The following is a 55139-nucleotide window of genomic DNA, read 5'->3' on the forward strand; positions in this document are numbered from 1 at the left end:
AAAGCCAGCCACTTCCTCGCCTTCCTCACCCTCGGAGCCGCCCTGACCTGCTACAAGAAACTCCGCAAACACACCACATGAGACACGCTCTAAGTAGAAATACGCTGCACGGGGTACCCCGTTTGACGTAGCGTTGACAACCTTGACACTGATCAACCGAGGTGGCCGATGGCGGAGACGATTATACGCCTTCTGGCCAGAAAGGAGGCGATTCTCATTTTTGAATATCAGGGCTCGCCTGTGCCGCGGGGGCGGGGTGTAGGCGGGCCGTCGCGAAAGAGTATGGGGGGTGTTCATGGTAACCGGGGACGCTAGGTACCTGGCGCGGTCGCGGGATCTCCGCCACGTGCTGAACGGGGAATGGATCACGCACATTTTGGTGGCGTTGAGTGCTGGTCCGCTACATTACAGCGAGCTTCATGCCGCCATTCAGGACATGACGACGTTCGATCCGTGGACCGGGACGGTGCGCAGGATTCAGAGCCGGGCGTTGGGCCGGACGTTGCGGCGGATGGAGACTGCCGGTCTGGTGGACCGGGTCGAGGAGCGGACGTTTCCGCGGTCGGTGGTGTACTCGCTGACTCCTGCCGCCGCGGATTTGCTGGTCCGGGCGCGGCCTCTGATCGACTGGGCGGAAGAGAACCTCGATCTGATCGAGCGCCTGCAGAAGGCGCCGGACGATGGCGAGTCGTCGCAGGACGACGACGATCAGCCCGACTGAGGCGGCGCTGCGCTGCCGGATGCGGTTCAGCTGGCCGCGGCGTTGTCGGTGGAGACCGGCCGCCGGGTGCTGCCGCGGCGTTGGAGGAAGTCGGCGAGGTTGAGCGTGTCGGGGCTGGGGCGTTGGCCGATTTCGTCCAGTGTGGTGGTCAGCAGCGCGAGGGTGCGTGGGATGGCGGCGTACTGGTCGAGGCGGGCTTGGGTGCGGATGATGTCGCGGTAGACGCCCTCGTTGTAGCGGTCGAGCTTCCGGGTGCGTTCCAGCAGCGTGAGCATGGTTTCTGGGTCGCTGTCGCCGTGAGCGCGGATCAGGGCGCCGAGCGCGTCCAGGACGTCGCGTCGGGTGGCCTCGCGGAACGGTTCGATCCAGGGCACGAGCAGGTCCTCGGCGAGGTCGCCCTGGTAGAGCTCCACGGCGTCGTGCAGCTGAGCCTGGACCTGGGCGTCGGTGGGGCGTGGCGCCTGTAGGGCGTACTGGAGTTGCCAGTAGTCGACGACGACGAGTTCGTCGTTGAGCTGGTAGCGGCCATCGTCGTTGAGGACGAGGTTGTTGATCCTGCCGTCGGTGGCGTCGGTGAGCGCGCGGCGCAACATGGACAGGGTGTTGTGGAATGAGTTGTACGGCCGCGGCGGCCTGCTGTCGGGCCAGACGGCCTCGTTGAGGACTTCGCGGCGGACGCCGTGGGGGTGCAGCGCGAGGTAGACGAGCACTTCTCGTTGCTTCGGGGTCAGCACGCCGCTGAGCTCGCGGTCTCCCTCGTCGTCGCGCAGGGCCAGGTGCAGGCGTCCCAGCACGCGCACGACCAGCGGGCGCTGCGGTGCTGCCCCGTCACCGTTCTTCGGCCGCAGGGGTTCCTCGGCGGCGGCCGGTGCCTGGTCGGCGGCTGGCTTGACGTCCTCGGCGACCGTGCGGCGGTCCTCGGTGTCATCCCGGCTGGCTGAGGCCGGGCCCTTCGGCTGGACATCCACGGGGATGGGCTGGGCGTCCAGCAGTTGCAGGCTCGGGCTCGGTGGGGGCTGCTCGTCGGCTTCGTGTTCCGACGGGCGGGTGGATTCGAGCTGGGTCATCTCGTCGACCGAGCGTTGCTCGGGGACGGGTGGCGTGGGTACGACGTCGCGATCGTCCTGGCGATTGTCCGTGGGCGGTGCGTGCCCGTCGCCGGTGAGGCCACTGGTTGTGTGGTCGGGTGTGGTCAGGTCGGTGGGGCCTTCGGCGTCCCGGAGCACGGCCAGCAACTCGGTGGCATCGGTGGCGGGCAGGCTGAACAGGCGCGTGTCGGCGAGGGCGTCGCCCAGGCCGGGGCTGGTGGCGCTGACGGTGCCGTCGTGGCGGACGCGCACGGTCGCGCCGGGGCGCCACTGGCCGAGGAGCACGCCGGCCAGGCCGAGCGTCGAGCCGTTGTCGAGGACGGCTTGCAGGCGCCGTTCGGCGTGCGGTGCGGGACTGGCGAGCAGCACGAGCGAGGCCGGCGTGGGTTGGGATTCGGTCTCCTCGATGGCGTGGCGTGTGCGGGTGAGCAGGGCTGCTTCCATCTCGTCGAGGGCGGCGTCGAGCGTGGCGACGACGTGGACGGTGGACGGCAGGTTTTCGACGTCGGCGCCGTCGAAGACGAGGTGCAGGTCGTCGGCGGGTACGAGCACGCGGATGCCGTCGCCGGGCTGCTGTTCGGTGAGCAGGTGCAGCAGCAGAGCGCGGGCGGCGGCGGTGGCGCCGGGTCCGGCGAGGCCGAGGCCGCGGGTGCTGGCGAGGTTCAAGGCGAGTTCGCGACCGCCCCGCACGCCCACTCTCGTCGGTACCGGGACTGGTTCGTCGTCGGGTTCCAGGGCCCCGGCCGCGGTGATGTGGATCCGCGGTGGTGCCGGCGCGAGGTCGACGAACTCCACGTCCTCGCCGGGCCTGTGGTCACTGTCTTCTTCCTGGTCGTACGCGGCCCGCAGGGCGCGGACCACGGGCGCGATCGGGCGCTGCAGGTCGGCGCGGTCGCCGCTGCCGATGCGGTAGCGGCGTCGGCGCCACATCCTGGCTGACACCGTGGCCGCGGTGATGGCTACGGCGAGGCCGAGGCTGACGAACACGCCCGTCAGCAGGTCCAGCCCTGGTTCGGCCTGGTCTTCGCGGTGCTCGCCGGCCTGCTCCGTCGTGGCCGGCGCCGGAGTGGTGTTCGGTGCGGGCTGTGTCGAGGGTGGCGGGGTCGGCGCGGTGCTCGTCGGTGGTGGTTGCTGGGGCGGCACCGGCGGCTGCTGCTCGCCGGGAGGATGCTCGTCGGCTGGGGCGGGGATGTAGGCGGTGATCTTCCAGCCGGGCCGTACGAGGTTGGGCTTGGTCAGCGCGCGGCCGTCGGGCTGCTCGACGCCGCGGTTGAGCTGGAACAGCTCTGGCCAGCGGCTGCCGCCGCCGGGACCGTAGATGCGTTCGGCGACCCGCCACAGGCTGTCGTAGATCCCGTCGTGCGGGAGCCGGACTTCCTCGGTCACCTGGACCATGCCCGGCGGGGCGGGCGCTGTCCGATCGATCACCAACGTGGTCGGCGGGACGACGGTCGCCTGCGGAGCCGCGGCCGGCGTGGCCGGGCCGGGCGTCAACGGTGCGACGACCGCGACCGGCGTGAGATCGGCGGTCAGGGTTGCGGTGGTCGGGGTGGGGGCCGTGTACGGGGTCCGGTTGCCGAGCAGGGTCAGCACGATGGTGCCGATCAGGGCTGCGGCGAGTCCGTGCAGCGGGCCGGGTGGGCGGACCTGCGGCCAGGTGATCCCGCGTGCCGCGTCGATGGTGCAGCGCAGGACGTCGAGCGCGAAGAAGAACCAGACGATCCAGCACAGCACGGCCAAGGTGTTGAGGAGGAACTGTGCGTTCATCGGGTTGAGCAGCGTCGCCTGGATCTCGTCCCAGGTCGGCACGTGGTCGGGCAGGGGCCAGCCCACGAAGTGCACCAGGGCCCAGGGCAGACCCGCCACGAGGGCGAGCAGGACGACGAAGGCGAGCAGACCGCGCACGAACCGGAGCGTGGCGGCCAGCGCCCACCAGGCGGGCCGGCCTGTGGTGGGCCGTATCGGCTTCCGGCGAGAGAAGTGCGAGTGTGCGGTCACGACGTGCTCGATTCCTTGGACGTACAGGCTTTACGGCTCCGCGGTCGCCACCCGAGACAGCGGTGAACGGTGAACGAGCCGGAGTGGGGGTGTCACGTCACCGCCGCGGGAACCCGGCTGGGCGTGTCCGCGGCAGCAGCGCGAGGCCCGGTGAGCTCGGGTGAGGTGGACGTCTGGCTGGCTGGCGGTGTCTTCGCTGTGGCCTGTGGCCCGCTCGCGTCGCTCTTGGAGCTTGGCGTGCTGGCGGTGGACCGCTTGCGCTTGGGACGAGTCGCCTTCCGGCCGTTGAGCCACTGGGTGAGGTCGGCGGCCGGTACGTCGGTGAACTTGGCCAGCTCGTCGACGCCGATGACGTCGCTGGACTCAGCGAGGACGTCCCCGAGTTCTCGCTCGATGTCGCTGAGTTTCTCGGCCACCTCTGCCCGCAGCTGTGCGAGTTCGCCGACGCGCTTGGCCGCAGCGGCCCTTTTCGCGCTGCGGGCCGCGTCGGCTTCCTCGACGCGGCGTTCGATCTCTTCAGTCGTCGCCATCCTGGTCTCCTTTCCCGTTGTGGCAGTGAATTGGGTACGAGCGTGTGAGGGTGGTCATGGGAGTACTCCGGAGATTCCGCGTTGTGGCTGGGCTTGCCCTGTCGCGGTGACCGTGATCGAGCCGATGCTGACCAGTCCGAGCAGTTGGGTGGGCTGGTTGATGCTGATCGTCACGTTGACGGTGTTGCCGGCGACCGACACGGTGCCGGTGTGGCCCGCGGCGGCGAGGTAGCTGTGGGCCGCTGCGCTGGCTTGTTGCGGGACCAGGCGCAGCGTGCCGTCGGTGCGGTAGGCGGCCAGGTCGATTTCCTGGGCGCCGGCCCGCGCGGCTTCCTGTGCCTCGCCCATCGCGCGGACCTTGGCGGCCAGCGCGAGCCCACCGTCGAGCACGAGCCCGGCGAACAGCAGCGCGGCGAGCGCGATGATGACGACGAACGCAGTCACCCGACCGTCCTCGTCCTTGCGCAGCCGGCGCGTTCGGCGGCGCAGCGATACGGCCCACCTCATGGCGCACCTCCCGCTTGGGCGTTCGGGGAGGTGCCGCGCCACACATCAACTGGGGAGGAGAAGCTGGATTCGAACGTCCGACTGCCGGGCACGCCGAGCGAGGTCAGGTCACCGAGGCCGACGCTGCAGGACACGGTGACGGTCACCGTGGAGCCCGGCTTGAGGCCCTGGGTGTCGGTGGATACCGACAGCGACTGGCAGGTGATCCCGGCCGAGGCGAGTGCGGCGCTGGCGGTGGCTTGGGCGTTGGCAGTGGCCTGTGATGGGGTGCGTGCCAGGGTGGCGGCACGGGCGGCTTGGTGCGCGACGTCGTTGATCCGCAACTTGGTGTCGGCTAGTCGGCCGCAGAACACCACGAACAACAGCAGCAGGATCAGCAGCGGAGTCAGTAGAGTGAGCTCGGCTGCGGCGGAGCCCCGTTCGTCACGGCGCAGCGCGCGGATTCGCGCGCATGCCGAGCGTGCGAAAGCGGAAACCCACGGGGACGCGGTCATGGTGACACCGCCCCGGTGCCGGTCGGCGGGGTGAATTTCTCAACGGGCCCAACGGCTTCGGCGTGAACCGTGAAGGTCGCGAACGGGATCACGTTGATCACGGTCCCGGTAACCGTCACGGATGCCTGGGTCGGTCCTCTTTGGACGTTGACCGATGTTCCTTGCAGCGGGCCACTTCCCATTTGCGTGAGGACTCGCTGGCCCTCGGTGTTGCCCGCGGTTGCGCTGCCGCCGTACACCCGTGCCGCGGACAGTGCTTCGGATGCTGCGGCTTGGGCGATGTGGGTGGCGTGCATGTAGAGCGCGAACTGCGCGATCAGCAGGATCAGCAGCAACAGCAGTGGCGTGGCGATGACGAGTTCGACGGTGCCGGCGCCACGTTGATCTGTCCGCAGTCGGCGCAGCGCCGCCCGCACACGTGTCCGGTGTGGACGCTCGCGTGTGTTCGGCGTGCGGGATCGGCTGGGGCGTCGAGGCATCGTGGTCACCGGCCTACAGGTTGATCCCGTTGGCCTTCTGCGTGACCTTGATGACGATGATCGCAATGACCGCGATGGCCAGCGCCGCGAGCAGGGCGGTGACCACGACTGCTTCGGTCGAGTAGCCGCCCTCGTCGCGGCGCAGCCGCTCCAGCTCGGCCCGGATACGGGCGATGAGGATCTGAACTTCGGTGAACATCAGCTTCTCCCCTGTGGTTCGGGGTCCGGTATGGACAGTTCTTGTGGAACTCAGAGACCTCCCAGCACGCTCGCGAGGGCTGGGAACCCGATGAAGATTAGGAATCCGCCGAACAGCATCACCACGGGTAGGCTCATGCGTTCGGTGGCGGCTTGGGCTTCGCCTTCGGCGTCGGTGAGCTCGCGCGTGCGCAGCGCCGCGGCTTTGGCCGCGAGGCTGGCGCGGACGCGGGCGCCTTCGGTGCCGGCGAGGCTGACTGAGGCGGCCAGCTCGGACAGCTGGTGCACATCGAGTTCGGTGCCGAGCTGACCGAGGGTCGACCACGGGGTGGTGCGGGTCAGCTTGGCAGTGACCAGCGCGCGGCGCAGCTGTTGGAAGGCCCAGCCCTTGCCGATGTTCACCGCATCCGACAGCGCGCCGTCGACTCCGGCGCCGCCGGCCAGCAGGACCCTGATCAGGTTCAGGTATGCCGACAGCGCGTGCCGGAAGGTGGAGCGGCGCCGCTCGGCTTCCTGCCGGACGCTGATGTCCGGCAGCAGGAACCCGCCGAGCGCGAAGAGGATGCTGGCGACCGCAGGGACTTCCCAGCCGAGACCGACATCGGCCACGACGAGCAGCAGATGCATCAGGACCGGCAGCAGCAGTCCGGTCAACGCCAACGTGGCCTTCTCGGCCAGGTGGTGTTCGATGCTCTTGCCGGTGACCGCGAGGTCGTTGCGTAGCTTGCGGTTGGGCAACCCGAGTGCCGCCAACGGTTTGATGAACGGCCGGCCCACGCGCAAGGCCCAGCCGTCGGAGTCCGCGGTGAGGATCGGCGGTGGCGCGGGGGTCGCGTGCAGCCGGTCGACCAGCGCTCGCAGCGGCGGCCGGGGCGGGAACACGTAGACCACCAGCGCCCACAATCCGACGCCGAGCCCGGCGCCCCACAGCAACGCGCTGATCATGACGACGCCCCCTTCCCGGTGAGCAGGTCATCGACGTCCACGTCGGCGTCGTGCGGACGGATCGTGCCCAGCTCGGTGAGGAACCTTTCGGGCTCCCGGAGACGTGCAATCCTTGCCAGCCAAGCGAAAGAGGCAGCGAACAGTGCACCGACGAGCAGCAGCATGATCTGGCCGAACGCCGAGTCGTACGGAGCGAGGTAACCGCGGTTGAGCAGCACCAGCCCGAGGGCGAAGGACAGCGTGGTGATGACGATGACGCGCACGCTGGTCCGGGTGCGGACGCGGCCGGCTTCGACCCGCATCCGCATGGATGCCTGCTCGCGTGCCTCGCTGGCGAGTTCGCCGAGCAGGTCGGCCAGCTGCCGGGCCTGGTGCTCGGCGGCCAGCACGAGCGCGGAGATCACCAGGTCCGCGGTGGGGTCGCGCAGTTGGTCGGCGAGGTGGCGCAGCGAGGGCGCGAGGCGTTCGCCGCGTTCCAGCCGGACGGCCAGTTCGGTGATCTCCTCGCGGATCGCCTCGGGGCAGGCCGGGGCGGTGGCGAGGATGGCCTGTTCCAGGCCGGCCGCGGCGACCAGGGTGTCGCGCAGCATCTCGGTCCAGCCTGCGATCGCCTCGATGCGTTCGAGGTGGCGCTTGTGGTCGACGTTCGAGCCGAGGATCCGCGGCAGGCCGACGACCGCGAGGGCGGTCAGGATGGCGGCGACCACCCAGCCGGTGATCGCGCCGACGGCCAGGCCGGCGAGCACGGCCACGACGAGCCACCCGACCCGCCTGCGGTCGTGCCGTGCGGCCAGCCAGGCGCTCAGCCGCGACGGCGCCGCCGCGCGGGCGGGCCGGCCGCGCAGCCCGGCGACGATGAGCAGGACGCCGAGGGCCACGCCAGCGCCGAGCAGGCCGAACAGGGCGGCGGCGGTGGTCATGGCGTCCACCACCCTTCGCGCCGCTCGAACAGGTCCGGGTCGTAGCCCGCCTCGACGAGCAGGTCGACGGTGTCGGTGCGCAGCGGCGCACCGGGGACGGCGCGCAGATCGGGACCGGGGCGCCAGACCTCGTTGCTGATGATCTGGGCGCCGTCGGCGCCGACGACTTCGCGGATGGAGGACACGACCCGCTTGCTGGGATCGTCGCGGGGCTTCTCCAGGTGCACCACGAAGTGCAGCGCCGCGGCGACGAGCAGGTTGGTCGCTTCCATCGGCAGCCGCTCGGGGCCTTGCACGGCGTAGGCGGCCAGCTTGGTGAACGCGCCCTGGCTGGAGCTGCTGTGCAGGGTGCCCATGCTGCCGTCGTTGCCCATGGACATCGCGTTGGTCAGCGGGATGACCTCCGGGCCGCGGACCTCGCCGACGATGACTCGGTCCGGCGACATCCGCAGGGACTGCCAGACCAGGTCCGACAGGGAGATCTCGCCCTGGCCCTCGATGTTCGGTTCGCGGGCTTGCAGCGCGACTACGTCCGGATGGGCGTCGGCGTCCTCGCCGAGGCCGAGTTCGAAGACGTCCTCGATGGTGATCAGTCGCTCCCATGGCGGGATGGCCGAGGCCAGGCCGCGGAGCAGTGTGGTCTTGCCGATCGCCGTGCCGCCGGTGACCAAGATGTTGCGTTTGGCCCGCACCAGGGCTTTCAGGAAGCTCTCCAGGGCGAGGTCGATGGTGCCGTTCTCGCGCAGCTCGGCGAGGGTGACCTTGGCGAACCGGTGCCGGCGGATCGACACCGACGGCCGCGTAGTGACCGCCATGACCGCTGAGACGCGCTCGCCACCGGGCAGCTGGAAGTTCACGATGGGCGAACCGCGGTCGAAGCGGCGCTCCTCCACCCCGCTGCGGGTGGCCAGGTCGCGGATGAGCTCGATCAGCTCGGTATCCGAGCCGACGACCGGCGGCAAACGGTTGCGGCGGCCGTCGGCGTACTTGACGAAGACGCGGTCGCCGTTGATGTTGATGTTCTCGATGTCGGTGTCGGCCAGTAGTGGTTCCAGGCCGGCCAGGCCGAACACCTCGTCGAGGACCTGGCGGATCAGCCGCTGCTCGACCTCGGGTGCCACGAGCATCCCGCCGGTGGCGGAATTGCGCAGCTCGGCCTGGGCGTGTGCCTCGGCCGCGTCGGTCAGGATCGCCTCGGCCAACCGGCGGCGTGCTGGGGCGTCCATCGGCGGGCGGCCGGCGGTCTCGTCGGCCCGGATGCGCCTGCTGAGATGGGTCGACAACTCGTCGCGCAGGTGCTGCCGCAGCCGTTCCACCGCCGCTGCCTCTCCGGCGGGCCGGTGGGGAAGCTCCGCCGGTCCAGGCATGTGCTGGGCGGCAGCCAGGTTCGGGCCGGCGCCGTTGGTCGACGCCGTCAGGCGCGGATCGCCGAGCTCAGGCCGGGTCATGACCTCGCCCCGTTACGGGTTTGCGGCCCGAGCGGTTGCAGAGCGGCGCCAGAGGCCGGTTCACCCGGAACTGCCAGCCGCAGGTTCGGTGCGCGGGCGCCGTTGGTGGCCGGCTGGTGGCCGTGCGAGTAGAGGTTGAGCGCGATCCTGGCGGCGGCCCGCCCCAGCGGGGACTTGTCGGGCCCACGTCGGCCGGCGCCCTGACCGCACAGCACCGCGGCGCCCTTGTCGTCGCGCGGCACGCGACCCATCACCGGGATGCGCAGCGCCTGGGAGACCTCCGCGGTCGGGTAGCCGTCGCCGACCAGGACGAAGCACGGGCGGCGCGACCACTGCTGGGCGGCCTGCAGTTTGAGCGCGACGTGGGCGAGCTCGTCGTCATGCGGGCGGGCGACCAGCAGCATCGCGTCCGCGCTGCGGATGATCGGGAACGCGGGTGAGTCCGGATCGACTCGGCCGCAGTCGGCAATAACCGTGGTCTCCGACTGGTCGGCGGCCCGGCGCAGCGGCGATGACGGCCCCGACGCCAGCACCGTCAGGGCGGCGCGAGCTTGTTCGGCGCCGACCGGGCCGAGCACCACCCGCAGGCCGCCGGGGAGAAGCTGGGTGTGCTGGGCGAGCAGGTTCGGGTCGGCGCCGCTACGGCCGCGTGCCGCCGCGGCCAAGCTGACCAGACCGGGTGTGTCCGGCAGCCGGAAGCGAGCCATCAGGTCACCGCCGGCTGGGTCGACCTCGACCACAATCGGGTTCTCCTGCCCCGGCCACCGGGCGCCGAGCGCGGTCGCCAGGGTGGTCACGCCCGGCGACCCTTTCAGTGAGCAGACGGCGATGAGCATCAGCGGCCTCCTCCCGCGATCGCGACCAGACTGAGTTGCCCCGCCGGGGCTGAAGCCAGCGCCCGAGCGTCCGATTCGGACAGTTGCAGCGACACCACGGTCGTCTGCTCGGTCTCGCGCGTGGCGATGCCCGTCACCGCCGCGGTCCACGACGACGTCTGCCCGGTTCCGGTCGTCGTGCCGGTCGTCGTGCCCTGCCCCGGAGTGGTGAGCACGGCGACCGTGGTGCCGGGCGTCAAGTCGGGCGGGAACTGTCCCGGCTTCAATCCCACGGCAGCGATTGCCTTGCCCTGCGCGGGAATCTGCGGTGCGCCGAGAACCGAGCGGGTTACGAGCGAGCCGGCGGGAAGGCTGAACGCAACCGGCTGACCCACCACTGTGGACGCAGCCGAGGCGGGCATCACGTCCATGCCGGAGTCGGTCGCCATGCTGACCTGCTTGAGGTCCTGGGCGGTGAGGACCTGGCCCACCGCGACAGGACGGGCCAGCGCCAGAACGCTTTCCCGGTTGCCCAGCTGCATTCCGGCGAACACGCCGCCGGCCGCGCACACCAGAACCAGCAGAACGCCGAGCAACAGGTAGGGCACGCTGCGGCGCCGGCCGCCACCGCTCAACCGCGAAGGAGTCTTGCCGTCCCGGCCGGCCCACGCGTTCGGCGACGCCGGTTTCTGCGTCGTCGTGTCCGTGCTGGTCGAACCTGCGGTAGTGGTCACCACCGACCTCCTTCAGGCATGACGCCATCGCGACGCGTCGACTCGGGTGTTCGACGTGCCTTGCTCAACAGGGTGTTTCGTTGTGCACGCCCGCCCTCGTGAGGCGGGAGGCTTCGGTTCAGCCGGTCGCGATTCCCTGGCTCTCCGCCACGCGGAACGCCACCGAGGCCGAGGTCGTCATGTTCGGGAACGTGCCGCCCTGGCCCGCGCCCGACCACGTCACGGTCCAGTTCACCGTGGCGGTCACCGGGAACGCGTCCGCGCGCTGGCCGGCTGAGGATGTCTTGTAGGTGTAGCCGCAGTCCGGCGACGCGCTCTTCGGATCACCACCGGCGGGGAACGGTGAGCCAGGGCCGGTGCAGGTCACCGAGCCGCCGTCTCCCATCGACCAGGTCACCGAGGTCGGCCTTGCGACCGCGGTCACCGAGACGCCCGGTACGGATGCGGTGGCCGAGACATCGCCCCAGCTGCTGCGGTCCAGCCACAACCAGGTCGGCAGGCTGACCAGCTGGTCACCAGCCGGATTTGCCTTGATCTTCGGCGTCGGCAACCGCAGCTGGTTCCGCGCCTGGGCCGCGAGCTCGGCCGGCGACGGCAGTGGTGCCGGGCCTGCCTGGCCGTCGGCGATCCATACCGGCGGCCGGTACAGCGCATCCGCGAAGCCGGGCCCGGTGCACTTGTAGACGTACCAGGCGCCCGACGGCGGCTGGGCCTGCGCGAACCGCGGCTGCGCCACTGCGAACTGCGCGGTGACTGGCTCGCTCTGCGGCCGGTACACCGCGGGCACCGCGGTGACCGCACCGGACTTGGGCGGGACATGGAAGGCCGCCGGCTGCGCGCCTCCCGGTGGCGGGCCCTGGTAGTCGCTGCGCTCGTACCCGCACTGAGCCAGATTGGGGTTACCGCCGATGATCGTGTCGCCATTGGCGTTGGCCTGACCCGAGCCGGGCTTGCTCTGTCCAGGGTTGCCGGGCTTGCTGTTTCCGTTGCCCTGGTTGCCGTTTCCGGGCCGGGGGTTCTTGCCTGCACCGAGTTCGCAACCAGGGTTGGGGTACTGGGTGCAATCAGTGAACCCGTATCCGTCGTCCGCGAACGCGGGCAGCGCGCTCGCCACCAGCACGGCCGCGGACAGGCCGACCACAACTCCTAACCGTTTCAACACGAGCCCACCCCCTCCACGGCGAAGCGGGTGACCCTCCACGTGCCGTCCTGCTGCTTCTTGACTTCCGCGGTGATCGAGCGCCGTCCGCCCGGTGTGTCGTTGAGCAACTGGCCGTCCTTGTACTTCAGCCAGTTCGAGCTGTCACTGCAGTCCGAGATCATGACCGTGGTCGGATTCGCAGCGGGTTCCGCGCTGGACACCTGTGGGTTGTTCGTCGGCGCGCCCTTGGACACCACACCGTTGAGGTGATCGGTGTACAGGCTGCGGTTGATCACCCCGAGCGCGTCGCCGGTCGCGTACTTCGCGAGCTCGGGCGACTGCCAATCCGCGGTCTCACCGGCCTTGGCCATCTGCCGCCACATGCCCGTGTAGGCAGCCGTCGCCTGCTGACGCGCGGCGTCCGCTGGAGAAGCCGACGACGGCGGAGCGCTGGTCGTTGGTGGCGGCGTTGCCGCCCCAGTCGTGCCCCCAGGCGTCGAAGACGAGTTCGAACTACAGGCCGCCAACGTCAGCGCCGCGAGTCCAACAACCACCAGTCCCGCCCTGCGCCGGCCGTTGCGGCCGTGTACGTTGCCCCCGACCACGTGCACCCCCTCGGATCTGCGAAAATTCCTTTCGATCTAGTGTGGTACTCCTCACGTCTACCTGGCGCCCCCTAGGAGACCGCAATGTCCCTATGAAGGGACACAGGTGTCGGAACAGCGAAAACGGGTCGAAGTTCACCTGAATGGGCTAATGACAGCGTGTCCAAATGGCGCTGCGTAGTAAGTTCGCTACACCGGAAGGCCGTAACCAGGGGGCTACAGGGGGTACAGCATTGACGGGCTCTGTCACTCTCGCGAGCAGGCGAACGGCGCGAGCTCCACGGTGACCGCGCTCAGCATCGCCGGCTGGGGCCTGGTCGGGCTCGTCGTCGCCAGCGTCCTGCGTATGGCCGTCCAACGGAGCTCGATCCTCCCAGCGAAGTGCGAGCGGCTTGCGCCACCGCCCCTGCTGGAAGTGGTCACCGGCGCTCTGTTCTCGGCCCTCGCCTGGCGCATCGGCGCGGAACCTGACCTGTTCGCCTACTCCTGGCTCGCCGCTGCCGGTGTTCTGCTCGCCGCGGTGGACTGGAACTCTCGCACGCTACCCACCAAGCTGATCTGGCCCAGCGGAATCATCCTGGCCGCGCTGTTCAGCCTGGCCGCCGTCCTCAACCGCGACGCGTACCCGCTCATCCGCTCCGCGGCCGGCATGCTCGCTCTCCTCGCGTTCTACGGAGTGCTCTATTTCCTTCAGCCTGGCCAACTCGGCGGCGGAGACCTCCGACTCGGCGCCCTTCTGGGCCTTGCCCTCGGGTGGGCTGGCTGGTCGGCGGTTCTGGGCGGCACGTTGATCGGCTGGTTCGGCGCTGCTGTCGCTCTGCTCGTGCTGCGTATCGCTCGGCGATCGCGTCCTGGCCGTGACGTGCCGCTAGGCCCGTTCCTAATCATCGGAGCCTTCGCTGCCGTGCTCATCCAACAGGCGAATTGATGCTTTCCACGGTCGCCTAGCTCCTGCAACGCACCTCCCGTGTTGGAGCCGGGTGTCTCACTCGGAATAGTCTGTGACGCCTGTGGCGAGGGCGTTGTGAGCTCGGGCGAGTCGCTGCGCCATGTCGGGCCGCAACATGGCCTTCGCCTCGGCGAGTTCGACGAACGCGAACTCGCTGATCTCTGGATCACAGATGCTGATGGCCTCCACCTGCGTGGCAGATAGTGCCCCTCCGTCGAAGATGAACACCAGTTGGTCGTCCCACGGCCCGTGAGGTCCGATCCAGTCCAGAACCAGGACGCGGCCAGCGATCACGGTAAGCCCGAGCTCCTCGGCCAGCTCGCGCTCGCCTGCCGCCCTCGGCGCTTCATTGCTTTCCGCCATGCCGCCGGGCAGGTCCCAATTCTCCTTGTAGGTCGGATTTACCAACAGGATGCGTCCGGCTTCGTCACGGATCAGCAGGTCGGCGGCCACACGCTTGCGAGCCTGCTTGGCGTTCCCTTCCGCCAGGTAGGCGAAGCGTGCCTCGTCGTCGGTCATACCGGCCACGACGAGACCGCGCCGTTGTGTTCACCCGACGTGGCGGATAGGCCGGCCAACGCGGCGAGAAACGACGAGACCTGCCTCGACCGCGGCGCGAGGCTGAGCACGCCGCCGAGGGCACGGAGCTGGTGGAGAACCCTTGCTGAGCTCAATGAGACGGTCGTGCTGCAAGCTTCGTGGCCGATCGCCGCTGCCTCGTCAACCCGGCCCGCATGCACCAGAACGTTGGCCAGGGTGAGCTGGGCAAAGGTCCGGCTTCGGACCCGATCGCCTGACCGCAGTCGGATGACCTCGCGGGCGCGGCGCTCGGCTTCATCGAGTTCCGCCAGTTGCAGGAAGCACAGCGCGGCTTCGCTCGCGAGTGACGCTTCGTCGAACGCGGCGATCCACTGGGCGGGTTGCTCCGCGGTCGCTTCGTCCAGGATGCGCTCAGCGTCCTCCAACGCCTTACTGCACCCGGCGCGGTCACCGATGAGGGCGAGACCACGGGCGCGCATGGTGTGCAGTCGGGCGACGAGACGCGAAGTGCCGTAGGCGGCCGTAGCTTGCCCGAGCCCTTCCACGGCGATGCGGACAGCGTCGTGCGGCTGCCGCAACTCGATGGCCAGATGCGCCATCGAGGCACAGGCGTTGGCAGCCAGAGCTCGGTCGTCTCCCGCCATTGCCAACCGGAAAGCACGATCGAAGTAGCTTCGCGCGTTTGCGTCGTTCCCGCTGTCATGTGCCATCCACCCGGCAATCTCGGTGATTGACGCGGCGGCTGCGAACAACCGAGGAACTGACACTCCGTGGGAAGGCGACATCAACTGCGGCCCGATCTGCTGCGTCAGGTAATGGGCAACTGACGGATACAGTGCGCCGCCACCGATTCGACGGTCGGCGATTTGTAGATCTTGAGCTGTCGTGAAGATGCTGTCGACGACTTCCGCGCCGTCGAGATCGGTCAACCGCGCCGCGTCTCCCGGACTAACCGCAGGCGAAGGCGCGCGGTCCGGGGCGCTTCCACCCAGCATTGCGGCCAGGCTGGCAGGTGTCAGCTGAAGAGCCTTCGCCAGGGTAGGCCGCATCCACGGCTGAGGTGTTTGGACGCCGCGTTCCCAGCGGGCAACCGTAGATCGATCGACCCCCATCTCCTGCGCGAGCGTCTCCTGTGTGTGTCCCAATGCCTCGCGACGTTCCGCGAGGCTTTGTCGCCGCACAGCCATACCGTCTCCGTCCGCACCGGTAGCCCCAGGATCGTCCCGCTGCCGTTTGCCCAGGTCAAGCCCAGGATCACCCAGCAAGGCCATTGCACCTTAGTCGATCTTCGCTGCCCTAGGGCTACAGCGCGCCGGCCTCCGGTCGACTGCCCCAAAAGAGGGCGCCAACTATCACAGACAGCTCTGTGGTGTCTCGCATTTTCGCGGGCAGTACCCAGAGTATTGCGCGGGTTCACCCGTTCGGCACAACCGCCCCCGATCGGGATTTCCGCAGCTCACGACACCTGCCGCCCCGTGCACGCCCCATCGCCGCCGCGCCCGCGCTCTGGTTCGTGTCGGGCGGCGGACGTTTAGCTGCATTGGCGGGGTTCGCGGCGGCCCTACCAGCACCGTTGCCGTCAAAGCCCGCCGCTTGCCCGGCTTGGCCGAGCGAACGATTAAACGCATGACGCTATGGGAGTAGCAGAAGTCCGGGACATAAGTAAATCGGGACTCGCTGAGTATCGGAGTAGATGATGAAACTCTCCCAGCGATTCGCGGAGCCTTCGGTTCCGCGATGCCCACAAACAAAGCTCGCTGTGCCGCGTTTTCTCGTGCAGCCGGTGTGGGTACGGAGTTGGACCACCGCACGAGGCGGTGACGCACGATGAACGACCGCGGACCTTGGGCGGTGACGTGCCGCGATGTCGCCAGCCGCCCTCGGAGCCTGACGGTGCTCGTGCGCGGCTCGGAGGTCGTAGTGGTGGCGCCTGCGGGTGAGGCAGCCGCGCTCGACGCTGCCGAGGCCGAGCAGTTCCGCTCCGTCTTCACCAAGGCCAAGGAGGTGGCCGCCACCCCGGCCCCCGGTGGACTTGGCGCCTTCGAGGAGACCGGCACGGCGAGCACGGTGAGGCAGTACAGCGGCGGTCATCCCCCAGCCGTCGCGGGGCGCCCTGCTTCACCGTCATGTCGCGGCGGAATCACGACCCCGATACCTGGTTCCGCCGCGATCCCCGCCCTGCGAGGTGAGATCGCATGATCCCACTGGCCCCGGTGATCACCGCGATCGCCGCCGTGGTGTTGGTCAGTTGCCTGCTGTGCCGAGCCTTCCGGCATCGTCGCCGTTCCGAGACTTCTACTGGCAAGCACCGACTGGCCAGGTTGTCGCGGGTCGGACGGCATTGGCGTGAGCCGCACCAGCACCCGTCGCCGGTACTCGTACACGCGCTGAAGACGGTTGGCACACACGGCCTGGGTTTCATTCGAGAGAGCGAAGCCGCGTGAAGCTGTCGACATCAAGGCGCCGCATCGATCCGGCGCTTCCCAGGCAGCACTGGTTCCGAGCACTGCCTGACGTTGCCTGACCTGAACTGCTCGCGCCGCCTGTCGTCCGGCGCGATCTCGCGCGGTGACACCACCGCGCTCTCGATCACGGCGGAGCCGGGGTTTTCCTTCGAGGCGCTCCGGCTCCGCCGCACCATCCCTTGCAATTAGGAGCACGGTCATGACCACCGCCACGGCACCTGAAGTTCAGCAGCATGAAGCGGTTCACGACAGCACGCTGTCGCAGTACTACACCGAGTTGCTGAGCTGGCCGACCGCTATCGAGCCGTCGACCGGCGAAGTCCGACTGCGTCTGGGTGACACTGTGGACGCGCTCGTCATGCGGGCCGGCTTCGGCGGCGAGGTCAACCATCAACTCGTTCAGGCAATGCTCACCGCTCCGATCATCGTCGTGCCCGGCACACCGGGCAGTAAGCCCGACGACTGGATCTTCCTGACCCAGCCACGCACGCGGATGCGGGAATCCACCATCGCCGACCTGGTGTCGATGCAGGTCGGTTGGTATGAGTCCGATACGACGATCCCGTTGCCCGCCTTCGGTTGCACTGAAGGTGGGCTGCGCTGGCTGGCGTGGCCCGAGGCCGGTCTGGAGTTGCCGACCTGGGGTGTCGTCGTCGGTGCTGTCCGGCGCACCTTGTCGCGGGCATGGTGAGCATGTCGACTGCCCAGGGCGAGCACCGGCACCCCGAACACGTCGTCGTGATCGCCTCCGGCGGACTGGATTCGACGGTCCTGGCCTACTGGCTGGCGGCCCGACACTCCCGCCTGACGCTGCTGTCGTTCGACTACGGACAGCGGCATCGGATCGAACTCGATCACGCCGCCGAGATCGCGCGGCTGCTCGACAGTCCACATCGCATCATCGATTTGACCAGCCTTGGCGCGTTGCTGACCGGATGCGCACTGACCGACACCTCTGTGGCGGTACCGGACGGGCACTACACCGATGAGTCGATGGCGGCCACGGTGGTCCCCAACCGCAACGCGATCATGCTCGACATCGCCGTCTCGGTCGCCAGCGCCGTCCGCGCCGACGCGGTGGCTTTCGGCGCACACGCCGGAGACCACGCCATCTACCCCGACTGCAGGCCCGAATTCGTCGAGCGGTTCGCCCGCAGCGTGCAGGCCGCCAACGAGGGCCTACTCGTGTCGGACTTCCAGGTGCTCGCACCTTTCCTGACGCTGTCCAAGACCGACGTCGTACGACTCGGGGAAGCACTGGAAGTGCCGTTCGCGCGAACGTGGTCGTGCTACCGCGGTCAGGACGTCCACTGCGGCACTTGCGGAACCTGTACGGAACGGCGGGAAGCCTTCCGTGGCAACGACATCGTCGACCCCACCGTGTACCGGGCCGCGTAGAGGGGCGTGACAACCGTGGACGTAGACGCCTCCGTGTCCGGGCCTGAGCGGGGCCGTCTTTCCTCGGGTCACAGCTCGCGCGTGTTGGGTTGCGAGCCTGACGTCAGTGACCGGGGGATCGTGCCTGCCGCCCAAGCGACGCCGACGCTAGCGCACCGCCGCTCCGCTCCGCCACCCCGCAGCCCGCAAGCGCACTCGCTGATGCCGACGCTGGATGAGAAGCACCTGCGAACGGCCTTGCGGCAGTGCGGCCGGCGCACCTCGGCGCCCGGCGTCGACCGGATGACCCTGGCGGAGTTGCGTCGACGCTCCGACGAACTGCTGCCTCGATTGGCAGACCAACTGGCCGATGGCACCTGGCGACCAGGACCGCTGCGGGAGGTGCGGTTCCCGACCTACACCGGCAAGTCGATGGTGGCCTGCGTCCCCACCCTGCTCGACCGGCTCGTACACCGCGCGCTGCGCAACGCCATCGAACCGATCCTCGAAGCCCGCGTGCTGCGCGACTGGGTGTCGGGTTATCGACCTCGCCGCAACCGCATCACCGCGCTGCGGCACGCCGCGGTCTACGCCGAAGCAGGCTTCCGCGCCGTGGCCGACGTGGACGTGGCCTCGGTGTCCGAGGGCGTCACAGCCGACCAGGTCGTGGACTGGTGTGCCCAGCACGTCCACGATGGCACCTTCCTCAGCCGTGTGCGTACCGCATTGACCGCGATGCCGCATCCAATCGCTCCTGGGTCGGGACTCGCACCGATGCTGATCAACCTGCGCCTGTCGAGGCCGGACGCGCTTCTGGACGGATTGCGGGTGGTGCGGTTCGCCGACAACTACGCAATCTTCTCCGCCGACGAGGCAGAAGCGCGGGACGCCTTCGTAGTCATCGGTGCCGCGCTCGCCGAGTTCGGGCTCCGTCCCAACGAGTCCAAGAGCCGGGTGCGGCCACGCGCGAACGTCGAAGACCTCTTCCTGATCGGGGGCTGACCGAGGTGAACATCGAGTGGATCGAGGTGCCCGGTGGGACTTGCGCGTTCGGCGATGACGCCCGACCTGTCGAGATCGGCACCTTGCTGTGGACACGCACCCCGATCACCTACGCCCAACTGAGCGGCGGACGCACCAGCACACGCAGCCTGCACCCGGTCACCGGCCTCAAGCACGACCAGGCCGTTCAGGTCGCGCACGCTCTGGGCGGCAGGCTGCCGACCTCGTCGGAATGGGAGTGGATGGCGGCCGGGCCCACGGGCCGACGTTGGCCATGGGGCGATCAGGAGTGGACTCCGGAGCTGGCGAACCTGAATGGCTCAGGGCTGGACGCCACGAGTCCGGTCGACGCCCACCTCGCCGGCGCTACCCCTGAAGGGCTGTTGGACGTAGCGGGCAACGTGTGGGAGTGGACCGCTCGCTCGACGATGGGCAACGGGGCGGTCCTGCGTGGCGGGTCCTACGCCTCGCTTCCGCTGTACGCGCGGTCGACGTTCCTCAACGCCGCTCCCGCCCAGCTGGCCTCGGAGGGCATCGGGCTTCGGGTGGTGCGCCGACCATGACGTTCGCCGCCGCCATCGAGCCCGAGCAGGGCCTGGTCATCGTCTCTTGCAGCCGCGAGAAGCTCGTCACCACCGACCCGACTCCGGCGCTAGAGCTGTACCAGGGCGCGCTGGTGCCTCACTTGCGCGAACACGTGGCCCCCGACCACCAGGTGCGGATCAGGATCCTGTCCGCGCAACACGGCCTGCTGCACCCCGAGGACCTTGTCGGCACCTACGACCACAAGCTGCGTAGCCGCGGCGAGGCCGAAGCCCTCCGGGCTCGGGTGACCTCGCGCCTGGCCACTGACCTGCGTGGCAAGGCGCTGCGGCAGGTGCTCGTGGTGTTGGAGCCGCTCTACGTGATCGCCGCCGAGTGTCTGTTCGATTACGTGCCGCCGCTGGAGTTGACGCTGTTGCCGGAACCGACCGACTGGTTGGGTGCAAGCGGAGTGCTGTCCCGGTGGGGCTGGCTATGACCGACAACTCCATGCCGCTGCGGGAGGAGTTGCTGCGGCACGGCAATAACCACAGCTCCAGCACCCATGCCTGGGAGGCTCTCGCCGACGGTGTCGGCTGGCACCAGCCCACACCGTCGGACTGTTGGCTGGCGCGCTCGCGCACCGTCTCGCTGGTCATCCCCGCCCACGAGGTCGGCTACTGCCTGCCCACCGTGCTCGACGCTCTGGACGCCCAGCATCGCCAGGACAAGTTCGAAGTCATCGTCGTCGACGATGCCAGCGCCGACGACACCGCCCAGGTCGCCGCCCGGCACCGGGTGGTCGACCGGCTGGTGCGGCTGCCGCAGCGGATGGGCGCGGCCACCGCACGCAACGTCGGCACCGCGCTCGCCAGAGGTCAGACGGTGCTCTACCTCGACGGCGACATGGTCATCCCCCCGCACGTGATCACCGACGTCGCCGCCCGCGCCACCGACACCAGCGTGCTGGTCGGGTTCCGCCACAACCTGCGCCACGAGGTCCACTCCCACGACGCGGCCATCCTGGCACGCATCCCGAACCTCGTGGCCGACCACCGGGTCGTATGGCGGCCACCACCCAACACCATGCTGCCCTACAGCGGAATCACGCTGCCCGAAGCACTGGACGGCCGCCCGCTCGACGACACCCACGACTTCATCGATCTGGGATACGGGCAGTCCTACTACGACTGGGACCTACCCCGCATGGTCGTCACCGCCCTGGTCGCCGTGCCCCGCGCAGCCGTGCTGGATGTCGGCGGCTTCGACGCGGAGTTCGGTCGCCTCGGGTGGGGCATGGAGGACACCTACCTCGGAGCGTGCCTGATCGCCGCCGGCCTGCTGGTCATCCCGCTGCGCCAGGTCGTCGGCTTCCACCTCGACCCACCGGACGCCGCCGAGCAGTGGCAGCACAAGCTCTCCGGCTGGCCGCGCACCCTCGCCCGCTACCGCGAGCTGCTGGAGCTTCCCGCCCCGCGAGGCCGCACCCAGGACTTCATCGCCGCCATGACCACTCTGCTCACCCACTGCGAGGTACGCCCATGATCACTTCGACCGCGACTACCAGCCGCGCCTCGGCGCGCCGGACGGTCGGCTCCGGCACGCGCGGCGGGACCGGTGTCGTCTACGACCCACTCACCGGCCTGATCCACCGAACCGGCGAGCCGATCCTGACCGGGCGCACCGCCCTGGCCAACGAAAGCATCGCGGCCTTGCCCGAGGTACACCCCGGTGAGCTGGGCGACGTGATGCCGGTCAGCGTGTGCTGGTCGCCCATCGTGCGCTGCAACCTGGCCTGCCCGCACTGCCTGGACGACAAGTCCGTCCCGGAGCTCGGCCGCGGCGAGCGCGCCGAGGTCGCGGCCAGGATCGCCTCCTCCGGTGTGCTCGGCGTGGACCTCTCCGGCGGCGAACCGCTGCTCATCCGCGACCTGCCCACCCTGCTCGACGTGCTGGTCGACGGCGGCTGCGCGGTTAGCGTCACCACCAACGGCACCCACCTGCCTCGCCGCGCCGAAGCCCTCGCCCGTCGGGTGGACGCGATCAGGGTCAGCCTCGACGGCCCGGACCCGCAGCGGCACGACCGCTGGCGCGGCGAGGGCAGTTTCGCCAAGGCCGTCTCCGGCATCCGCGCCGCCATCGCCCACGGCATCCCCACCCAGATCCAGACCGTGCTCATGCGCTCCACCGCCGCTGGTCTGCCCGCCCTGGTCGAGCTGGCCGACCGGCTCGGCGTCCACGGCGTGACCGTCCTGCAGTACCTGCCCTTCGGCGAAGGCGCCTCCCTTGCCAATACCGAACAGATGCCCGACGAGGAGGCCCTCGACCTGGTCGGCGCGCTCGGCCCCGCCCCGGTTCCGGTGCGGTTGCGCACCCGAGCCGACGCCGCTGGGTTCACCGTCGTGCGCGCCGACGGGCAGGTCTGGCGCAACGCCCCGGACAGCACCGCCATCGCCGCCCTGCGCCCGCTAACCGGGCCGGTCAGCCTGGCCGTCACCGGGCGGGACGGCTCGGCATGACTCGCACCGCACAGCGCGTGTTCGAGCACCAGCGCATCTGGCGGGTCACCCCCGAGGCCCTGAGCGACGCCTGCCTGCTGCTGTTCGCCGCCATCAGCCGCGACCACCCGAAGGTCAACAACGTCATCGGCATCGCCAACGGCGGCGTCGCTCCCGCCCGCGTCCTCGCGGGCCGTCTCGGCGTGAAGCCCCGGACCGTGCAGGCCCGGCACAACGCCGATGACGGCCTCTACCGCCAAGCCACCGGCAGGGTCACCGTCGACTTCGACGCCTTCCGCCGCACCCTTGGCCCCAAGAAGCTTGACGGCACGATCCTCGTGGTCGACGACATCTGCGGCAGCGGTGCCACCCTGCACAAACTCCGCAATGTGCTCACCCCGGTCCTCGCCCCGGACGCCCGAGTCATCACCGCGACGCTGTGCCTGAACACCGGGGCAGAGACCTGCCCGGACTACTCGGTGTGGACCGTGTCGGACTGGGTCAGCTTCCTGTGGGAGAAGCGCCCGGACCAGCCGACCACCGAGATGCCGATCCCGGAACGGGTGACCAGCCATGCTTGACGCCATCAAGCCGCTGACCGTGGCATTCGTCCTGGCGTCCTACACCCGTGACGCGCCGGCAGGGATGGAACGCGCCACCGCCGCACTGGCCAGCGGACTGCGACAGCTCGGGCACCGTGCCCTGATCATCACCGCCGTCGAACCCGACCCGACCAAGGACGAAGTGGACGAGGACTTGGTGGTGCTCGGCTCGGTCGGGGTCGCCTTCCCCGCCGAAGACGACGAACTGCGCGAGGCGATCAGCACCCACGGCCAGGACGAGATCATCGCCGCCGACTTGCGCGCCCTCTACCGCCGCCACGGCGTCGACATCGCTGTCTACGTCGATGCCTTGTGGGGACTTGGACGCCTTGCCCCGGCTTGCGACGGGGTGCGCACGGTGCTGGCGATGCACGTCGTCGGCCATGACCAGGACCTCGTGCCCGCCTTGGAACGCGCCGATGTGGTGGTCGCGCCATCGATCACGGTCCTCGGGCAAGCTCACGACCGGGGCTACGACAGCACCTGCTGGCGAACCTTGCCCAACGCCCTGCTCGTCGACCACGGCGGACCCGACGCCCGCGAGCGCGAGGTGCTGCGGCAGGACGGGCCAGCGCGGGTGCTGGCCCGGCTCGGGCCGGAGAAGAACGTCCGCGCCCTGCTCGACGCCGGCCGCCTCGTCGACCGCGGCATCGAGGTCGTCCTCGCCGAAGCCGGGTTCGAGCGCGCCGCCGGCGCACAAGCCGCCGAGTACCGCCGCTGCGCCCACGCCGCCGCCCACCTGCTCATGGGCAGCGTTCGCGACGACGGCTTGCCCTGGGACCAGGTGCAGCCGTGGCTCGCCAACGCCGCCGTGGTCATCGTGCCCTCGATCAAGGAGACCTTCGGGCTCGTCGCCCTGGAGGCCATGAGCGTCAGCACCCCAGTCGTTGCCTTCGACGTGGACAACCTGCCCGCGCTCATCAGCAGCGGAGAAGGAGCAGGCGGGATCGTGGTGCCCCGCGCCCACGGAGAGTTCGGGCTGTGGGGTGCCGCCGAAGTCCTCCTCGACGATCCGGTACGCTACGCAGCGCTATCACGGGCTGCGTACTACCGCTCGCGGGACTATCTGCCCACCACAGTCGCCCATGACTTCCTCAAGGCGGTGCGGTGATGAACGATGTCCCTCTTCTGCTGGTCGACGGCCACAACCTGCTCTGGCGCGGAGCCTTCGGCTTTCCCGCCGCGATCCACTCTCGCGACAAGACCCGCGACCTGACCGCCGAGTTCGCCTTCTTCGCGCTACTGCGCGTAGCCATACGCGAGGAGTTCGCCGCGCCGCCCGAGGTGATCGTGGTGTTCGACGGCCAGCACGGCGCGGCCGAACGCCAAGCCACTGACGGCGACTACAAGGCCAACCGCGTTCTCGACGAAGCCGCGCTCAAACCCATCCGCGCCATCCCGCACGTTCAGGAAGCGCTGACCGCCTACGAACTGGCGTGGATCGAGATCGACACGGCCGAAGCCGACGACGTGATCGCCACCCTCGTCACCCACGTCCGCCGCTACGACCCCGATCGCCGGGTGTGGATCATGTCCGGTGACCGCGACTTCTACCAGCTCATCGACGACCACGTCGGGGTGCTCAACACCGCCATGAAGCGAGGGCGTCGCCACATCGAGCCCGACACCGTGTTCGACCGCTACCAGGTCCAGCCGACCCGGTGGGCGGACTTCCGGGCCCTCACCGGCGACCCCGCCGACAACATCCCAGGCGTGCGCGGCGTCGGGACCGGCACCGCCGCCAAGCTCCTGGCCGGCGGCCTTACCCTCGTCCAACTCGCCGACTCCGGACGGCTCACCGGCACCAAGGGCAGGGCCGTCGCCGAAGCCTGGGACCAGGTCCTCGGCTGGCGCGACCTGATCAGGATGCGCACCGATCTCGACCTGCCCCTGCTACCCACCGGCCACAGCAGTCGGGCCCTGCCCGCGCCCGCCGAGGTCATCGACAAGCTCGGGCTGTGGTGACTCCGGTGACCGCGACCGCGTTCATTCCGCCCGGCTCGGTCCTGACCGTGATGGCCCATCCCGACGACGCCGAACTCTGGGCCGGCGGCACGCTCGCCCTCTGCACCGCCGCCGGAGCCGGCGTCACCATCGCCGTCCCATGCCATCCCGAGCCCCGCGCCAGCGAGGCCGCCGCAGGGGCCGCGGTACTCGGCGCCGGGCTTCACGAGATCAACGAGCCCACCGCGGCGGCCGTCCGCGAGCTGCTGCTGGACACCCGTCCCGAAGTCGTCCTCACCCACCCCGTGCGCGATGTGCACCCCGACCACCGACGCATCGCCGAAGCCGTGCTGGAGGCACTTCCCGAGGTCGTCATCGCCACCGGACGCCCTCGGCGGGTCTACACCACCGACACCTACAACAGCCTCACCCTCGACGGTCCCGTTCTCGCCCACACCACCGTCGACATCACCACCACCTTGGCCACCAAGCAACGCGCCTTGACCGCGCACGCCTCCCAGCCCATCGCCGAGCACTTCGGGCCGATGGCCGAAACCCTCGGACGGTTATGGGGCGCACGCATTGGCGTCGCCTACGCGGAGAACTTCTTCCCGCTTCCCGTCCTCGGACGCCTGCCCACCGCAGTGACCCTCTGACACCAGAGGACGGTGGCGTCAGCCCCCAACGTGAGGGCACGCCCGACTCAGAACTACGAGAACAGCGCACACACGCGATCGAGCTGGGCGAGGAACTCGGGCTCACGTTCATCACGTCGTCGCCAGAGGACGGCCAACCATCGCAGGGCGATAGTGCGTCGGGCGGCGGCGAACCTTGACCGGTTCTGCCGGTTCACGCCGAGGTCGTCCTCCAGGGTCCGCCAGGTGCTGTCGGGAACTTGCCGAGCACTGATGTGCTCGATGTGGTCTGCAGCGTCCACCGCCCGATCGCTCCAGCCGCTGAACTCGAAGTCGACGACGCGGAGCCTGTCGTTCTCACACAGCCAGTTGAGCAAGTTGGCGTCCCCGCGCGAGAACACCGCCGTCGCGCGGCGACGCAGAAGGTCAACATCCCCGCCGGCCTCCCAGCGGTCGAGCAAGGCCCGCAATTTCTCCGTGTACGCGTCGCCCTCGTCGGCGGCCAACTGCCGTGGCCAGATGTCGGTCAACCGCGCGATGTAGTGGACGATCGAATCGACCCGTGGCCAGGAGGCCAATGGCTCAGACACCGGCAGTGCTTGTATGGCTCTAGTGACGGCGGCAACCTGCGGCAGCACCAGCTCGGGATTCGCCAGCTCGGGTATCGGTTGGCCAGGAACGAAGCTCATGCCGAGCGCGGGATGGTCAGGATGATCGTCCCGCCACAGCGGCTGCGGTGCGAGACCCAGCCCAGCAACATGGTTCAAACCGTGCCATTCCCGAGCCACGCGATCCTTGTCGGTCTTGCGGTAGACCTTGAGGCAAATTTCGCCCCATCCGAAGACATCGTTGTTGCGACCGCCGCTCAAGGGGCGCAGCCCCCACTCGTGGAGCACGGACTGAAGTGGCAGCTGTCTCTTGCGCGCCGCTCGTAGGTCGGCCAAGAGCTTGTGAGGCACGCTGCGGGTGGCGTTGGACGGTGACGTCAACATGTACTCCGGCTCAGAAGGCCGACCACGACCACGGCAGGTCGACCTCGCCTCGCAGGCATGCCACCCGATGTCGTACCTGTTCGGCGGCTTCCGGGCTGGTCATGGCTTTGCCGAGGACGAAGGCTGTCCAGCGTAGTTCTCTGATCGTCGCCAAGGTGCGGTAACCGGGCCAGGCGGTCATGTCGTAACCACCGTACGCGTCCACAAAAGACTGGTAATCCAAGTCCGTGATCCGGGCGAAGTCGGTGTAGTCGACCGTCAACGAGACCAGGTCCCACTCGCGAGGTCCGATCCCGACATGGTCGAGATCCAGCAGCACGGGGGCGCCGCCCGCTCTGGGGACAACAACATTGCCCTGCCAGGCATCGCCATGAATGACGCACCGAGGCAGTCTCGGAACCAGCACCAAGTACTCACTTTGCAGCCGCTCCGCGAGATCTCGAAGCCAGGCCCGGTCATCCTCGGGCAGGACGGTCCCACCGTCGATTGATTCGCGCAGCCCTTCGAAGGGATCGACCGTGGGGAACGAAGGCGACTCCGGTATCTCCAGGGCGTGAAGGCGTCCCAGGATCGCGCCCAGTTCGGCCGGCGTGGCGTGGCGGTGGTCAGGAAGCTGTACCCACCATGTGACGGGTCGACTCCCAACAACCGTGGGCTGGGCGATGTCGTCGACGGCGCGCACAACGGGGATCCCGGCCTCAGCCAGCCAACGCGACGCCTGGATTTGACGAGCGGCGACAAGGTGCGAGCCTGGAGGGCCCACACGAGCAACGACACCACCGGTCATCTGGTAGATGACGTTTGTGCCGTCACGGATCAACGTCGCTTCCGCGGTTGGCACACCGGCTTTCTTGCCCGCTGCCGCTAGCACGTCACGCGGATCTCCCGACAGGACCAGATCGGTGTCCACATCAGACATTGGATATAGCCGATGCAGCGAAGTCGGAGAGGTCAGCCACTTCTGGTATTGACAGGTGACCTTCGCACGCACGTACCAGTTTGGACAGTTCCTCGTTCATCCTCCGCGAGTGCAACATCGCGGCATCGGCGATGGCTTGTTGTCCAATGTCGACTGCCTCGCGCGGGTCGCCGATCGTCATGTGCAAGGTCGCCAACCGCGTTCTGGAGAATGCCCGTGAGCGAGGGTAGGCGTCGCTGTGCAAGCGGATCGCCGTTTCGAGGCGCTCCGTGGCATCACCCGGCCGCTTGTCAGCCATAGCGAGTGGAGTGAGTGCTCGCGCGCTGCTGCCTGCGTGTTCAGCCTCGTCGTAGTAGACCAACCAGGGCGGGTCGGTCGCCGCTTGACGGCCAACGAAATGAATGTCAGCGCGGTCGACCTCGGCTCGCGCTTCGTCGTGGCGGCCTAGGATCGCCAGCAACCGAGCGCGGACGACGCCGATCATGGCCCGCGCGGTGGCGCTCAGCCGGTCAGCTCGGACCTGAGCGAACTCGATCAACGACAGAGCGTCGTCCAGGTTGCCCAGATAGATGGCTTGGCGCGCCATGTCGGCGAGAGTCGCAGCACGTAGCTCCCACGAGCCGCCCTGCTCTGCGCACCAGAGGCCGAAACGGAAGCATCGTGCTGCGGCGTCATGGTTACCGACGTCGAAGGCTGAGAAGGCCACGACTCCTGCCAGGTTCCCGACCGCCTCGAACATCCCTGCTTCGACGCTGGTGTCGGCCTGGGAGCTCAGCAGGCGACTGGCCCACCGCAGGTGCGCGAGCCCGGCCTCGCCGGCCATGCCTCCGCCGTAGAGGTTCTCGCTGGCGGCCAGCGTGCGCGTCATCAGCTTTACCTGCTCGACCTCGGCCCACCCGACACGCCGGGGAGGCTGCACGTTCAAGGTCAACGGCTTGAGGAACTCGGCCGGACCAGCTCCTACGTCAACATGCGCGGTTGGGTCGTAACCGGCCACGCCAGTGGAGGCGGAGCCTTGCAGCGCCAGCGAGGTACCGGATTGCCCAGGAACTTCTTGTCCGGTGCTCAACTGTGACGGATTCGTCGGGGCGTCAGTCGAGACCTGCCCGAGCAAGGCGTCCAACTCATCGAGGGGAACATCGAGCGCTGTCGCGATGCGGGGCCTGCGCCACGGTTGAGGAGTCAGGGCACCGCGTTCCCAGCGGCCAACGGTAGAGAACTCCACACCGACGGCAGCAGCGAGGCTCTCCTGGGTGAAGCCCATCGCCTCGCGTCGAGCCGCGAATGCTTCACGCCTTTTCCCCACGTGTTTCCTCACTCCACCCGTTCACTCGTCCGCCACGCCGGAGCTTGAAGGCGGTGCCGCCCTACAGCGGCTTGGGCTTACACGTCCTGTTCGATGCGCTCGAAGATGTCGATGTCCGTCGCCTTCTGCCAATCCGGCAGATCGTCCCAGTCCGCGACGTAGGACGGCTTCGGCTCGGGGAAATGCTTGAAGATCTGGCCGATCCAGCACAGCGCCACGAAACGGCCTTTCTGGTCTCGGGTGAGCTTGGCGGTGGCGCCATCGGTGGCCTTGATGAAGGCGAAGACCTGGTCGTACACGGCGGTCGCGGCGTCGCGCTCCCAGTCCGGGGTCTGGTCCCACGGCGTGACGTAGCCGGGCTTGGGCTCGCCGGGGTAGTACTTGGTGACTCCAGCGATCCACGCTTCGCGGAACACGCGGCCTCGGTCGTCCTGCATCCTGTTGTCCTCCATCACGCGGCATGGCTGCCGATTAGGCTGTTGATCTCGGCATCGAGTTGTTGGATCTGCTGGTCGGCGAGCAAGGTTGCCAGGTGCGGCTGTAGGCCGCGCAGCTTGCGCACGACGACTCCGGAGCCTGTCTGGCGAGCGGTGGCTAGGACGGCGTTGGTGTAGCTGACGACCTGCTCGGGATCGCGCCGGTGCACACCGATCATTGCCAGGTCTGTGAGGACGCCTGCCTTTCGCCGCGCGGTCAGGTTGCCGGCCAGCGCATCGGTCAGCGCGGCCTCGGCGAGATCTGGGCGGCCAAGGGTGACGTAGCAGGTGCCGCGTTCCTCGGCAAGGCGGGAGCCGTCGAACCGGAGCCAGCCGCCGTTGTGCACCCGCCCCTGCAGGTGCTCAACCTCGGCGGCGGTGTCGAGTGCGCGCTGGCAGGTGTCGAGGTCGCCGAGGCCGGCGAAGGTCTCGGCCTGTACGGCGGCGATCCAATGCCGGGTCGATAGAGCGGGGTCGCCGCGGCGGGCCAGGTCAGCAGCCAGTTCAAGGATCGGGGCGGCCTCGGTGAACCGGCGTTCGTAGACGGCGATGAAGGCATGTCTGGCCAGCGCGCACGCCCAGAGGTCTGGGGTATTGGCTTCTTTGCTCGCTGTCGCGGCGAGGGTGTAGCAGTGGGCGGCGTCGGTGTAGCGATCACCGTCGAAGAAGATCTCGCCCGCCAACTGGAACAGGTCGGCGGACAACTCGCAAAGTCGCTGCCGGGTAGCCGATGTCTGTGGTCGACGCAAGCCTTCGGACAGCACATCGAGCTGGGCGCGGACCAGGGGAAGTACCTGACTCTTGGTCGGCGCGAAGGCATACACGCGCCACAGATGGCTGTTGAGCTGCTCAAACTCAGCGACTGCCGTCGAGTCCACGGCACCAGTTTGGGCTGCCGCGGCGAGCCTTTCCGCGTCGCAGACAGCCGACTCGGCCGCTGGCAACGCCAGCAAGGCGCCGGTCATGCTGAACAGGCGTAGCAGGTCGCGACGGTTCATGTCGTCTGTCTCCGCGAGGTCTGGCTGAACAGGGAGGACATCCGCTCCCGCGATCTGAGCCAGGACGACGGCCGAGGTGCCGTTCTGCCCGGACGGTGTCGGTGTGAGCAACGTACCCAGCTCTTCGAGGGTGAGACCGAGCGCCTTCGCAATGCGGGGCCGCCGGTACGGCTGCGGTGTCAGGTCGCCGCGTTCCCACCGGCCGACGGTGGAGAACTCCACGCCGACGGCTGCTGCGAGGCTCTCCTGGGTGTAGCCCATCAGCTCACGCCGCGCAGCGAATGCCTCTCGCCGGTCGCCCATGAACATCACCTCGCTCCGTCGGTCCAATGCCACGATAACCAGCTACCGGTCAAGTCTGATCACCCGCTCGGCGAGCAGCACCCGTTCGGCCTACCGCCACAAAAAGGGTGTTTTCGCAGGTCAGGGAGGGTGACGCCTCATTGCCGCCTCATTGCCGCCGCGTCGTCGCTCTGGATGCCGTTGATCATCGGGAGTTGACTGAGGTCGCTGCGGCCTGGGGGAGCCGCTGCCTCCGGCAGCAGCCCGAGTACCTAGAAGCGCCTTCACCAGAACGCCCCGCTGTGGATGCAAGGTGGCGAGCCCACCCTCCACGTCGATGGGGAGTTCCCGTTCACGCGGACGTGCTGGTGGGCACGCTCGATGCGCCGCATTGAGATCTCGGACCGTTTCGTATTCCAGGGCGTGACCGATGAGGAGATCGTCACCAATGCAGTTGCCGTGTCTGAAATCGAAACCCTTGGCATCGTGGCTCTAGCCCAACTCGGTCTCTACGGTCTGGCGGTACAGCAGCTCATACAGGTGTGCGCCCTTGATGAGGACCGAGGCTTCGACGGGGAGTTCGTTGTCGCTGTAGATGACACGCAACTGCCGGATCACCGGCGTCCCATCGGGAAGGTCCAGCGTCTCGGCTTCCTCCACCGTCGGGGGGCGAGCCGAAATCCGGTCGACGAAGGTCCGCTGAGGAAAGCCGAGTTCTGCGAGCGCCTGGGGGGCGCCTCCGCGGATCTTCACGGCCTTCGCCAAGCTGCTGTTGGCGGCGATCTCGGCGGGATAGTACGACGCGGACAACTCCACGGGCTGCTCGTCGTGGAGGAGAATTCTGGTGCGGATGATCGTGGTAGCACCCGACATCAGCTGCAATCCGTCGGCGATGTCCGCGGGTGGGGCGACGTTCTCGACGTTGAGCAACTGATAGCGGAACCGGCCTGGTTCAGGCTTGATGTAAGCGGTGGCGTCGATGATGAACGGCTGCCGGTCGCGGACATAGACGCCCTTGCCGACACGGCTGTCGAGGAAGCCTTCGTCCTTGAGCGCCTTCAGCGCGTGCTGGATGGTGGCGTTCGCTGCGCCGTACCGCTCGACGAGCTGCGCAGTGGACGGCAGTTGCGTACCTGGGCTCAACTCGCCACGCATGATCAGATCGCGCAGTTCCGCCGCGATCTGCTGATGCCGGGGCCGGGTGTCACGCGTACGAGGCAAGGCCGACTCCTGGAGACGCCGTCAGGGCGGTCATGGCGTCAGCTCGTATCGCAGCCGTCGGCCGTCGGCCACCATCGTCATCACGCTGGCTTCGACGGGCAGATCGTTCTCAGTGACGAGCGCACGGGCGAGCAGCAGCACACAGGACGGGTCGTCCAGCTCCAGCGCGGTCCGTTCGTGTGGTGTGGCCAACCGCGCGCTGACGTCTTCGCGGACGCGGCGAGGCGGATGACCGAGGTCGGCCAGGAGCGCGACGGCACCGCCGGGGATCTTGCGGGGCTCGGCCAGCCTGGTGCCCCGAGCGATGTTCGAGGGGTAGTACGAGTCGACGAGTTCGACCGGGCGGTCGTTGAACAGCATGAGGCGGCGCCGCACGACCACCGGCTCGCCTGCAGCAAGGCCGAGCATGTCGGCGATCGTCGCGGAGGCGACCACCTCGTCAACACCCAGCAGCTTTTGAGTTCCCGTGCCGCCGTGCTCTGCTGCCTCGGCGCCCCAGGCATCGCCGCGGTGGCCGCTCACGTACGGCATCGACACGCTCGTCCACGGGCCGGCGCTGGTCATCGCTCGCCCTCCTTGTGTCTCGCGGTAGGGGGTGTTCCCACCGTTGACCTTAGTCGTAAGGCAGCAAGGCCACCCTTGATGCTCAGCCGTCAACCTTGTCACCTTTCTGATATCGCAGTAAGGCTACCCGTAGTGAAGGTACTACAGATCGTTACTGGCTCGGTTCGCCCCCGGACTTTCCGGCAACTGCGTCGTCCGGCCTGGCACGAACCGTTCCGCCGCCAGCGCGCATCGTCCGAGTGCCGTTAGGCATGACCGAGGAAGGAGGGCTACATGAAGGCCACTGAGGAGAAGTGCGTGGCGGACGGCCAGATCACCATCTCGCAGTCGTTCGGTTTCAGCGCCAGCCACGAGCTGAGGCAGTTACCGGCCAGTCACAAGTGTCGCCGCAACCACGGCCACAACTACACGGTGACCGCCTCGGCGCTCGTGCACGATGACGCCCCCGGAGACCTGTCACCTCTCGGGGACTATCTGGCCGCAACGTTCGACCACCGGTTGCTCAACGAGCAGGTCGCCTTCCACCCGACGAGCGAGCTTCTCGCTGCTCACCTTGCTGAGTGGTTCCGGGACAACATGGGATCGGCAATGCCGATCACGCTGGTCGAGATGGTGGTGTCGGAGACCGCGACCACGTCAGCACGCTGTGACGGCGTCACCAGCGAGGTCACGATCTCGAAGACCTTCAAGACCAGCCACGGCGACGTCACCCTGGTTCTGGGGGCGGACGGACTCAACGAGGTTGGGTTCATCACCGATTTCGGCGACCTGAAGCCGTTCGGGACGTACCTCCAGGCACCTGACGCCGACGCAGGGCTACGTGCTGCCGGCCCTGCGCTGGTCGCTCACCTTGCTGGCTGGTTCGTCGACAACGTCGAACCGGAAATCCGCGGTCGACTCGTATCCGTACGGGTCGACTCAGGGACGACCACCGGCCTGTGGGAACGAGGCGATGCCTCGTGAACACGCTGGCCTTGGCTCCCGAACGTGTAGAGGGTTCCGCGATTCTCACGGAGAAGTTCGAGTCGTTCCAGGGCGAAGGCCCGTGGACCGGGCAGCGCTGCGTGTTCGTCCGGTTCTCCCGGTGCAACCTCCGGTGCGGCTTCTGCGACACCCCAGAGAGCTGGGACTGGAGCAGATATAACCCGGCCGAGGTCAGCGACAGAGTCCCCATCGCCGAGCTGGTGTCGTGGGTGCGTGAGCGCGGCGTGGACATGATGGTGATCACCGGCGGGGAGCCGATGTTGCAGCAGCCCGCCATGATCGCCCTCGCCCGCGGCCTGGCGAACGTGCGGGTACAGGTCGAAACCAACGGCACGATTGCGCCCACACCGGAACTTGCCTCTTTGGTCGACCTCTGGGTGGTGAGTCCGAAACTCGCGAACTCCGGCATGACCTACTCCACCCGCATCAAGCCCGAGGCCCTCTCGGCGTTGGCCGCGACAGACCGCGCGGTGTTCAAGTTCGTTGTCACCGAACCCGACCGCGACCTCGACGAGATCGCCCAGCTCGTCGAGGAGCACCAGCTGGCTCCGGTGTGGGTGATGCCGGAAGGCACCACCCAGGAAAAGGTTCTGGCCGGCATGGACGCTCTCTACGGCCCGGCCACTGAACGCGGGTGGAACGTCTCCACCCGCCTGCACATCCTGACCGGAGCGCGGTGACACCGATTCCCATACCGAGCACCGGATCGCGCGGTTTCCCGCGCCAGCACCAAAACCTCAGCGACCTCCTGTTGAAGGACGCCTTCCGAGGACCTGACCGAGACCACCCTGATGCTCGCGGTCGTCGTCGCTGCGCTGGCACGTCGCCCAGCGCCTGCACGCCGGGGCGCTACCACGAGCCGCAGCTGCTGACGTCTTTGACCCATTTACCAAACCCGGAAGCGAGGCGAAGTCCGTGACAAACACCCTCGACAGGCTGGCTCCCAGCGAAAGCCAGGATCTGGCGCCGCCGGGCCCGGTCGACACCGAGCGCGTCGCCGACCTTGTCGGCCAACTCCTCGCCGCGATCGGCGAGGACCCCGGACGGGAGGGCCTGTCGGACACGCCGGCCAGAGTCGCCGCGTGGTGGAGCGATTTCTTGTCCCCGGAGCCGTCGGCCGCACCGACCTGCTTCACCGAGCAGCACCTGAGCGGCCAATTGGTCGTGATCAGCGGTATGAGCGTCTGGTCGCTGTGTGAGCACCACCTGCTGCCCATGAACCTGGACGTCGCCGTCGGTTACGTGCCGGACGGCGAGGTGATGGGTCTGTCGAAGTTCGGCCGCATCGCGCAGCGGTACGCGGGTCGTCTTCAGGTGCAGGAGCGCTTCACCCGGCAGGTAGCGGACGAGATCGCCGTCGTGATCGGCTGTACCGACCTGGCCGTCGCGGTCCGCGGCACGCATCTGTGCATGAGTGCGCGGGGCGTGCGGATGGAGGCGGCTCGTACCACCACAGTGCAGGCTGGCGGCCGATTCGAGAGCGATCCTGTGCTCTCCCAACAGTTCCTCACCCTCGCCACCGACAGGTGGAGGGCCGCCTGATGGCCAAGAGCATCGCCTTCTCCGCGATCGCGCCGCCCGACTACCTGGACGCCTTCGTCGCCCAGGAACCCGCCAGCGTCCACCACGTGGCGGCCCAGCGTGTGCTGACCGACGCTGCCTACCGCGCGTTCTTCCACCGCGAGGCCCAGCGGGGTGCGGAGATCATTGTGGACAACGGGGTCTTCGATCTCGGCCACGCGCTGCCGGCCGCCGACCTGATCGCGGCGGCCCGCATAGTCGACGCCCGCGAGATCATCCTCCCGGACGTCATGCGCGACGGCGCCGCCACCATCAAGGCCAGCGACGAAGCCGCCCGCGAAATCCTCGACCTGAGCGACGAGTTCCGCCTGTGCGTCGTGCTGCACGCGGCAGACGATCAAGAGTGGCTGCGTTGCTACGACTACTTCGCTTCCAGCGACTACGTCGGAGCGATCGCGCTGCCCGCATCCCGGCGTCCCGCGCCCGAAGATCAGCTCTGCCGCACCCGCTGGGCGGCCACCCGGTATCTGGAAGACCACGGCATGATCGAGGATCGCATCGTCTATCGGCTGCTCGGCCTCGGCCGCACCGGGCATCTGGAACTTGTCGAACAGCGCGAGCACGAATGGATCGCCTCGGTCGACGGCGCCGCACCGGTCATCCTCGGCGCGATGGGCATCGAGATGCTGCCCGGCGGCCCCTACGAGAAGCCCAAAACTCCTCGGATCGAGGAGTTGGGCCCCATCCCCGAGGAACGGTTCGACCTGATCCGACGCAACATCGCCGTCGTCCGCGAGGCGGCCGGCAGCAGCGTCCGTATCCCGGAGGCCGCCTGATGAACCTGCTCGCCAATGCGGTCCTGCCCGCACGCCCCGACTCGGCGTTGCGCAGTTCTCCCATCGCGGTGGACGGGCACACGATGGCCCCGGACCGCCTTCTGCGCTACCTGCAGATCAAGGTGCACCATCTGATCCAGGACCACGACTGGGACAGCATCCACGTCGTCGGCGGCTACGACCGCCAAGCGGTGATCTCCGCGCACGAGAAGACCGGCAAGCTGTTCAACTTCGAGCGCCCCACCGCTGATGTCCAAGGCCGTGACCTCATCGTCAAGGCATTCCCCGGTGCCGACTACGTCCACCACTACGCGCTGATCATCGCCACGTACCTGTCCATGACAGGAAAAGCGGCAGACACGGTCACCTACGAGTTGCCCGACCCGACGTTGTCCCGCGAGGCGGTGGGGAAGCTCGACCTCGAACTTGACGGCGACCTCGTGATCGTCGGCTGGGGCTTGGCGCACCTCGCCCCGCCGGACGGTGTGTGGAACTACGGGCACGGCTACGCCTGGCAACGCACCGAGATCCACGGCCGCCGGGTGGTCTACCTCGGTTTCCTGCACAGCATCTGGGGCGACGTCGCCGGGCGCGTGGTCACGCGCCTGGCGGAGCTCGGCGCCCGCGACGTCGTCTACGTCGGCAAAGTCGGCGCGCTGAACCCCGACATCGAGCCCAACACGCGACTGGCCACCGGAAACACGAGCCTCGTCGGCGGCAGCGTCGTCACGTGGCCCGATTTCTTCGGTGACTTCGCTACCGCCCAAGCGGGCGTGCACACCGGCGTCCACGTCACCTCACCCTCGATCCTGCTGGAGAACCGGGACTGGCTGACCGAGCACGCCGAGCACGCATTCGTCGATCCGGAGATCGGTCCCATGGGGGTCGCAGCACGCGATGCCGGGATCGATTTCGGCTATCTACATGTCATTTCCAACAACCTCGCTCGCCATTACCCCGCGGACTTGTCCAACGAGCGTCACCGCGACGTTGTCCGACGGCGCACCGTCCTAATCAGACAGATTCAAGACATCATCGCCAACCGACTGGCCGCTCGGCCGATCTGAACCCCTTGGAGGGCACCACATGACGAACGCAGCACCACTTTTCAACCCTGCGCGCGGGCGGGAGATCACGGTGGTCGGTATCGACGGTGCGGGCAAGTCCACCCTCGCCACCCGCCTGCACCAAGCGCTCAACGAGGCCGGCCACGAAGCGATCCTGATCGGCAAGCACAGCACCGAAGTCCCGATGGACCCGGAGTTGTCCGCCTACGTCGATCGGCTCAACGCGCTGGTCTATCGCCGCGACGCCCGCGTCGCCCAGGCGTGCGGCGACCACTACTGGCTGCTGGCGCTGGCCGCCTGGTACACCCTCCAGGACAAACTCGTCATCCAACCCGCTCTCGCCGCCGGAACCCACGTGATCCTCGACAACGCCCACCACAAGATCCTCGCTCGCTACGCGGTGAATCCCGACGTCTCCACCAGTTTGGCCGAGCAGGTCTTCGCCCACCTCACCGAACCCGACCTGGTGTTCTTCCTGCGCATCAGCGCCCGCGACGCGCTCGCCCGCAAGGGCGAGTTCAGCTCCCTGGAAACCGGCCACTCCGGCGGCACGGACGAGGACTTCATCCGCTACCAGGACATCGTTCTCGCGAAGCTGCGCGAGCACGAGCAGCGCGGCGGATGGCTGTCGATGGACGTGACCAACATGGACCGCGACGCGGTCTTCAAGACCGCCGCCGACGCGCTCGCCGACCGCCTCCAGCTCGCCATCTGACCCTGCCCGCAGCCACCACGAGGAACGCACCATGCCAGCGACCCAACCGACCGACGGCGAGTACGTGTGCCACGGCATCACCTGGGCGACAGGAGATCCCCGGCTGCTGCTGGCCCCGCTGCCCGAGGGGCCGCTGGTCTACGCCGAGATCATGAACCAACGACTCGGCTTTGCGGTTGATACCGGCCGGTGGTGCACCGGCCGGTACCGGTTCGCCGACACGGTGCGCGTCGAGGCCATCGCGTGCCCCGACCGCGCGCCGACCGAGCAGGGCGACCAGTGCGCCCGGTGCTTGCGCCAGGACGAGTTCCGCTTCGCCCACCAGTTCCACCAGGGCGGCAACGTTCCCGAAGCCCTGCGCCAGTACATGGACCAACCGCACTGGCTCTATCTGGCCACCTTCGCCGACGGCGCGACCAAGGTCGGCACCGCAGCCGAACCACGCAAGCAATCCCGCCTCGACGAACAGGGCGCCCTGATCGCCACCTACCTGACCAAGAGTCCCGACGGCCGGGCCGTACGGCACCTCGAAGACGCCATCACCCGCGGCCTGCAGATGCCCCAGACCGTGCGAGCCTCGACCAAGCTCAAGGCGTTGGCCAACCTGACCGACCTGACCGCGGCGACCGCGACCCACGACCGCCACGTCGCCCGCGCCGTTGACGCCCTCGCCGCCATGGACACCTCGGCGATGCCGGAGAAGTGGATCCCTCCTGCCGAAGGCGACCGTATGCGCGTCGCCGACGGTGTACGGATGCTGTATCCACACGATCTGCGCGACGGTGAGCACGGCTTCACCGTCGTTTCGTGCGTCGGCACGCAGGTGCTGGCCGTCCTGGACGGTGACGACGAGGTGGATTACGTGCTCGACCTCGGCGCCCTCAAGGTTCGCCGCATCACACTCGGCCCGTTCGCGTCGCCCGTCGCTGCGTTCCAGAACTCTCTCTTCTAACCGCCCCCGCCTGGCTGGTCAGCGTCCGTTCGCGAAGAACCCGGCCCTGCATCCTGAAGCGAGGTACCCACATGGCACCCCTGGACGCCGTTCTCGGTTGGGACGAGGACACCACCGCAGAGGCGTATGCCGCCTTCACCCGTGACTTCCCCATGTACGGCGCCACCAGTCGAGACCTTGCCCACCGCGCCGGTCTCGCCGGCAGCAGCCTGGTGGTCGACCTGTGCGGCGGAGCAGGCGCGACTGCGGAAGCGATCCTCGATCTCGTCCCTTCCCAGGCCCAGGTCATCTCCCTGGACAACGCTGCGGCCATGCAACGTGTCGGCAGGCGGACCCTGACCGACCCGCGCCTGACCTGGGTCACGGCCCCGGCCGAGAACCTGGCCGAGCACGTTCCCGGCGCGGCGGACGCCGTGGTGTGCAACTCCGCGATCTGGAAGACCGACGTGGCACAGGTGTTCGCCGCCGTCCGCCAGGTCCTGCGGCCAGGGGGCCGGTTCGTGTTCAACATCGGCGGCGGTTTCGCTGGCGTCCGCCACCCCGATGAGACCAGCGTGCGTCCCGGACCGTCGCTGAACACCCTGATTCACCAAGTGGCGGCCAACGACTACGGCTACGCCCCGCCGCCGACCACCGAGGAAGCTCCCAAGCTGCCGCTGGACGCGGTCGCCGACCATCTCTCCGTCGCCGGGTTGACCGTGCTCGACACCGAGGTCGTCGCCCAGCACAGCACGATGGCGGAGAAGAAGGCGTGGTTGTCGATTCCGGTCTTCGCTCGCCCCGACGGGGAGTTCACGCACGCTCAGCGGATGGACATCCTCGACAAGGCGTACTCGCTGACCACGCCCGACACGCCTACCGTGACGAGCTGGCTCGTGGTGGTCGCGCAGCGGCCCAGGGAACTACGTTGACCGCCCCGCCTCCGAACAGCAGCCGCGGCAGCGGGACAAAGTACTGCGATCACGCGGCCGTTGGTGTGCTCATCTCCTCACCGGACGGGCTGCTGGTCTTCGAACGGGTGAGGCCCCCGGCGGGGATCGCGCCGGTCGCCGGTCATGTCGACCAGCACGGAGTGCCCGAGCAAGCCGCCCACATTGAGGTCGCCGAGGAAGTCGGCCTGACCGTCACGTCCCTTCACCTGCTGCTGACCGCATGGCGGCCCAACCACTGCCGCCGGCCGACCAGCGGCCACGTCGGCCATCAGTGGTGGATCTATCGAGCCCAGACGTCTGGAACGATCCGACCTTCCGGCCAAGAGGTGCGAGCCCCCCGATGGCTGCACCAAGACCAGCTCCAGCAGTACGCGCACCGCACCGCGGCCTATGCCGAAGGGCAGCTGAGCGAGGAGCAGTTCACCGCGAACCCCGGCTTGGAGCCGGTGTGGATTCGATTCCTTCACGAGCTCCAGCTGGTGACGCTGCCCGACGACACCCTGAGCTCGATCGACCAGGTCCTCTGACCGTGTACCGGCGATGGGCCTCAGTGCGCTCCCACTACGTTCCCCGCCGCCAATCGGCGCACGTACGCGCGGATGCGGTCGCGGTCCTCGGGGAACACGCTCTCCCACGTCTCGTCCAGGTCGACCCACTTCGACGGCTGGCCGGTCTCCCCGCCGAGCGGCACATCACGACTGACGACGGCCCCGTAGGACAGGCTCAGCGTCGGCGCCCAGTCGGCACGGAAAGAGCGGACAGCCACCGCGGCCGGCACAGGCAGCAGCTCGCCCGCCACGCCGGCCTCCTCCACGAGTTCACGGGCTGCGGCTGCCCGCGGCGTCTCGCCCGGCTCGACCTTTCCGCCAGGCGGTACCCATCCACGCACGCGGTGCCGCACGAGCAGGACGTGGCTGTAGGACGGGTCCATGACCCAGACCTCGGCCGCGAGCGGCTCCATCAGCGTCTGATAGGCGCGCAGCCACGCCTGGGCGTCATCGAACTCCATCGCGGCAAGGCGAGCATCGGCGACCGCCGCTTCCACGGTCAACTGGTCAATCACCTGACCCAGCCTAAGCCGACGCCGCAGCCACCCCGGACATTGCGGAGAGCAACGCCCGCCGTGTCCCAGCCCGCGAATGAACGGTCTGAAGGCTGGATGCCCCCGAATGGTGGAATCGTCGGCGTCGAGTCGCCATGTTCATGCAGGTCAAGCTAGGTGATACCTCATTCACACGTGCACGGCATTGCCCCGACGCGCTTGAGGGGATGGCCCCATTGGCACTTGACTACCTCCGGCTGCACCGAAGGGAGGTGCCGCCTTCGCGGCACGCTTCGGCGAGACCAGCCGGCCCGAACAACCCAGGGTGTGCGCCCCATCTCATGTCTGGATGGGTCGCCGTCGGAGCCCATGCTGACTACGGCCGTCGCAGAGTTGATCGTTGACCGAGAAGGGATGCAATGGGCACCGATACCACCACCGTGTCGCCGGAACCGCTGCGCGCGGAGATGGTCGCCAAGGTCCGCAAGGCGGGGTACGCGCAGCTCAGCGAGGTCGAGCGGGTGCTGCTCGATACGCCACGCCACGAGTTCGTTCCGGACGTCGGGTTGGACGCCGCGTACGACCCGTGGCAGGCGGTGGTCACACACCGGTTCGAGGACGGCCGGTCGTTGTCCTGCGCCTCGGCGCCGTGGCTGGTCGCGGCGATGCTCGACCAGCTTCACGTCCAACCCGGCAACCGCATCCTGGAAATCGGCGCGGGTACCGGGTACAACGCCTGCCTGCTTGCCCGGTTGACCGGCCGCGCGGACTTGGTGACCACGATCGACATCGACCCGGACGTGACCGCGAAAGCCGCACAAGCGCTGACCGCCACCGGCTACGGCGACGTGCACGTCGTCACTGGCGATGGCGGGCTCGGCTACCCCGACCGCGCGCGGTACGACCGCATGATCGCCACCGTCTCACCGTGGGACATCCCGGTCGCGTGGTGGAAACAGCTCGCGCCCGGAGGACGGCTGGTCGCCCCGCTGCGGTGGCGCGGCCAGGGACGCAGCGTCGCCTTCACCTACACCGATGGCCGCCTGGTCTCCGACTCGCTCCACCTGTGCGGCTTCGTGTACCTGGTCGGTGACGGCGAGGGCGAACTCAGCGGCTCGATCACCGCCGACGAGTTGGTTTCGCTCCATTGGGACCGCGATCAGGCCGTGGACCTCGATGCGCTGCGTGGAGTGCTTGACCAGCCGCGTGTCACCGCCTGGTCCGGGACCACGATCGCCAGGAACGAGTCGCATGACGGGCTCTGGCTCCGCCTGACCGTGACCGACCCGCGCGTGTGCCGGATCAAGGTCCACGCCGACGTCCCACCCGAGGTGTGTGACCCGATCGGTGGGTGGTGGCGCATGGCGCTGGTCGACGGCGACACGCTGGTCTATCTCACCGCCCGCCGCCTGGAATCCGACGACGAGGTGCGATGGGAGTTGGGCGCGATCGGTCACGGCCCGACCGCCGACGAGCTGACCGAGTACCTCTGCGTCGAGATCCGATCCTGGGCGCCCGAGCGGAACCACCACACGCCATCGCTCATCGTCTACCCGGCCGATACCCCGGACAGCGAACTGGCGGGCCCCGCCATCGACAAGACCCACAGCAGGTTCGTCCTCACCTACGACCCGGCCGGATAATCTCGTCGCCGATCTGCGACCTCGGTGTCAGGCAGAGGCAGGACCTGACCGTTGCCGTGGAGCGCGGCGAGGTGGGTCATCCAGGGAGTGAAAGTCCCGCCGTCCGCCAAGGGCTGGCCAAAAGCGCGCTGGTGTCGGAGTCGAGTCGTCCGGCGAACGCCTGCGAGATCGCCGCGCCCCACAATGCGTTGACGACCGACGTGTCTGTGGGTGACTCGCCGACGGCATCCTCAGCGGCTGGAACGGCCTCCCAATACAGGGAGCGCGCCCGGAGCGGGAACCCCCACGCGATCGACGCCTCGGTGACCGCGGCACAAGCCGCTTCCCAGCGTTGCTCGTCGATTTCCGTGCACACCCGACCCATCCGGCGCGCAACCGCTGCCGGCGTGGCTTCGGCATGGCGCAGGACTCGCAGCGCGGCTTGGGTGTGAGGGCCGTAGGCGTCAGTCGCGGTGTATCGCGAGGGCAGACAGGTCTGCCGCCACGGAGCGGTGAGCAATTCGTAGTCGGCGATTCCCTCGTCGTCGTGGCCTGCCGCTGCGATCGCCAGTCCGGCGTCGAACACGGGCAGGACCACCTTGTGCCAGCCGGAGTGGTCCGGTGAAGCCTGCCGGGCCAGCAGGTAGGGGTGGTGCAGCACGGCGATCGGGTCATCGAGTTCGGCGGGCATCGGCAGGCCGAAGGTGTCCTTCCACCGGATCCACCGTGAGGCGAGCCGTCCGGCCAACTCGGGGTCGATGATCCGCGCGATGATCCTGTCCCGGACGGCCTGGCGATCGGAGGCGCGCTCCTCGCCGAGTGAGCCCATACGAGTGATCTGCTCGAAGGTCAGGTTGGCAATGGTCACATCAAGCTGTCGCCACTGCTCGCCACGAGGGTGCTGGGCCAACAGCGCGTGTCCCAAGTCGTCACGACCGCGGCCCTGACCGGAGGTGCTCATCGGTTCAGGATGGCAGCCCCGATCTGCGCACGTTGTGCAGCCTGCGTGTTCGGCGTGGCAGACCACGCGGCGGCCTGACCGGCTTCCGCAGCGGCGAGGTCGGCGGGGCTGTGTGGGCCCGCAAGGGCCCTCTGTGGTGCGGTGTTCGTGGGTGACGTAGGAGTAGGAGCATGGTGACTGCGGTGGTGTTCGATGTGGGCGAGACGTTGCTGGACGACTCGCGCGAGTGGGGTGCGTGGGCCGACTGGATCGGCGTGCCACGTCATACCTTCTCGACTGTGCTGGGTGCGGTCACCGCTGCCGGCCGGGACAACGCCGAGACGTTCCAGTACTTCAAGCCCGGCTTCGACCTCGCCCGCGAACGGCGGCTACGGGAAGAGGCCGGACTGGGTGAGCGTATCGAGGACGGCGACCTTTATCCCGACGCCCGGCCCGGCTTGGCGCGGCTGCGGGAGCTCGGCTTGTGGGTGGGGGTGGCCGGGAACCAGACCGCCCGCGCGGCCGAGCTATTGCGTGCGCTGGGCCTGCCGGTGGACCAGGTCGCGACCTCGGGCGAGTGGGGTGTCACCAAGCCTTCGCCCGAGTTCTTCGCCCGCGTCGCAGAGATGGTGCCCGACGGGCCAGGCGAGACGATGTACGTGGGTGACCACCGGGACAACGACGTAGTCGCCGCGAAGGCAGCGGGATTCCGCACGGCGTTGATCCGGCGCGGCCCGTGGGGTTACCTGTGGGCTGATGACCCGCTGGTGCGTCGCGACGCGGATTGGGTGATCGACTCCCTTCACGACCTGCCGGATCTGCTGTCCCCGCACTGAGCGGCTGGTGACAGGCGGATCAGCGAGCGCGGGCCCAAGCAGCGAGGTCGAGCAAGCCGGCGCTGGGCGCGCTGTGGGTGCGCAGGAGGGACGAGAGGGATTGGCGGACCTGCGGGTGGGTGCGGGTGTGCTCGGGCGCGGCCTGGCGTGCAGCCTGAAGACACAGGTGAGCGTCTTCGTGGCGACCGAGGGTGAGCTGGGCGCGGGCCAGATCGATGAAGTAGTGGGAACGACGCTCGGCGGGCAGTTCGTGGGGCGGGTGCCAGTACGCGGCGCGTTCGATACCCAATGGATCTCGAAGTTCGACGGCGACCGCGAGTTCGTGGATGCGCAGCGAGGCCGGGCCGAACGCGGTACCCACGTAGATGCCCTCGGGCACACTGCCCGCGGCGCGGCGGGCCTCACGCAGGTGGTCGGCCGCGAGGTCAGCTTTGCCCGCCCGGCCGGCCACCACCGCGGCGCGCATGTGCAGGGCGCCGAACGCGGCCAAGGAGGAGGTCGTGTCGAGATCGGGCACGTGGTCAGCGGCGAGTTCGAGAGCGCGAGCGGCGGTGTCCAGGTCGCCGGTGGCGAAGAAGGTTTCGGTGCGCACGTATGCCACGGCGGCCAGCAGCAGCGGGTCCTCGGCGATCTGGGCGGCCGAGCGCATCAGGTCGATCAGGCGGGCGGACAGATCCAGGTATCCGAACTTGAACGCCACGCCGTCAGCAGCCCGCAACGCCAAGGTCAGTAGGGCGGCGGCGTGGCGCTGGCCTGCCGCGTCGCCCAGCTGACCGGCGCGGGCGAGTTCGGCGATGAGGTCGGGCAGGCGGCGGGCGAGGTTGCCGTAGCGGGACTGCAGCCGGTCGTCGCTGGCGCGGATGATCTCACCGTGCAGATCGTCCGGAGACCTGGTTGGTCCGTCGTCAGGCAGATCCAGCCGGTCAAGCGCGCGGCGCAGGCGCGGGATGGCGGCGTGGATGACGTCGGCCTCGGGCTCCGGTCCGTCCTGGTGAACGATTTGCTCGACGGGGGTCGTCACCAGGCTCGACGAAGGTGAGACCAGGACCGTCGTGATGTTGTCAGCAGGTCGCCGAAGGGTACGTCGCAGCAGGTCGTCGAGTACGTCGAGCGAGACCTGCAGGGCGGTGGCGAGGCCGCGCCGCTGCCAAGGCTGAGGTGACTGGACCCCACGTTCCCAACGTCCGATGGTGGTCCGTTCGACCTTCAGGGTGACGGCGAGGGCTTCCTGGGTATAACCAGCGGCCTCGCGGGCAACGGCGAGCGGGGTGAGAGGCCGTGCTGCCATCGTCGTTGTCCCTCCTTCCAGACCCTCCATAGCGCACAGTACTCGCCGGTTTTCGCAGCGTAGGGAGGGTGTCGCCTCATCGCTGCCTCATGGCCGCTCCGTTCTCGACCACGGCTGACGACCCGACTGATCGCCAATCGCAGTTGCATGCCCATCTGGGTGAAGCCCCTCGCTCCAGCAGACCAACAGCGCGCTGGTCAGCGCCTGGGTCGCCTCGTTGACGCCTCGTTCTCGCCGCACGGCCGCTCTGGTGATCGGCAAGGGCGGCGTCGTTGACTGGGATTCGGCCTGCGGTGGGCGACCCCCGACCGCCCACCGCAGGCCATACCGGTCTCAGCCACCCTCTCACTACGGAAAGTGAGCTTGTTTCAGTGGATATGCGCGAGGTGCAACCAGCACGCTCACCCGCGCCGGTTGACCAGTCGAACCTGGTGCCCCGCTGATGTCGCACAAGATCACCATCGAGCACTCCTTCGAGTCCGGGCATCGCTTGCCGCACCTGGGCGGCAAATGCGTAAACCTGCACGGCCACTCCTGGTCGGTTGCCGTGACGGTGAGCGCAGCAGAGCTGAGCCCCGAGGTGACCGTCGTGGAGTTCGGCGCATTGAAGGTCGGGGTGCGGCGCTGGATCGACGAGCACCTCGACCACGCCACGATGCTCGGTGTCCGTGATCGGCTGATCGCCCCGCTGGTCGCCGATGGCAACCGAGTGTTCCGTTTTGGAGCCGAGCGCCCGGCCGACGGCGCCGAAGAATTCGGGTACGGGCTGCCGTGGCCCACGGTAGAAGCCGTGGCGGTATTGCTAGGCCGAGTCGCGGAGAGCGCGCTGGCCGAACTTGCCCGCGCCGACGGTGCGCGGATCGAGCGGGTCCTGGTCCGCGAGACCCGGCTGAACACCGCCGTCTACGAACCCCCGGTGACGCGATGAGCACCAAGACCTGCACGCGGCCTTCAAGTCCTTGCTCACTTCGAGGCGTCGCCTCGATATCGTCCTGTCCGTCGATCGTGAGAGCACTATGATGACCTCCTCCACCGCTCCCGCTCTCGGTCCGCTTGTCGCGGTATACGGCCTCGTCGGGCACGACGAGCGCCTTCTACTCGTACGAGACCGGGACGCCAGCGCCTTCCGGCTACCCGGCGGTCGAGTACGGCCCAGTGAATCCGTTGAGGACGCCCTGCGGCGCTCCCTGCGGGAACAGACCAACGTCGACGTCGCCTACCTCGACTTCTGCGCGACGGTGGAACTGCGCGACCACACCTCACCAGACGAGCCTGCGCTCTATGAGCTCGCGCTGCTGTTCGACGTGACTCTCGCCGGCCCCGAAGCCGCCTGGGCCAGCGAACACGAACTGCGGTGGCTCGCCGAGGCGGACCTCCACCAAATCGAGCTGCGCCCCGCGGTCATCGCGAAACGACTGCGAAGCGACGCGCTGACCGTCGAACGCCCGTGGTGGCCGCACCACTCCTGACCCTCACTGTCCACGGCCCGGTCCATTCCACGCTGCTACGCGAGCCGGGTGTGTCCGAAGAACCGAAGGAACCATGCTGTCGGCACCCGACTTCACCACTGCCCTGACCGCGGCACAGGCCGCGATCGATCTTGCGGTCGAGCATGTCCTCAGCCACCGTCCTCGCTCGATCCGGTACAAGGGCGACCGCGATCCTGTATCCGAAGTGGACGAGGACGTTGAACACGTTGTCCGCCAACGGTTGATTGCCGACGAGCACACCGAGATCGGGTTCCTCGGCGAGGAAACCGGCGCGGTTGGTAGCCGGGAGACCTACTGGGTTCTCGATCCCATCGACGGCACGATCAACCACCACCACGGCAGCCCCTTGTGTGCGATCGCCCTCGGGCTCGTGCACAACCACCGGCCCATCCTCGGCGTCACCGCGCTTCCCTTTCTCGGACACCGCTACTGGGCGACCGACGGGCAAGGCGCCTACCGCGACGGAGAACTCATCGCCGTCTCGGCCACCGAGTCGCTCGATCGAGCCCTGATCGGGTTCAGCGACTATGGCAGCGGCCAGGACACTGCCCTACGAGACGTGCTCTGCTCCACTGTGGACCGGGAACTCACCGCACGGGCACAAGGGCTTCGCCGCTACGGCTCTTCCGCACTTGACCTCGTCTGGGTCGCCGACGGCACCCTTGACGCCTGCGTCCTGCTCGGCAACCGGACCTGGGATACCGCGGCCGGGGCCGCCATCGCCCGCGAGGCCGGGGCCCTCGTCTTGGATGCCGACGCCAGCCCTCACACCACCCGTTCCCGGTGCGCGATCGCCACCACGCCGGGACTTCGCGACGAGTTGCTGCCCTTCCTGCACGTCTTGCGTGGCACCCGTTTCTGGCCCGATGACGACCGACCCGAACCCGTCATGAGTCCGACCGGCTTGCCACAGAGCGGTGAACCGTAGTGAGGAGCCGGACACGAAGGCGGACGCCATGGTGATCCTGCCGAGTCCTCGCTGCTCGCCGGAAACCCCCGGACTGCCGTTCGATGCTGTCCACGGTAAAGCCGCGCGCCGCCGTGCCGACAACGGACCACTCACCGAGTACCTCCCCAGCCTTGGACAACTGCCCGCCACGGGGCCGTCCGCGCTTCCGCTGGACCTCGACGAGGAACGAGCCGCCGCGCGGCGGGCCGCGCTGGAGGGACCGCGGCCCGACGACGAGCACCTGGCGCTTCTCGACCGCGTGCTGCACGCACTGCGCCGCCTGTGACCAGCGCCGCCGCGACCTTGGCTGGAGTCCGTTTCATGCACCCGGCAACCGATGGCCTCACGATTCCCGACCCGATCCCGGACGCTTCGATCTTCCAACCCGCTCCGTGGGCCGCTCCGTCCGCCGAGCAGCTCCCCTTCCTCCGCCGGCGGCTTCACGAGCACTACGCCACCATCGCGGCCGAATACGCCCAGCAAGGACGAGGAGGCCAGGTCGCGCGAGCAGCCGCGGAAGCGAGGACCGCGAAGTACGCCGATGCGCCCGCGATGAAGCCGACCGTCTCCAGAACACCAGCCTGACCTGGGTCGACCACGAGGCGATCGAGATGGCCGTGACCTACTCGTCTACCTTCCCTCGCCGGTTTCAGCCCCGTCTACACGGACCTCGACACAGGCATGTTCGGCGACTCCAAGGCCGCCCTGGACGGGGGGAGACCGAACGCGCCAAGTCGTGATTACCACACCTCGGCCGCGAAGGTGAGTCGCGAGGATCCCGGTAGAGCCACGAGTCGCTCGCGCGACCTACCGGGCAACGGATCAGGTCCGGCACACTAGCCCTCGACGTGCCGGACCGGGCCGTGGTGTCCACGGCTGTTCAGGTGGTCAACCGGGACTCGACCATGCCAGCAGCGGCTGCACGGGAACCAACCCCCCGACCTCGCGAGGGGTCTGAGTAGGAGCCCCGCTCTCACGTGGATAACGAAGCCGACATGCAGGCCGTTTGATCTTTGGCTGTCACTCAGCGTCGCCTAGGCTGACTGGTCGTGGACGGCGACAGCGGTGACGGAAACGACGAGGTCAGTGCGGCTGTGACCAGCCGCGAGCAGGACGCGGTGCGGATCTTGTTGTTGATCGACGGCGCTGCCGAGCCCCTGCCCGCGCCGATCCGGGACGACGCTGCTCTGGTGGACGCTGTCGGAGTCGTGGAGGGGCAAATTCGGCTGCAGAAGCTGGACTTCTGGCTGAGGAGTCCTGATTTCCTCGCCGACGAGTTGCTCAACGACTACGAGCTCAGCGGCGAACCGAGACTGCTGGACTTGGCGGCCCAGATCCTGGACTCCGAGGAGCCCGAGGTACGCCGATATCCGATGCTGCGTCATCATTTCGGCGCCTACGAGCCGCTCGATGACGCGCTGGCGGTCCTGCGCAGCGCGGGGTTGGTCGTGCGTCGCCGCCACGGTTGGGTCGGCCGTACCTCGCGACACGACTACTACCTGCTGGCTCGGGGCCGCGAGGTCGCCCGAACCGTCGTTGCCCAGGCGCTGGCCTTTCGCTATTACGTCGATCGTGTGCAGCTGGTGCTCGATCTGGCCGACGGACGAGGGGGGAACCAGTTGAAGGAGCGGCAGTACCTGCAGGACGAGTATGCGACGGCGGCTCGTGGGACACGGATTGGCAGCATCAGCGCTCGGGCACGGAGCCGTCTCGCCCAGCTGCGGGCGGGGGCCGCGGTCGCCGATGGAGTGGAGGCATGACCGTGGAGGCATCCCGCGCCGAGCACTCCGGCTCGCTCGTCGCGCGAATAGCCGCGGCGGCCAAAACCACTGAGGATGACGTTGTCGCGGTCTTCACGACCCACGGCATCCCACTGGCCTACCCGCCGGCACGCCCTCGGTCGGTTCGGGTCCACCGCCTTCGCGTCCATGGGGTTCGCGCCGGCACGAACCACGACGGCCCGTTCGACCGCACCTTCACCTTCGACACCGACTTCACCGCACTGGTCGCGTCCAACTTTCGGGGCAAGACCAGTGTCTTGGAGATCATCACCTGGTGCTTGCGGGGATCGGCCCGCGATCGCCTGCAGGCCGACGTTCGCAGATGGCTGTCGGGAGTCGAGCTCGACGTCAGCATTGCGGGGCAGGCGGTCGGGTTTCGCCTCGCACTCGATAAGGGCGACCTGGCCAGGGGCATGCTGCTCGCAGCCCCACAGAAGGAGAGCCTTGCCGGAGAAAGCGGTGCCGCCGGACGCCAGGGCGTGGCGATCCTCGTCGATACGACAGACGAAGACGACTTCGCCGCGCATGTGGCCACCTTCATGCTCGATCGGCTCGATCTGCAGCCCTTGGTGAACGCAGTGAGCAAGGACAAGCAGGTCGGCACCCAGACTCATGGCTGGCCCGCCTACTACTCCGCGATCAATCTCCCGGCAGGGCCTGACAAGCCTCTGCTCGGAGATCAGCCCATGGCCGGCCTGCCCGGACGGCTGCTGCAGGTGTTCCTCGACCTGCCGGCCGCCGCGGTACTCACGCGGGTGAAGGCCACCCGTGAAGTCTTGCAGTCTGAGGTCACCCAGGAACGTGATCGGGCACGGCAAGCAGCCGAGCAGCGGGCGGCTGACCGTGCCCGAGCCCAGGAGGCGCTCACGGCCGCACAGACCGAACTCGACCGACTCGTCCAGCAAGGGCCTGGCCCGTCCCTCACCGACCTGGCAGACGCCGCAGGCCGGCTCGCCCGCGAAGTTGCCGACGCTGAAGAGAACTGGGACCAGCTCAACCGTGTCTATCGTGCCGCGCGTCGGCAACGGCAAGCGGACGAGAAGGCGCTGAACGACGTCAAGGAAAGCGAGATCGCCCGACTGCTGTTCCACGGCCTGGACCCCAGCGCGTGCCCGCGCTGCGAGACACCGATCACCACGCAACGCCGCCAGGACGAGCGCGATGTTCATCGTTGCGCCGTCTGCACCGCCGAGGTGGTCGGTGAGACCGTCAGCGACGAGGAGGTCGAGGCGGAGGCCCAGGGGCGTGTCGATGCCAGCGAGTCGGCCGAAGACGCGGCGCGACAGGCGCTGGAATCCGCCGAATCCACCGTCTTCCAGCTCACGGCGCAGCTGGACGGGGCGCAACAGCGGTTGCGGGCCGCTGGCACCGCCGACACAGTGCGCCAGCGCATGAACGCCGAGCTTGAAGTGGCGCGGTGGAAGGGCGCGTTGGAGATGGTGCCCGAACCGGTCGAGCACGAGGGAGACCAGGAGTCCACCGTCCTCAAGGTGTTGGCCGCCGCGGACAAAGTGCTCGATCAGGACAGCAAAGCCGCTGCCACGGCTCTATTCACCGAGCTGAATGCCGAGATCGCCGATCTTGCACGTCGTTTCGGGATGAGTGCGTTGGAAAGGGTGGAGGTCAACCGGGCCGCTCAGATGAAGGTGATCAAAGGCGGCGGCGCGCAGTCGTTCTTCGGCAAGCAGAGCCCTGGTGAACAGGTACGGCTGCGCATCGCCGTTGTGATCGCCTTGCTGCGGGTCGGTGCACGGCTCGGGATTTCGACCCATCCCGGTCTCGTCCTCATCGACAGCCCCAAAGCCGAAGAGGTACAAGACTTCGACGCGGCCGTCGTCTTCAAGGAGCTCGCGGAGTTGGCCACGAGCAACCACATCCAGGTGTTGATCACAACCGCGGATCGCGAGCTGAGCAGGGCGGTGCTGCCCGCCGACTGCCTTGTCACAGCTGAGGAGGGTGCGCCGCTGTGGTGACCCTGGTACCTCCGCAGCAGCTTCCAGTGAGCGCAGACCCCGCGGTGCTCGACGTGATCGGTAGGAATGAGCGCGCAGCCTGGCGGTTGTGGTCATGACCCGGCTCGCTGAACACCTTGGCGACACCGCGGCCGACGGAGCCGCTGCCGCGATCGACCAATTCGGAGCGGAGGCGGTGGCCGAAGAGGCAGCCGACATCGCCGCCGGCCCGTTGGCTCCGGTGCTGGCGCACGCGCTGGCCCAAGTAGTCGGCGCCGAGACCGGCGGATGGCAGACCGCCACTGCCAGCTTCATTGAGGGCCTCACCGGCCAGCAGAGCCTGCTGGCGCTGGCGAGCAGTCTGGACGAGCTTCTCGCCAGTCCGATCACAGTGGACGCCCAGGGAGCGCAGCTGCACAACGTGTTGCTGCGCGACCTCGCTCCACTGATCCACTCCAATCCGTTGCTCGCAGCCGGCCGTCTCGAAGGCGCCGTGCGTCTGGCGGTGGCCGGTGCCGTCGCGCCGTTCGGCGTTCTGGGTCACCTGACCACACCGCCGTCCAATGCTCCTGAGGAGTTCACCGAGCGCCTTCCCCGCTTGCTCGGCGCGGCCATGGATCGTTGGGCGAATGAGGCCACGATCGCCACCTCGCTGCGCAGCACATTGGATCGACTGCGCCACGACGAAGCGGCAGCCGTGGACGCGGCTTTCGAATTGGCCTGCTATCACTTGAGATCCGCACTCGCCGCCGAGACGCTGCCAGTGGCAATGGAGGCACTCACCACCGCGCGATCCGGCTTCGCCACAGTGGACGCAGCCGAGGAGGCGCGTCACGATGCCAGGGCGTACGCGGCGACCTGCGATGCGATCCTCGCGTTCGCCGCTCACGACCAGAACCGGCTGGCCGACGCCGTTGACCGGCTCACCGCGGCGCTAGACCAGCGCGAGGCATGGTTGAGCGGGATGCACGCACCATCGTGGCTTCGGCCTCGACGTGCGGCGGAACTCGCGTGGCAACGACTCGTGCTCGTGTTCAACGCAGCAGCCGAGCGTCTGTCCGAAACGGTCTGGATGGACGTGTGGGAGGCGCTCGCCACAGTCCTCGACGCCTACGCGCAGGCACGCACTGTGCGACCGCTCCCTGGCGTGGGAGAAACGCCAGGACTGGCCGCAATAGTCGAGCCAGCCATCGAGAACGCGATCCTGCGTCAGCAGAGTCTGCTTGCGGCGCTCCGCCGCTCTGTTGCCGAAGTGTCCAAGTTGGACTCTCCGCCGCTTGACGCGCATACTGTGGAGCTTCTCCTGACCCGGATCGAGGCAGTCGCCACACGACAACGAGAAGCCCACACTCATTCATTGCGCCCAGCAACCGATGGGGACGATGACGAGGAGCCTCACCAGGCCGACACCGCTCGGCTGCACCGCCTAGCACCCGCGCTTGTTCATGCTCTTGGCGAGCGGCAGGCCGCTGACCTCGCTGCCGACATCAGCGATGACAATCTCCAAGTGCTGGAAGGAGTCGTGCACAGCAACGAGCTTGCACGGTCACGTACCGCACACCCGGTGCTCGATCACCTCCTTGACAATCTACTTCGACAACTTGCCGAGTCACCGCACTTCGTCGGCCAAGTGCGAGACACCTTCGGACTGCTGCTCGAACAGACGTTGCGGTTCCTGCACAGCCGCGCCGACCTCACAACCAAGACGTGGGGACTGCACAAGGAGAAGGACAAGGACTACCGCAGACCGCTCAAGAAAGGCGAACGACGGCCCGTCGAGGCGGACCTACAACAGGACTACTACCAGTGGCTCGCAACCGGACAGCTCGGCGGCTTGGTCTCGGTCGAGGCTACCGACATCGCGACGGGCCGGGCTGACGTCATCGTGACGTTCGGAACCCTCCGGTACCTCACCGAGATCAAACGCGAACTCACCAATTCCGCTCCTGCCAACCTGGAGGCCAAGTACGTTCGCCAGGCTGCGGAGTACGGCAACACCAATGTGCCGTTCGGTCAGTTGCTCGTACTCGACCTCACACCACATCCCGACGGCGCGCCGCGAGTCGACGAATCGGTGTGGCTGGCGCGCCATCGCCCGACCGGCGCTACGACGGACCGCGCAGTGATTGTTGGTGTGGTGGCTGGTAACCGGCGGGCACCACACGACTTGTCGTCGTAGCCACGGATTCTTCGGTTCCGCCGCTGGCCCGAGAGAGGTTGTCGTCAGATCACAGTGATCCAGTATGTCCAGAACGCTTGGAGTACGGCGAGCGTGATGGCGAGGTACCAGACGGTCAGGCCCACGGTGTGATACCGGGCGAGGATCCGGATGGCGGAGCGCCACGATGCGGGGACCGGTAGGTGTCCGTGGTGCATGTTGTGCAGGGTGGTGTACCAGAAGATCGGGATGGTGACGGCCCAGACGACCATGCAGTACGGGCACAGCGCACCGATCTCATACAGGCTCTGGTAGATCAACCAATGCACGAACACGATCCCGAAGAGAGTGCCCGCTTGCAGGCCGAGCCAGAACCAGCGGGTGAACCGCGCACCGGCCAGCAGTCCGACGCCGACGGTGATGACGACGGCGAACCCGGCAATCCCGAGCAGTGGGTTGGGAAAGCCGAACGCCTCGGCTTGCGACGTGTTCATCACCGAGCCGCAGCTGAGCACTGGATTGATGCTGCAACTGGGCACGTAGTCGGGGTCGCGGAGCAAGGCGAACTTCTCGACGATCAAAATCAGCGCCGCGGACAGGCCAACCCCGCCACTGACGGCCAGCAACCACGGCAGCAACCGGGATGCGAACGGCGCCTGCTCCCTCCGAGTGATCGAGTCGGCGTTGGTGGTGACGCTCATTTCGCCAGTTCCCGGTCGATGGCGTACTTGAGGGCGTCGTAGGTGGGGCGGCCGGTGAACTGCACGCCGTTGATGAAGAACGTCGGGGTGCCTTGTACGCCGAGGGCGGTGCCGTCGTTGCGGTCGGCCAGAACTCGATCAATGGTGGCTTGGGCGTCGAGTGCGGTTTCGACGGCGGGCATGTCCAGGCCGAGCTGGCGGGCGAAGCCGAGGAAGGTGTCGCGGTGAGAGACCTGCTGGTCGCCCCACTGCGGCTGGGTTTCGTACATCATCTGATACATCGGTTCGAGCTTGCCTTGTTTTCCGGCGGCTTCGACGGCGCGGGCGGCCAGTTCGGCGTTGCGGTGGCTGGGGATCGGGAAGTAGCGCATCACGAAGGTGACTTTGCCGGCGTACTCGGTGCGCAGCTTCTCCACGCCGGGAAACGCCGCCCGGCACGCTTCGCACTCCAGATCGAGGAACTCGACGACGGTCACCTTGTTGTCGGCGGCGGTGGACAGGCGGTGGCTGTCCGGGCGCACCAGCACCGAGGCCAGTGCGGTGGGCGGCGCCCCATCGGAGCCGGTCTGGGCCGCGGTCGTGGGAGTGTCGGGTCGGTTCAGCAGCACGATCGCGGCCACCACGGCGGCGACGACGCCCAGCACGGTCAGCGTCACCTTCGTGTTCGGGGTCATGTCCTCGTCATCCTTTGCGTTGATCGTTAGCAGCGGGTCTGGCCAGGCCGGGGTCACAGCGGGGTACTGAATCCGGCGATGGGGCCGCGCAGCCAGGCGATGGCCTGGCCCCACAAGCCGGTCACCAGCAGGGCGCCGACAACGAGCAGCAGGATTCCGCCGGCGATCTGGACGGCGCGGGTGTGGCGTTTGAGCCAGCCGGCGGTGGTGACCGCCCAGCGGGCGGACACGGCGAGCAGCACGAACGGCAGTCCGAGGCCGAGGCAGTAGGCGGTGACCAGGGCAAGGCCCCGCCACACCGGAGGGCCAGCCTGGGTGCCGCTGGCCAGGGCGATCACCCCGGCCAGGGTCGGGCCGAGGCAAGGTGTCCAGCCCAGGCCGAACACCGCGCCGAGCAGCGGGGCACCCCAGATTCCGCGTCGGGGTCGGTGATGCAGTCGTGCCTCGCGTTGCAGCGAGGGAATGAGGCCGAGGAAGGCCAAGCCCATGAAGATGGTGACCACGCCGCCGATGCGCTGCAGCAACTGTTCATTGGCCAGCAGCGCGTCAGAGACACCCAGGACGGTGAGCACGGCGGCACCGAACACCACGGCGAACCCGGCCACGAACAGCAGGGCGGCGCCCGCGACCCGCCAGCGGTCCGCGCCGTGTGTACGGCTGTCCTCGGCATCAACGGCGGGGGCCTCGGCCCCGACGAGGCCGGCGAGATAGGCCAGGTAGCCGGGAACCAGGGGGATCACGCAGGGCGACGCGAAGGAAATCGTTCCTGCGGCCAACGACACTA

Annotated in this window: 61 protein-coding genes and 1 pseudogene (1 of these 62 running past the window's edge); 33 read left to right on the forward strand and 29 right to left on the reverse strand. The window is 68.1% G+C overall.

Annotated features, from left to right (window positions below; genetic code table 11):
* Positions 1-346 precede the first annotated feature (346 nt).
* Positions 347-721 carry a helix-turn-helix domain-containing protein gene (locus ABZ215_RS15250; RefSeq protein WP_354949986.1) on the forward strand — a complete coding sequence of 125 codons (375 nt, stop codon included), beginning with the start codon at positions 347-349 and terminating at the stop codon, positions 719-721.
* A gap of 26 nt (positions 722-747) precedes the next feature.
* Here the strand turns inward: ABZ215_RS15250 and ABZ215_RS15255 are convergent, their stop codons facing one another.
* The 13 genes from ABZ215_RS15255 to ABZ215_RS15315 form a co-directional block, all read right to left on the reverse strand.
* On the reverse strand, positions 748-3714 hold the full coding sequence (locus tag ABZ215_RS15255; RefSeq protein WP_354949987.1) for a BTAD domain-containing putative transcriptional regulator: 2967 nt from the start codon (positions 3712-3714) through the stop codon (positions 748-750).
* A 185-nt stretch (positions 3715-3899) separates the two neighbouring features.
* Entirely contained in the window at positions 3900-4337 is a 438-nt protein-coding gene (locus tag ABZ215_RS15260) for a hypothetical protein (protein ID WP_354949988.1), read from the reverse strand.
* Between the two features lie 54 nt (positions 4338-4391).
* Positions 4392-4781: a pilus assembly protein TadG-related protein gene (locus tag ABZ215_RS15265; RefSeq protein WP_354949989.1), complete on the reverse strand. Its 390-nt coding sequence runs from the start codon at positions 4779-4781 to the stop codon at positions 4392-4394.
* A 59-nt stretch (positions 4782-4840) separates the two neighbouring features.
* Positions 4841-5338, reverse strand: a complete 498-nt coding sequence (locus ABZ215_RS15270; RefSeq protein ID WP_354949990.1) for a TadE/TadG family type IV pilus assembly protein — start codon at positions 5336-5338, stop codon at positions 4841-4843.
* Positions 5335-5754, reverse strand: a complete 420-nt coding sequence (locus tag ABZ215_RS15275; protein WP_354949991.1) for a TadE/TadG family type IV pilus assembly protein — start codon at positions 5752-5754, stop codon at positions 5335-5337. The genes ABZ215_RS15270 and ABZ215_RS15275 overlap by 4 nt, the downstream gene beginning before the upstream one ends.
* A gap of 76 nt (positions 5755-5830) precedes the next feature.
* Positions 5831-6016, reverse strand: coding sequence for a hypothetical protein (locus ABZ215_RS15280; RefSeq protein ID WP_354949992.1), 186 nt, complete (start codon positions 6014-6016; stop codon positions 5831-5833).
* 50 nt (positions 6017-6066) lie between these two features.
* On the reverse strand, positions 6067-6960 hold the full coding sequence (locus tag ABZ215_RS15285) for a type II secretion system F family protein (RefSeq protein WP_354949993.1): 894 nt from the start codon (positions 6958-6960) through the stop codon (positions 6067-6069).
* The gene (locus tag ABZ215_RS15290) at positions 6957-7880 is read right to left on the reverse strand and encodes a type II secretion system F family protein (protein ID WP_354949994.1); all 924 of its coding nucleotides are present in this window, start codon (positions 7878-7880) and stop codon (positions 6957-6959) included. The genes ABZ215_RS15285 and ABZ215_RS15290 overlap by 4 nt, the downstream gene beginning before the upstream one ends.
* The gene (locus tag ABZ215_RS15295) at positions 7877-9328 is read right to left on the reverse strand and encodes an ATPase, T2SS/T4P/T4SS family (RefSeq protein WP_354949995.1); all 1452 of its coding nucleotides are present in this window, start codon (positions 9326-9328) and stop codon (positions 7877-7879) included. Before ABZ215_RS15295 ends, ABZ215_RS15290 begins: the two co-directional genes overlap by 4 nt.
* On the reverse strand, positions 9325-10164 hold the full coding sequence (locus tag ABZ215_RS15300; protein ID WP_354949996.1) for a chromosome partitioning protein: 840 nt from the start codon (positions 10162-10164) through the stop codon (positions 9325-9327). Before ABZ215_RS15300 ends, ABZ215_RS15295 begins: the two co-directional genes overlap by 4 nt.
* A complete protein-coding gene (locus ABZ215_RS15305; RefSeq protein ID WP_354949997.1) occupies positions 10164-10877 on the reverse strand; it encodes an SAF domain-containing protein in 714 nt (237 codons plus the stop codon). The genes ABZ215_RS15300 and ABZ215_RS15305 overlap by 1 nt, the downstream gene beginning before the upstream one ends.
* 118 nt (positions 10878-10995) lie before the next feature.
* Positions 10996-11991 (reverse strand): hypothetical protein, encoded by a 996-nt coding sequence (locus ABZ215_RS15310; RefSeq protein ID WP_354949998.1) that lies wholly within the window; start codon positions 11989-11991, stop codon positions 10996-10998.
* 41 nt (positions 11992-12032) lie between these two features.
* Entirely contained in the window at positions 12033-12623 is a 591-nt protein-coding gene (locus ABZ215_RS15315) for a hypothetical protein (protein WP_354949999.1), read from the reverse strand.
* Between the two features lie 283 nt (positions 12624-12906).
* On the opposite strand from ABZ215_RS15315, the gene ABZ215_RS15320 reads away from it, so the two are divergent.
* Positions 12907-13551 carry a prepilin peptidase gene (locus tag ABZ215_RS15320; protein WP_354950000.1) on the forward strand — a complete coding sequence of 215 codons (645 nt, stop codon included), beginning with the start codon at positions 12907-12909 and terminating at the stop codon, positions 13549-13551.
* 57 nt (positions 13552-13608) lie between these two features.
* Here the strand turns inward: ABZ215_RS15320 and ABZ215_RS15325 are convergent, their stop codons facing one another.
* The 3 genes and pseudogenes from ABZ215_RS15325 to ABZ215_RS15335 form a co-directional block, all read right to left on the reverse strand.
* Positions 13609-14091: an NUDIX hydrolase gene (locus ABZ215_RS15325; RefSeq protein WP_354950001.1), complete on the reverse strand. Its 483-nt coding sequence runs from the start codon at positions 14089-14091 to the stop codon at positions 13609-13611.
* Complete coding sequence (locus ABZ215_RS15330; RefSeq protein WP_354950076.1) at positions 14088-15041, reverse strand: hypothetical protein; 954 nt, start codon at positions 15039-15041, stop codon at positions 14088-14090. The genes ABZ215_RS15325 and ABZ215_RS15330 overlap by 4 nt, the downstream gene beginning before the upstream one ends.
* Positions 15042-15119: 78 nt before the next feature.
* Positions 15120-15383 (reverse strand): annotated as a pseudogene (locus ABZ215_RS15335) (helix-turn-helix transcriptional regulator); the annotation flags it as partial.
* 924 nt (positions 15384-16307) lie between these two features.
* On the opposite strand from ABZ215_RS15335, the gene ABZ215_RS15340 reads away from it, so the two are divergent.
* From ABZ215_RS15340 to ABZ215_RS15395, 12 genes are all read left to right on the forward strand, one after another.
* Positions 16308-16556: a hypothetical protein gene (locus ABZ215_RS15340; RefSeq protein WP_354950002.1), complete on the forward strand. Its 249-nt coding sequence runs from the start codon at positions 16308-16310 to the stop codon at positions 16554-16556.
* Between the two features lie 220 nt (positions 16557-16776).
* The gene (locus ABZ215_RS15345; RefSeq protein WP_354950003.1) at positions 16777-17268 is read left to right on the forward strand and encodes a hypothetical protein; all 492 of its coding nucleotides are present in this window, start codon (positions 16777-16779) and stop codon (positions 17266-17268) included.
* Complete coding sequence (gene queC, locus ABZ215_RS15350) at positions 17262-17975, forward strand: 7-cyano-7-deazaguanine synthase QueC (protein WP_354950004.1); 714 nt, start codon at positions 17262-17264, stop codon at positions 17973-17975. Before ABZ215_RS15345 ends, queC begins: the two co-directional genes overlap by 7 nt.
* Before the next feature lie 201 nt (positions 17976-18176).
* A complete protein-coding gene (locus ABZ215_RS15355) occupies positions 18177-18956 on the forward strand; it encodes a reverse transcriptase domain-containing protein (RefSeq protein ID WP_354950005.1) in 780 nt (259 codons plus the stop codon).
* 5 nt (positions 18957-18961) lie between these two features.
* Positions 18962-19519, forward strand: a complete 558-nt coding sequence (locus ABZ215_RS15360; RefSeq protein ID WP_354950006.1) for an SUMF1/EgtB/PvdO family nonheme iron enzyme — start codon at positions 18962-18964, stop codon at positions 19517-19519.
* Entirely contained in the window at positions 19516-19977 is a 462-nt protein-coding gene (locus ABZ215_RS15365; protein WP_354950007.1) for a DUF6884 domain-containing protein, read from the forward strand. The genes ABZ215_RS15360 and ABZ215_RS15365 overlap by 4 nt, the downstream gene beginning before the upstream one ends.
* Complete coding sequence (locus ABZ215_RS15370) at positions 19974-21023, forward strand: glycosyltransferase (protein ID WP_354950008.1); 1050 nt, start codon at positions 19974-19976, stop codon at positions 21021-21023. Before ABZ215_RS15365 ends, ABZ215_RS15370 begins: the two co-directional genes overlap by 4 nt.
* Entirely contained in the window at positions 21020-21997 is a 978-nt protein-coding gene (locus ABZ215_RS15375; protein ID WP_354950009.1) for a radical SAM protein, read from the forward strand. The genes ABZ215_RS15370 and ABZ215_RS15375 overlap by 4 nt, the downstream gene beginning before the upstream one ends.
* Positions 21994-22557, forward strand: a complete 564-nt coding sequence (locus ABZ215_RS15380; protein ID WP_354950010.1) for a phosphoribosyltransferase family protein — start codon at positions 21994-21996, stop codon at positions 22555-22557. Before ABZ215_RS15375 ends, ABZ215_RS15380 begins: the two co-directional genes overlap by 4 nt.
* Positions 22550-23689, forward strand: coding sequence for a glycosyltransferase family 4 protein (locus ABZ215_RS15385; RefSeq protein ID WP_354950011.1), 1140 nt, complete (start codon positions 22550-22552; stop codon positions 23687-23689). The genes ABZ215_RS15380 and ABZ215_RS15385 overlap by 8 nt, the downstream gene beginning before the upstream one ends.
* Positions 23689-24543, forward strand: coding sequence for a 5'-3' exonuclease H3TH domain-containing protein (locus tag ABZ215_RS15390; RefSeq protein WP_354950012.1), 855 nt, complete (start codon positions 23689-23691; stop codon positions 24541-24543). Before ABZ215_RS15385 ends, ABZ215_RS15390 begins: the two co-directional genes overlap by 1 nt.
* Before the next feature lie 5 nt (positions 24544-24548).
* Complete coding sequence (locus tag ABZ215_RS15395; protein ID WP_354950013.1) at positions 24549-25178, forward strand: PIG-L family deacetylase; 630 nt, start codon at positions 24549-24551, stop codon at positions 25176-25178.
* A gap of 53 nt (positions 25179-25231) precedes the next feature.
* Here the strand turns inward: ABZ215_RS15395 and ABZ215_RS15400 are convergent, their stop codons facing one another.
* The 7 genes from ABZ215_RS15400 to ABZ215_RS15430 all read right to left on the reverse strand — a co-directional run bounded on the left by ABZ215_RS15400 (position 25232) and on the right by ABZ215_RS15430 (position 31915).
* Positions 25232-26053, reverse strand: a complete 822-nt coding sequence (locus ABZ215_RS15400) for an aminoglycoside phosphotransferase family protein (RefSeq protein ID WP_354950014.1) — start codon at positions 26051-26053, stop codon at positions 25232-25234.
* A gap of 106 nt (positions 26054-26159) precedes the next feature.
* Complete coding sequence (locus tag ABZ215_RS15405) at positions 26160-27059, reverse strand: phosphotransferase (protein ID WP_354950015.1); 900 nt, start codon at positions 27057-27059, stop codon at positions 26160-26162.
* A 1-nt stretch (position 27060) separates the two neighbouring features.
* Entirely contained in the window at positions 27061-28386 is a 1326-nt protein-coding gene (locus ABZ215_RS15410; protein WP_354950016.1) for a helix-turn-helix transcriptional regulator, read from the reverse strand.
* A gap of 65 nt (positions 28387-28451) precedes the next feature.
* Positions 28452-28811, reverse strand: coding sequence for a hypothetical protein (locus ABZ215_RS15415; protein WP_354950017.1), 360 nt, complete (start codon positions 28809-28811; stop codon positions 28452-28454).
* A gap of 14 nt (positions 28812-28825) precedes the next feature.
* Positions 28826-30157 carry a helix-turn-helix transcriptional regulator gene (locus tag ABZ215_RS15420; RefSeq protein ID WP_354950018.1) on the reverse strand — a complete coding sequence of 444 codons (1332 nt, stop codon included), beginning with the start codon at positions 30155-30157 and terminating at the stop codon, positions 28826-28828.
* 465 nt (positions 30158-30622) lie between these two features.
* On the reverse strand, positions 30623-31351 hold the full coding sequence (locus ABZ215_RS15425; RefSeq protein WP_354950019.1) for a GntR family transcriptional regulator: 729 nt from the start codon (positions 31349-31351) through the stop codon (positions 30623-30625).
* A 30-nt stretch (positions 31352-31381) separates the two neighbouring features.
* On the reverse strand, positions 31382-31915 hold the full coding sequence (locus tag ABZ215_RS15430; protein ID WP_354950020.1) for a UTRA domain-containing protein: 534 nt from the start codon (positions 31913-31915) through the stop codon (positions 31382-31384).
* A 273-nt stretch (positions 31916-32188) separates the two neighbouring features.
* On the opposite strand from ABZ215_RS15430, the gene ABZ215_RS15435 reads away from it, so the two are divergent.
* The 9 genes from ABZ215_RS15435 to ABZ215_RS15475 all read left to right on the forward strand — a co-directional run bounded on the left by ABZ215_RS15435 (position 32189) and on the right by ABZ215_RS15475 (position 39449).
* Positions 32189-32878, forward strand: a complete 690-nt coding sequence (locus ABZ215_RS15435) for a 6-carboxytetrahydropterin synthase (protein ID WP_354950021.1) — start codon at positions 32189-32191, stop codon at positions 32876-32878.
* Positions 32875-33579 (forward strand): 7-carboxy-7-deazaguanine synthase QueE, encoded by a 705-nt coding sequence (locus ABZ215_RS15440; protein ID WP_354950022.1) that lies wholly within the window; start codon positions 32875-32877, stop codon positions 33577-33579. The genes ABZ215_RS15435 and ABZ215_RS15440 overlap by 4 nt, the downstream gene beginning before the upstream one ends.
* 235 nt (positions 33580-33814) lie before the next feature.
* On the forward strand, positions 33815-34441 hold the full coding sequence (folE, locus tag ABZ215_RS15445) for a GTP cyclohydrolase I FolE (RefSeq protein ID WP_354950023.1): 627 nt from the start codon (positions 33815-33817) through the stop codon (positions 34439-34441).
* A complete protein-coding gene (locus tag ABZ215_RS15450) occupies positions 34441-35256 on the forward strand; it encodes a hypothetical protein (protein ID WP_354950024.1) in 816 nt (271 codons plus the stop codon). The genes folE and ABZ215_RS15450 overlap by 1 nt, the downstream gene beginning before the upstream one ends.
* Positions 35256-36323, forward strand: a complete 1068-nt coding sequence (locus tag ABZ215_RS15455) for a hypothetical protein (protein WP_354950025.1) — start codon at positions 35256-35258, stop codon at positions 36321-36323. Before ABZ215_RS15450 ends, ABZ215_RS15455 begins: the two co-directional genes overlap by 1 nt.
* A gap of 70 nt (positions 36324-36393) precedes the next feature.
* On the forward strand, positions 36394-37038 hold the full coding sequence (locus tag ABZ215_RS15460; RefSeq protein WP_354950026.1) for an AAA family ATPase: 645 nt from the start codon (positions 36394-36396) through the stop codon (positions 37036-37038).
* Between the two features lie 64 nt (positions 37039-37102).
* Positions 37103-37990, forward strand: a complete 888-nt coding sequence (locus ABZ215_RS15465; RefSeq protein ID WP_354950027.1) for a DUF2797 domain-containing protein — start codon at positions 37103-37105, stop codon at positions 37988-37990.
* Between the two features lie 71 nt (positions 37991-38061).
* On the forward strand, positions 38062-38901 hold the full coding sequence (locus tag ABZ215_RS15470; protein WP_354950028.1) for a class I SAM-dependent methyltransferase: 840 nt from the start codon (positions 38062-38064) through the stop codon (positions 38899-38901).
* Entirely contained in the window at positions 38898-39449 is a 552-nt protein-coding gene (locus tag ABZ215_RS15475) for an NUDIX hydrolase (protein ID WP_354950029.1), read from the forward strand. Before ABZ215_RS15470 ends, ABZ215_RS15475 begins: the two co-directional genes overlap by 4 nt.
* A gap of 20 nt (positions 39450-39469) precedes the next feature.
* On the opposite strand, the gene ABZ215_RS15480 is transcribed toward ABZ215_RS15475, so the two are convergent.
* Positions 39470-39985: an NUDIX hydrolase gene (locus ABZ215_RS15480; protein ID WP_354950030.1), complete on the reverse strand. Its 516-nt coding sequence runs from the start codon at positions 39983-39985 to the stop codon at positions 39470-39472.
* A 398-nt stretch (positions 39986-40383) separates the two neighbouring features.
* Between ABZ215_RS15480 and fxlM the strand changes: the two genes are divergently transcribed.
* A complete protein-coding gene (fxlM, locus tag ABZ215_RS15485; protein WP_354950031.1) occupies positions 40384-41607 on the forward strand; it encodes a methyltransferase, FxLD system in 1224 nt (407 codons plus the stop codon).
* Between the two features lie 76 nt (positions 41608-41683).
* On the opposite strand, the gene ABZ215_RS15490 is transcribed toward fxlM, so the two are convergent.
* A complete protein-coding gene (locus ABZ215_RS15490; RefSeq protein WP_354950032.1) occupies positions 41684-42547 on the reverse strand; it encodes a hypothetical protein in 864 nt (287 codons plus the stop codon).
* 170 nt (positions 42548-42717) lie between these two features.
* Here ABZ215_RS15490 and ABZ215_RS15495 point away from each other — a divergent pair, with 170 nt between their 5' ends.
* Positions 42718-43362 carry an HAD family hydrolase gene (locus ABZ215_RS15495; RefSeq protein ID WP_354950033.1) on the forward strand — a complete coding sequence of 215 codons (645 nt, stop codon included), beginning with the start codon at positions 42718-42720 and terminating at the stop codon, positions 43360-43362.
* Between the two features lie 19 nt (positions 43363-43381).
* Here the strand turns inward: ABZ215_RS15495 and ABZ215_RS15500 are convergent, their stop codons facing one another.
* On the reverse strand, positions 43382-44650 hold the full coding sequence (locus ABZ215_RS15500; RefSeq protein ID WP_354950034.1) for a helix-turn-helix transcriptional regulator: 1269 nt from the start codon (positions 44648-44650) through the stop codon (positions 43382-43384).
* Between the two features lie 442 nt (positions 44651-45092).
* Between ABZ215_RS15500 and ABZ215_RS15505 the strand changes: the two genes are divergently transcribed.
* The 8 genes from ABZ215_RS15505 to ABZ215_RS15540 all read left to right on the forward strand — a co-directional run bounded on the left by ABZ215_RS15505 (position 45093) and on the right by ABZ215_RS15540 (position 53001).
* Positions 45093-45578: a 6-carboxytetrahydropterin synthase gene (locus ABZ215_RS15505; protein ID WP_354950035.1), complete on the forward strand. Its 486-nt coding sequence runs from the start codon at positions 45093-45095 to the stop codon at positions 45576-45578.
* 88 nt (positions 45579-45666) lie between these two features.
* On the forward strand, positions 45667-46119 hold the full coding sequence (locus ABZ215_RS15510; RefSeq protein ID WP_354950036.1) for an NUDIX domain-containing protein: 453 nt from the start codon (positions 45667-45669) through the stop codon (positions 46117-46119).
* A gap of 73 nt (positions 46120-46192) precedes the next feature.
* On the forward strand, positions 46193-47068 hold the full coding sequence (locus ABZ215_RS15515; RefSeq protein WP_354950037.1) for an inositol monophosphatase family protein: 876 nt from the start codon (positions 46193-46195) through the stop codon (positions 47066-47068).
* Positions 47058-47375, forward strand: a complete 318-nt coding sequence (locus ABZ215_RS15520) for a hypothetical protein (RefSeq protein ID WP_354950038.1) — start codon at positions 47058-47060, stop codon at positions 47373-47375. Before ABZ215_RS15515 ends, ABZ215_RS15520 begins: the two co-directional genes overlap by 11 nt.
* On the forward strand, positions 47372-47674 hold the full coding sequence (locus ABZ215_RS15525) for a hypothetical protein (protein ID WP_354950039.1): 303 nt from the start codon (positions 47372-47374) through the stop codon (positions 47672-47674). The genes ABZ215_RS15520 and ABZ215_RS15525 overlap by 4 nt, the downstream gene beginning before the upstream one ends.
* 464 nt (positions 47675-48138) lie before the next feature.
* Complete coding sequence (locus ABZ215_RS15530; RefSeq protein WP_354950040.1) at positions 48139-48849, forward strand: hypothetical protein; 711 nt, start codon at positions 48139-48141, stop codon at positions 48847-48849.
* Positions 48846-50843: a hypothetical protein gene (locus tag ABZ215_RS15535; RefSeq protein WP_354950041.1), complete on the forward strand. Its 1998-nt coding sequence runs from the start codon at positions 48846-48848 to the stop codon at positions 50841-50843. The genes ABZ215_RS15530 and ABZ215_RS15535 overlap by 4 nt, the downstream gene beginning before the upstream one ends.
* A 94-nt stretch (positions 50844-50937) precedes the next feature.
* Complete coding sequence (locus ABZ215_RS15540) at positions 50938-53001, forward strand: hypothetical protein (RefSeq protein WP_354950042.1); 2064 nt, start codon at positions 50938-50940, stop codon at positions 52999-53001.
* A 44-nt stretch (positions 53002-53045) separates the two neighbouring features.
* On the opposite strand, the gene ABZ215_RS15545 is transcribed toward ABZ215_RS15540, so the two are convergent.
* The 3 genes in view from ABZ215_RS15545 to ABZ215_RS15555 are tightly spaced (at most 53 nt apart) and all read right to left on the reverse strand, a layout consistent with a single transcriptional unit that may run on beyond the window.
* A complete protein-coding gene (locus ABZ215_RS15545) occupies positions 53046-53681 on the reverse strand; it encodes a vitamin K epoxide reductase family protein (protein ID WP_354950043.1) in 636 nt (211 codons plus the stop codon).
* Entirely contained in the window at positions 53678-54355 is a 678-nt protein-coding gene (locus ABZ215_RS15550; protein ID WP_354950074.1) for a thioredoxin domain-containing protein, read from the reverse strand. Before ABZ215_RS15550 ends, ABZ215_RS15545 begins: the two co-directional genes overlap by 4 nt.
* Positions 54356-54408: 53 nt before the next feature.
* Positions 54409-55139, reverse strand: the 3' portion of a protein-coding gene (locus ABZ215_RS15555) for a cytochrome c biogenesis CcdA family protein (protein ID WP_354950044.1). It continues 49 nt past the right edge of the window; the window shows 731 of its 780 coding nt (coding positions 50-780); its start codon lies beyond the right edge, outside the window; the stop codon is at positions 54409-54411.

It is taken from the genome of Amycolatopsis sp. NPDC006131 (assembly GCF_040614175.1).
In the GTDB taxonomy this organism is placed as follows: domain Bacteria; phylum Actinomycetota; class Actinomycetes; order Mycobacteriales; family Pseudonocardiaceae; genus Amycolatopsis_E; species Amycolatopsis_E tucumanensis.

Excerpts from the sequence above, each read along its gene's own strand:
- ABZ215_RS15260 (WP_354949988.1), bottom strand. The coding sequence starts at position 4,337 with ATGGCGACGACTGAAGAGATCGAACGCCGCGTCGAGGAAGCCGACGCG.
- ABZ215_RS15270 (WP_354949990.1), bottom strand. The coding sequence starts at position 5,338 with ATGACCGCGTCCCCGTGGGTTTCCGCTTTCGCACGCTCGGCATGCGCG.
- ABZ215_RS15280 (WP_354949992.1), bottom strand. The coding sequence starts at position 6,016 with ATGTTCACCGAAGTTCAGATCCTCATCGCCCGTATCCGGGCCGAGCTG.
- ABZ215_RS15285 (WP_354949993.1), bottom strand. The coding sequence starts at position 6,960 with ATGATCAGCGCGTTGCTGTGGGGCGCCGGGCTCGGCGTCGGATTGTGG.
- ABZ215_RS15290 (WP_354949994.1), bottom strand. The coding sequence starts at position 7,880 with ATGACCACCGCCGCCGCCCTGTTCGGCCTGCTCGGCGCTGGCGTGGCC.
- ABZ215_RS15295 (WP_354949995.1), bottom strand. The coding sequence starts at position 9,328 with ATGACCCGGCCTGAGCTCGGCGATCCGCGCCTGACGGCGTCGACCAAC.
- ABZ215_RS15300 (WP_354949996.1), bottom strand. The coding sequence starts at position 10,164 with ATGCTCATCGCCGTCTGCTCACTGAAAGGGTCGCCGGGCGTGACCACC.
- ABZ215_RS15325 (WP_354950001.1), bottom strand. The coding sequence starts at position 14,091 with ATGACCGACGACGAGGCACGCTTCGCCTACCTGGCGGAAGGGAACGCC.
- ABZ215_RS15340 (WP_354950002.1), top strand. The coding sequence starts at position 16,308 with ATGATCCCACTGGCCCCGGTGATCACCGCGATCGCCGCCGTGGTGTTG.
- ABZ215_RS15345 (WP_354950003.1), top strand. The coding sequence starts at position 16,777 with ATGACCACCGCCACGGCACCTGAAGTTCAGCAGCATGAAGCGGTTCAC.
- queC (WP_354950004.1), top strand. The coding sequence starts at position 17,262 with ATGGTGAGCATGTCGACTGCCCAGGGCGAGCACCGGCACCCCGAACAC.
- ABZ215_RS15355 (WP_354950005.1), top strand. The coding sequence starts at position 18,177 with ATGCCGACGCTGGATGAGAAGCACCTGCGAACGGCCTTGCGGCAGTGC.
- ABZ215_RS15365 (WP_354950007.1), top strand. The coding sequence starts at position 19,516 with ATGACGTTCGCCGCCGCCATCGAGCCCGAGCAGGGCCTGGTCATCGTC.
- ABZ215_RS15370 (WP_354950008.1), top strand. The coding sequence starts at position 19,974 with ATGACCGACAACTCCATGCCGCTGCGGGAGGAGTTGCTGCGGCACGGC.
- ABZ215_RS15375 (WP_354950009.1), top strand. The coding sequence starts at position 21,020 with ATGATCACTTCGACCGCGACTACCAGCCGCGCCTCGGCGCGCCGGACG.
- ABZ215_RS15380 (WP_354950010.1), top strand. The coding sequence starts at position 21,994 with ATGACTCGCACCGCACAGCGCGTGTTCGAGCACCAGCGCATCTGGCGG.
- ABZ215_RS15385 (WP_354950011.1), top strand. The coding sequence starts at position 22,550 with ATGCTTGACGCCATCAAGCCGCTGACCGTGGCATTCGTCCTGGCGTCC.
- ABZ215_RS15390 (WP_354950012.1), top strand. The coding sequence starts at position 23,689 with ATGAACGATGTCCCTCTTCTGCTGGTCGACGGCCACAACCTGCTCTGG.
- ABZ215_RS15415 (WP_354950017.1), bottom strand. The coding sequence starts at position 28,811 with ATGCAGGACGACCGAGGCCGCGTGTTCCGCGAAGCGTGGATCGCTGGA.
- ABZ215_RS15420 (WP_354950018.1), bottom strand. The coding sequence starts at position 30,157 with ATGTTCATGGGCGACCGGCGAGAGGCATTCGCTGCGCGGCGTGAGCTG.
- ABZ215_RS15430 (WP_354950020.1), bottom strand. The coding sequence starts at position 31,915 with ATGACCAGCGCCGGCCCGTGGACGAGCGTGTCGATGCCGTACGTGAGC.
- ABZ215_RS15435 (WP_354950021.1), top strand. The coding sequence starts at position 32,189 with ATGAAGGCCACTGAGGAGAAGTGCGTGGCGGACGGCCAGATCACCATC.
- ABZ215_RS15450 (WP_354950024.1), top strand. The coding sequence starts at position 34,441 with ATGGCCAAGAGCATCGCCTTCTCCGCGATCGCGCCGCCCGACTACCTG.
- ABZ215_RS15455 (WP_354950025.1), top strand. The coding sequence starts at position 35,256 with ATGAACCTGCTCGCCAATGCGGTCCTGCCCGCACGCCCCGACTCGGCG.
- ABZ215_RS15470 (WP_354950028.1), top strand. The coding sequence starts at position 38,062 with ATGGCACCCCTGGACGCCGTTCTCGGTTGGGACGAGGACACCACCGCA.
- fxlM (WP_354950031.1), top strand. The coding sequence starts at position 40,384 with ATGGGCACCGATACCACCACCGTGTCGCCGGAACCGCTGCGCGCGGAG.
- ABZ215_RS15490 (WP_354950032.1), bottom strand. The coding sequence starts at position 42,547 with ATGAGCACCTCCGGTCAGGGCCGCGGTCGTGACGACTTGGGACACGCG.
- ABZ215_RS15495 (WP_354950033.1), top strand. The coding sequence starts at position 42,718 with ATGGTGACTGCGGTGGTGTTCGATGTGGGCGAGACGTTGCTGGACGAC.
- ABZ215_RS15500 (WP_354950034.1), bottom strand. The coding sequence starts at position 44,650 with ATGGCAGCACGGCCTCTCACCCCGCTCGCCGTTGCCCGCGAGGCCGCT.
- ABZ215_RS15505 (WP_354950035.1), top strand. The coding sequence starts at position 45,093 with ATGTCGCACAAGATCACCATCGAGCACTCCTTCGAGTCCGGGCATCGC.
- ABZ215_RS15510 (WP_354950036.1), top strand. The coding sequence starts at position 45,667 with ATGATGACCTCCTCCACCGCTCCCGCTCTCGGTCCGCTTGTCGCGGTA.
- ABZ215_RS15515 (WP_354950037.1), top strand. The coding sequence starts at position 46,193 with ATGCTGTCGGCACCCGACTTCACCACTGCCCTGACCGCGGCACAGGCC.
- ABZ215_RS15535 (WP_354950041.1), top strand. The coding sequence starts at position 48,846 with ATGACCGTGGAGGCATCCCGCGCCGAGCACTCCGGCTCGCTCGTCGCG.
- ABZ215_RS15540 (WP_354950042.1), top strand. The coding sequence starts at position 50,938 with ATGACCCGGCTCGCTGAACACCTTGGCGACACCGCGGCCGACGGAGCC.
- ABZ215_RS15545 (WP_354950043.1), bottom strand. The coding sequence starts at position 53,681 with ATGAGCGTCACCACCAACGCCGACTCGATCACTCGGAGGGAGCAGGCG.
- ABZ215_RS15550 (WP_354950074.1), bottom strand. The coding sequence starts at position 54,355 with ATGACCCCGAACACGAAGGTGACGCTGACCGTGCTGGGCGTCGTCGCC.